The organism is Corallococcus exercitus, assembly GCF_042231735.1.
Lineage (GTDB): Bacteria > Myxococcota > Myxococcia > Myxococcales > Myxococcaceae > Corallococcus > Corallococcus exercitus_B.
Map to the genome: position 1 here is coordinate 5665829 of NZ_CP102577.1, position 57671 is coordinate 5723499.

General features: G+C 71.2%; 47 protein-coding genes (1 of these 47 cut by a window edge). 21 read left to right on the forward strand and 26 right to left on the reverse strand.

Annotation, left to right across the window (positions count from 1 at the left end):
* Positions 1-192, forward strand: the end of a protein-coding gene (locus NR792_RS22175; RefSeq protein ID WP_375754673.1) for a DUF4438 domain-containing protein. It extends 789 nt beyond the left edge of the window; the window shows 192 of its 981 coding nt (coding positions 790-981); the start codon falls outside the window, past its left edge; the stop codon is at positions 190-192.
* Here NR792_RS22175 and NR792_RS22180 read toward each other — a convergent pair.
* From NR792_RS22180 to NR792_RS22230, 11 genes are all read right to left on the reverse strand, one after another.
* Positions 175-504: a response regulator transcription factor gene (locus NR792_RS22180; protein WP_375754674.1), complete on the reverse strand. Its 330-nt coding sequence runs from the start codon at positions 502-504 to the stop codon at positions 175-177. The genes NR792_RS22175 and NR792_RS22180 overlap by 18 nt on opposite strands.
* A gap of 47 nt (positions 505-551) precedes the next feature.
* The gene (locus tag NR792_RS22185) at positions 552-1583 is read right to left on the reverse strand and encodes a hypothetical protein (RefSeq protein WP_375754675.1); all 1032 of its coding nucleotides are present in this window, start codon (positions 1581-1583) and stop codon (positions 552-554) included.
* Between the two features lie 1195 nt (positions 1584-2778).
* A complete protein-coding gene (locus NR792_RS22190) occupies positions 2779-4461 on the reverse strand; it encodes a hypothetical protein (protein ID WP_375754676.1) in 1683 nt (560 codons plus the stop codon).
* A 420-nt stretch (positions 4462-4881) separates the two neighbouring features.
* On the reverse strand, positions 4882-7623 hold the full coding sequence (locus NR792_RS22195; RefSeq protein ID WP_375754677.1) for a VWA domain-containing protein: 2742 nt from the start codon (positions 7621-7623) through the stop codon (positions 4882-4884).
* Positions 7620-9353, reverse strand: coding sequence for a BatA and WFA domain-containing protein (locus NR792_RS22200; RefSeq protein WP_375754678.1), 1734 nt, complete (start codon positions 9351-9353; stop codon positions 7620-7622). The genes NR792_RS22195 and NR792_RS22200 overlap by 4 nt, the downstream gene beginning before the upstream one ends.
* Positions 9350-10210, reverse strand: coding sequence for a DUF58 domain-containing protein (locus tag NR792_RS22205; protein ID WP_375754679.1), 861 nt, complete (start codon positions 10208-10210; stop codon positions 9350-9352). Before NR792_RS22205 ends, NR792_RS22200 begins: the two co-directional genes overlap by 4 nt.
* The gene (locus tag NR792_RS22210; protein WP_375754680.1) at positions 10207-11730 is read right to left on the reverse strand and encodes an ABC transporter permease; all 1524 of its coding nucleotides are present in this window, start codon (positions 11728-11730) and stop codon (positions 10207-10209) included. The genes NR792_RS22205 and NR792_RS22210 overlap by 4 nt, the downstream gene beginning before the upstream one ends.
* Positions 11727-12713 (reverse strand): ABC transporter ATP-binding protein, encoded by a 987-nt coding sequence (locus NR792_RS22215; RefSeq protein ID WP_375754681.1) that lies wholly within the window; start codon positions 12711-12713, stop codon positions 11727-11729. The genes NR792_RS22210 and NR792_RS22215 overlap by 4 nt, the downstream gene beginning before the upstream one ends.
* Positions 12710-14521 carry a hypothetical protein gene (locus NR792_RS22220; RefSeq protein ID WP_375754682.1) on the reverse strand — a complete coding sequence of 604 codons (1812 nt, stop codon included), beginning with the start codon at positions 14519-14521 and terminating at the stop codon, positions 12710-12712. Before NR792_RS22220 ends, NR792_RS22215 begins: the two co-directional genes overlap by 4 nt.
* A complete protein-coding gene (locus tag NR792_RS22225; RefSeq protein ID WP_375754683.1) occupies positions 14514-15512 on the reverse strand; it encodes an AAA family ATPase in 999 nt (332 codons plus the stop codon). The genes NR792_RS22220 and NR792_RS22225 overlap by 8 nt, the downstream gene beginning before the upstream one ends.
* A gap of 18 nt (positions 15513-15530) precedes the next feature.
* Entirely contained in the window at positions 15531-17114 is a 1584-nt protein-coding gene (locus NR792_RS22230; RefSeq protein ID WP_375754684.1) for a hypothetical protein, read from the reverse strand.
* 175 nt (positions 17115-17289) lie between these two features.
* Here NR792_RS22230 and NR792_RS22235 point away from each other — a divergent pair, with 175 nt between their 5' ends.
* From NR792_RS22235 to NR792_RS22260, 6 genes are all read left to right on the forward strand, one after another.
* Positions 17290-18390, forward strand: coding sequence for an ATP/GTP-binding protein (locus NR792_RS22235; protein WP_375754685.1), 1101 nt, complete (start codon positions 17290-17292; stop codon positions 18388-18390).
* Positions 18387-19034, forward strand: coding sequence for a DUF3226 domain-containing protein (locus tag NR792_RS22240; protein ID WP_375754686.1), 648 nt, complete (start codon positions 18387-18389; stop codon positions 19032-19034). Before NR792_RS22235 ends, NR792_RS22240 begins: the two co-directional genes overlap by 4 nt.
* A gap of 43 nt (positions 19035-19077) precedes the next feature.
* The gene (locus NR792_RS22245) at positions 19078-20073 is read left to right on the forward strand and encodes an aldo/keto reductase family protein (RefSeq protein WP_375754687.1); all 996 of its coding nucleotides are present in this window, start codon (positions 19078-19080) and stop codon (positions 20071-20073) included.
* 216 nt (positions 20074-20289) lie between these two features.
* Positions 20290-20982 (forward strand): MotA/TolQ/ExbB proton channel family protein, encoded by a 693-nt coding sequence (locus NR792_RS22250; RefSeq protein WP_375754688.1) that lies wholly within the window; start codon positions 20290-20292, stop codon positions 20980-20982.
* 3 nt (positions 20983-20985) lie between these two features.
* A complete protein-coding gene (locus NR792_RS22255) occupies positions 20986-21423 on the forward strand; it encodes a biopolymer transporter ExbD (RefSeq protein ID WP_120589507.1) in 438 nt (145 codons plus the stop codon).
* Positions 21424-21440: 17 nt separating this feature from the next.
* Entirely contained in the window at positions 21441-22229 is a 789-nt protein-coding gene (locus tag NR792_RS22260; RefSeq protein ID WP_375754689.1) for an energy transducer TonB, read from the forward strand.
* 39 nt (positions 22230-22268) lie between these two features.
* Here NR792_RS22260 and NR792_RS22265 read toward each other — a convergent pair whose 3' ends face one another.
* A complete protein-coding gene (locus tag NR792_RS22265) occupies positions 22269-22757 on the reverse strand; it encodes a MarR family winged helix-turn-helix transcriptional regulator (protein WP_375754690.1) in 489 nt (162 codons plus the stop codon).
* A gap of 202 nt (positions 22758-22959) precedes the next feature.
* On the opposite strand from NR792_RS22265, the gene NR792_RS22270 reads away from it, so the two are divergent.
* Both NR792_RS22270 and NR792_RS22275 read left to right on the forward strand, forming a co-directional pair.
* On the forward strand, positions 22960-24363 hold the full coding sequence (locus tag NR792_RS22270) for a TolC family protein (protein ID WP_375754691.1): 1404 nt from the start codon (positions 22960-22962) through the stop codon (positions 24361-24363).
* A 142-nt stretch (positions 24364-24505) separates the two neighbouring features.
* Complete coding sequence (locus NR792_RS22275) at positions 24506-24715, forward strand: hypothetical protein (protein WP_375754692.1); 210 nt, start codon at positions 24506-24508, stop codon at positions 24713-24715.
* A gap of 40 nt (positions 24716-24755) precedes the next feature.
* Here NR792_RS22275 and NR792_RS22280 read toward each other — a convergent pair whose 3' ends face one another.
* The gene (locus NR792_RS22280; protein ID WP_375754693.1) at positions 24756-25808 is read right to left on the reverse strand and encodes a Rieske 2Fe-2S domain-containing protein; all 1053 of its coding nucleotides are present in this window, start codon (positions 25806-25808) and stop codon (positions 24756-24758) included.
* Positions 25809-25911: 103 nt separating this feature from the next.
* Here NR792_RS22280 and NR792_RS22285 point away from each other — a divergent pair, with 103 nt between their 5' ends.
* On the forward strand, positions 25912-26808 hold the full coding sequence (locus tag NR792_RS22285) for a DUF547 domain-containing protein (protein WP_375754694.1): 897 nt from the start codon (positions 25912-25914) through the stop codon (positions 26806-26808).
* 58 nt (positions 26809-26866) lie between these two features.
* Complete coding sequence (locus NR792_RS22290; RefSeq protein WP_375754695.1) at positions 26867-27922, forward strand: WD40/YVTN/BNR-like repeat-containing protein; 1056 nt, start codon at positions 26867-26869, stop codon at positions 27920-27922.
* 49 nt (positions 27923-27971) lie between these two features.
* Here NR792_RS22290 and NR792_RS22295 read toward each other — a convergent pair whose 3' ends face one another.
* The 5 genes from NR792_RS22295 to NR792_RS22315 form a co-directional block, all read right to left on the reverse strand.
* Positions 27972-28904, reverse strand: a complete 933-nt coding sequence (locus NR792_RS22295) for an ROK family protein (protein ID WP_375754696.1) — start codon at positions 28902-28904, stop codon at positions 27972-27974.
* Positions 28905-28952: 48 nt separating this feature from the next.
* Positions 28953-30323 carry a phosphomannomutase/phosphoglucomutase gene (locus NR792_RS22300; protein WP_375754697.1) on the reverse strand — a complete coding sequence of 457 codons (1371 nt, stop codon included), beginning with the start codon at positions 30321-30323 and terminating at the stop codon, positions 28953-28955.
* Positions 30324-30493: 170 nt separating this feature from the next.
* On the reverse strand, positions 30494-32959 hold the full coding sequence (locus tag NR792_RS22305; RefSeq protein ID WP_375754698.1) for a protein kinase: 2466 nt from the start codon (positions 32957-32959) through the stop codon (positions 30494-30496).
* Between the two features lie 214 nt (positions 32960-33173).
* Entirely contained in the window at positions 33174-34235 is a 1062-nt protein-coding gene (locus tag NR792_RS22310) for a mannose-1-phosphate guanylyltransferase (protein ID WP_375754699.1), read from the reverse strand.
* 102 nt (positions 34236-34337) lie between these two features.
* Positions 34338-34772, reverse strand: a complete 435-nt coding sequence (locus NR792_RS22315) for a RidA family protein (RefSeq protein ID WP_375754700.1) — start codon at positions 34770-34772, stop codon at positions 34338-34340.
* Between the two features lie 51 nt (positions 34773-34823).
* Between NR792_RS22315 and NR792_RS22320 the strand changes: the two genes are divergently transcribed.
* From NR792_RS22320 to NR792_RS22330, 3 genes are all read left to right on the forward strand, one after another.
* Positions 34824-37688 carry a GDSL-type esterase/lipase family protein gene (locus tag NR792_RS22320; RefSeq protein ID WP_375754701.1) on the forward strand — a complete coding sequence of 955 codons (2865 nt, stop codon included), beginning with the start codon at positions 34824-34826 and terminating at the stop codon, positions 37686-37688.
* A 3-nt stretch (positions 37689-37691) separates the two neighbouring features.
* Entirely contained in the window at positions 37692-39164 is a 1473-nt protein-coding gene (locus NR792_RS22325) for an MBOAT family O-acyltransferase (RefSeq protein WP_375754702.1), read from the forward strand.
* Positions 39165-40009: 845 nt separating this feature from the next.
* The gene (locus NR792_RS22330) at positions 40010-40465 is read left to right on the forward strand and encodes a hypothetical protein (protein WP_375754703.1); all 456 of its coding nucleotides are present in this window, start codon (positions 40010-40012) and stop codon (positions 40463-40465) included.
* 181 nt (positions 40466-40646) lie between these two features.
* Here NR792_RS22330 and NR792_RS22335 read toward each other — a convergent pair whose 3' ends face one another.
* On the reverse strand, positions 40647-42068 hold the full coding sequence (locus NR792_RS22335; RefSeq protein WP_375754704.1) for a serine hydrolase domain-containing protein: 1422 nt from the start codon (positions 42066-42068) through the stop codon (positions 40647-40649).
* A gap of 117 nt (positions 42069-42185) precedes the next feature.
* Between NR792_RS22335 and NR792_RS22340 the strand changes: the two genes are divergently transcribed.
* From NR792_RS22340 to NR792_RS22360, 5 genes are all read left to right on the forward strand, one after another.
* Complete coding sequence (locus NR792_RS22340) at positions 42186-43418, forward strand: ATP-binding protein (protein WP_375754705.1); 1233 nt, start codon at positions 42186-42188, stop codon at positions 43416-43418.
* Positions 43415-44770: a sigma-54-dependent transcriptional regulator gene (locus NR792_RS22345; RefSeq protein ID WP_375754706.1), complete on the forward strand. Its 1356-nt coding sequence runs from the start codon at positions 43415-43417 to the stop codon at positions 44768-44770. The genes NR792_RS22340 and NR792_RS22345 overlap by 4 nt, the downstream gene beginning before the upstream one ends.
* A gap of 149 nt (positions 44771-44919) precedes the next feature.
* Positions 44920-47289 carry a hypothetical protein gene (locus tag NR792_RS22350; protein ID WP_375754707.1) on the forward strand — a complete coding sequence of 790 codons (2370 nt, stop codon included), beginning with the start codon at positions 44920-44922 and terminating at the stop codon, positions 47287-47289.
* A 3-nt stretch (positions 47290-47292) separates the two neighbouring features.
* Positions 47293-47886: a hypothetical protein gene (locus tag NR792_RS22355; protein WP_375754708.1), complete on the forward strand. Its 594-nt coding sequence runs from the start codon at positions 47293-47295 to the stop codon at positions 47884-47886.
* 92 nt (positions 47887-47978) lie between these two features.
* The gene (locus NR792_RS22360) at positions 47979-49154 is read left to right on the forward strand and encodes a YhcG family protein (protein ID WP_375754709.1); all 1176 of its coding nucleotides are present in this window, start codon (positions 47979-47981) and stop codon (positions 49152-49154) included.
* 24 nt (positions 49155-49178) lie between these two features.
* Here the strand turns inward: NR792_RS22360 and NR792_RS22365 are convergent, their stop codons facing one another.
* The 3 genes from NR792_RS22365 to NR792_RS22375 all read right to left on the reverse strand — a co-directional run bounded on the left by NR792_RS22365 (position 49179) and on the right by NR792_RS22375 (position 51760).
* On the reverse strand, positions 49179-50102 hold the full coding sequence (locus NR792_RS22365) for a methyltransferase (RefSeq protein ID WP_375754710.1): 924 nt from the start codon (positions 50100-50102) through the stop codon (positions 49179-49181).
* Positions 50103-50228: 126 nt separating this feature from the next.
* The gene (locus tag NR792_RS22370) at positions 50229-50852 is read right to left on the reverse strand and encodes an NUDIX hydrolase (protein WP_375754711.1); all 624 of its coding nucleotides are present in this window, start codon (positions 50850-50852) and stop codon (positions 50229-50231) included.
* Positions 50853-50866: 14 nt separating this feature from the next.
* Positions 50867-51760 (reverse strand): undecaprenyl-diphosphate phosphatase, encoded by an 894-nt coding sequence (locus NR792_RS22375; RefSeq protein ID WP_375754712.1) that lies wholly within the window; start codon positions 51758-51760, stop codon positions 50867-50869.
* A gap of 139 nt (positions 51761-51899) precedes the next feature.
* Here NR792_RS22375 and NR792_RS22380 point away from each other — a divergent pair, with 139 nt between their 5' ends.
* On the forward strand, positions 51900-52373 hold the full coding sequence (locus NR792_RS22380) for a YchJ family protein (RefSeq protein ID WP_375754713.1): 474 nt from the start codon (positions 51900-51902) through the stop codon (positions 52371-52373).
* A 196-nt stretch (positions 52374-52569) separates the two neighbouring features.
* Here NR792_RS22380 and NR792_RS22385 read toward each other — a convergent pair whose 3' ends face one another.
* From NR792_RS22385 to metK, 4 genes are all read right to left on the reverse strand, one after another.
* Positions 52570-52977 carry a type II secretion system protein GspG gene (locus NR792_RS22385; RefSeq protein WP_375754714.1) on the reverse strand — a complete coding sequence of 136 codons (408 nt, stop codon included), beginning with the start codon at positions 52975-52977 and terminating at the stop codon, positions 52570-52572.
* Positions 52978-53207: 230 nt separating this feature from the next.
* The gene (locus NR792_RS22390; RefSeq protein ID WP_375754715.1) at positions 53208-54458 is read right to left on the reverse strand and encodes a glycosyltransferase; all 1251 of its coding nucleotides are present in this window, start codon (positions 54456-54458) and stop codon (positions 53208-53210) included.
* Between the two features lie 79 nt (positions 54459-54537).
* A complete protein-coding gene (locus NR792_RS22395; protein ID WP_375754716.1) occupies positions 54538-55455 on the reverse strand; it encodes a methionyl-tRNA formyltransferase in 918 nt (305 codons plus the stop codon).
* A gap of 108 nt (positions 55456-55563) precedes the next feature.
* Positions 55564-56757 (reverse strand): methionine adenosyltransferase, encoded by a 1194-nt coding sequence (gene metK / locus NR792_RS22400; protein WP_375754717.1) that lies wholly within the window; start codon positions 56755-56757, stop codon positions 55564-55566.
* A 239-nt stretch (positions 56758-56996) separates the two neighbouring features.
* Here metK and NR792_RS22405 point away from each other — a divergent pair, with 239 nt between their 5' ends.
* A complete protein-coding gene (locus NR792_RS22405) occupies positions 56997-57587 on the forward strand; it encodes an ABC transporter substrate-binding protein (protein ID WP_375761668.1) in 591 nt (196 codons plus the stop codon).
* The last annotated feature ends 84 nt before the right edge of the window (positions 57588-57671 follow it).

Here is a 57671-nt window from a genome sequence, read left to right on the forward strand (position 1 = left end):
ATCACGGTGGGGGTGGTGGTGCACTCGGACAGCAAGGTGGCGGGGCATGGGCCCGGGATGACGCCGCTGCTCATCGCGCCGGGGGAGTGCGTCCGGCTGGTGCGGCGGCCCCAGGCCAACGTGGCGCTCGTGCTGGGCCTGCGCCAGAGCGTGGCGCCGCCGGCGCGCGGGCCCTCAGGGGGGCGGTGGTAGGGCCACGGCCTCCAGGCAGCGCGACACCATGGCCGCGCGGGTGTCCACGCCCAGCTTGACGAAGATGCGCCGCAGGTGGGCCGCCACGGTCCACGTGCTGATGTGGAGCTTCGTGGCGATCTGCTTGTTGCTCCAGCCCGCGCGGACGCAGGAGACGACCTGCAGCTCGCGTGACGTGAGCAGCCGCACGTCGGACGCGGGCTCCGCCATGGCGTTCGCGGAGGGCTCCGCGGGCACCAGGTGGTAGCGCTGCCCGTTGATGATGAGCTCTCCGGCCAGGACGTGGTTCCGCGCGCCGGGGTCGGGAACCACGAGCAGGACATGGCTCCCGGGTGGAAGAGGCGTCCGCATGGCGTGCGCTAGGCGGGGTCCGCGAGCTCGGGAGAGGTGAGGACGCGCCAGAGCTCGGAGGCCTCGCGCGAGCGTCCGGTGGAGCGCAGGTCCTCCGCGAGGCGTTCGCCCGCGTGCTCCCCTGCGACGGCTGACTCCGGCCGGTCGCGCGCGAGCGTCACGAGCCGCGTGACGCCCCGATGGCCGAGGCGCAGCTCCGCGAGGAAGAGCAGCGCCAGCGCGCGAGCCGAGGAGAAGGCGCTGTCCGCGGGCGCGTCCTGGACGCAGGAGGCCAGCACGGGGCGGAGCACGTGCGTGACGAGGGTCTCCAGCTGCGCCAGCTGAGCGCCGCGCTCCCGCCCGGCCTGGGCGAGCGCCGCGAGCAGCCGGGGGTCCTCCGTGAACAGGGACAGGGCGTCCCGTCCTTCGCCGCGGGCCGCGTTCCTGGAGCCCAGGAAGCGCAGCGACGCGGGTTCGGGCGGCTGCGCCGGGGTGGCCTCCAGGCCCAGCCGTCCCAGCCGCGCTTCGAACGCTTCGGGCTCCTGCTGCTTCCAGTGCGCGAGCGCGGTGATGAGCGTGGGCCCCGACAGGGGCCAGGCGCCCCAGTGGGGTTCGCCGCCGGACTGGGGCTCGGTGGTGACGGAGTCGAACGGGCTTCCGAACCAGGTGAGGACGAACTCCAACGCGCGGGCCTGGGCCTCCGTCAGGCCGAGCTTCACGAGGTCCTCACGCGAAGGCGAGCACGGGCCGCGCACCGCGACGGTGCCGCGATGGATGGGCCTGCCGCCCTCGTTGCCGAGGACGATCCTCGCGCCATCCGGGAAGATGACCACGGGCCCCTGGAGGAGGATTTCCTCCCGGGCCGCGCGGAACGGTGAGGCCTGGGCTTCCGTGTCGCGAGGCTGTGGTTCGGTGAAGAAGTCGGCTCCGGCGCGGAGGTCGAAGCCCTCCTCACGGGACGGGTGAGCGGATGCAAGCCCTGGCTCGCGGAACGGATCCGCGCCGGAGCGTGAATGGTTCGGCCCACGGGCCGACTGCTCTGGCTCCTTGAATGGGTCCACGCCAGAGCGCGAGGGGCGGCCTTCTTCACGGGACGCACGAACGGATGCAGCTTCGGGCTTCCTGAACGGGCCCGCGCCCGAGCGCGAGGGGCGACCTTCTCTACGGGACGCGCGAACGGATGCGGCCTCGGGCTCCATGAACGGATCCAAGCCGGAGCGCGAGGGGCGGCCTTCTCTACTGGACGCGCGATCGGATGCAGCCTCGGACTCCCTGAACGGATCCGTGCCCGAGCGCGAGGGGCGACCTTCTCTACGGGACGCGCGAACGGATGCGGCCTCGGGCTCCATGAATGGGTCCGCGCCAGAGCGCGAGGGACGGCCTTCTCGGCGGGACGCGCCAACCGATGCAGCCTCGGGCTCCATGAATGGGTCCGCGCCAGAGCGCGAGGGGCGGCCTTCTCTACGGGATGCACGAACAGACCCCGCCCTGGGCTCCCGGAACGGATCCGCTCCGGAGCGCGAGGGGCGGCCTTCTCGGCGGGACATGCGAACAGACGCCGCCCTGGGTTCCCGGAACGGATCCGCACCGGTACGGGAAGGACGGTTCGTCTCATGGGTTGCGCGTTCGGCTGCGCCGGGGAGGTGGAGCGCTTCTTCGCCGAATGGATCCGCCCCGAGGTCGTGCGCCGCGCGCGGCTTCGGCTCAGCATCGGGCCTCACGCCTGGACGCGGAGGTCGCCCCTCCTCCCTGGCCGCGCGCGCAGGGATGGAACGGTCGTGTCGCGGCGTCCGTTCACGGGAGTCCGGTCCGGCGAAAGGGTCGGAGCCCGGACGACGCAGACGCATCTGCTCCCGAACCGGGCGAGCGTCAGGCCCAGCCTCCATGAGCGGCGCCTCTCCGTCGCGCGGAGCGGCACCCGGCTTGCGCGGACGTGACTCTGGCGCATCCGCCCTCGAGAAGGGCGCATCCCGTTCGAGGTCGGAAACCCAGCGGTCCAGGAGCGACATCACCCCCTGCGAGGGAATGGGCGCACGGTTCCGCTTCCGCCCCGATTCATCACCAGCCACGGCAACCTCCCCTGCGATCCATCCTGCCCAGGCACAGTAGGAATCGCCCTTGCACAGGGAAGTTCGACCCGGAGCCGGGCTCCACGGTTGAGTTCAGGATGGAGGGGCCACGGCGGACCTCCAGGACGACAGTGCGGTCATCCCGGAAGGAGGGCCCCACGCTGGCTCGCCTGCTCCCGGCGTGTGCTCAGAACAGGCGCGAGTACGTGGCCGGCGCCCCCGGACGCGGCGTCCATCGCTTCGCGTCGCGGGGCAGCCACAGGAGCTGGAAGGACTCCGCGCGCCCTTCGTAGCGGACGCGGTGCTCGCCCCGGGACAGGGCGAACTCGGGCGTCGTGATGCGCTGGCCATCGATGAACAGCGCGCCGGCCTCAAGCGTGCTCGCGGGCTGGACGAAGTACCGGTCGGCGCGCACCGCGAGGAAGCGATCCTCCAGGACACCGGAGTCCATGGGCACGCGGTAGCGCTGGCCCCACAGGTACAGGTCGCCGTCATGCGGCTGGTAGTGCGCGTCGAGGAAGCGGCGCAGCGCGAGCGGCAGGCCGGAGGTGCGCAGGTCGTCCACGCGCAGCACGCAGCCCTGCTCCACGAGCGCGCGGGGCATCTCCGTGGACAGCAGGCCCGCGAGCGAGCCGCGCAGATACGCGTCCGTGTAGAAGTAGAAGTGGGCATGCGGCCGGCTCACGTAGCCCCCCGAGTTGTCGTAGACGACATCCTCCGGTCCCGTGAGCGTCGCGATGCGCGCAAGCACCTCGAGCTGCCGCGCATTGCCGCCATCGTCCAGCGAGGCCTCCACCCGCGCGGCCTGAACGGCGAACAGCCCGCCAAGCCCGGCAAGCCCCACGGTGCGCCAGACCGGAGTGCGCAGCACGGAGAGCACGGCCAGGACGCCGCGCGCGGCGAAGGGCGCGAGCACGCCCAGGAAGGGCAGCAGGCTGTACGGGAACGGAGCGCGCTGGAGCGCGAACGCGCCGAACGTCGCGGGCACGGCCACGAACAGGAGCAGGTCGGGGGTGCGCGGGTGCTTCAGCAAGCGCGCGAACGTGGAGACGAACCCGACGGAGGCGAGGACGAAGAACGCGGGTTGTTCGCCCAGGGCTGGCACTCCGTACTCGCGCCACGAGAAGCCCGGGTAGTGGCGCTGATGCTCGGAAGCCCAGACGAAGCACCACTGCCACCATGCGCCCCAGGAACCCGTCACCGTGAGGTACGCGGCCACCGCTGCCGTCGCGGTCGCGATGCCCCCGAAGAAGGCGCGAGGCGCGGCGAGGAGCGTGGGAGGAGTGCCCCTGCGCATCAGGAGGTCCGCCAGGAGCACCGCGATGACGAGCCCGCCGAAGAAGAGCGCTTTCTGGGAACCCCATGCGGAGGCGACGAGCAGCGCGCCCGCCAGGAACGACGAACGGACGGAGCCGGGTTGCACGGCCAACGCCGCGAGGGCACCCAGGAAGAGCGCGGCGGTGAGCGCATCCGGGCGCACCTCGGTGGCGAAGTGCAGGAAGCCGGGCGTGCAGAGCAGCAGCACCGGGGCCAGCAGCGCGGCGATGCGCCCTTCCCTCCGGTTGAGGAGGAACACGGAGACACACGCCCCCGCGAGCGGCACGAGCATCGCCGCGCGAAGGGCGAGCACGTTGCGCGGATCATCCCCGAACAGCCGGAACAGCGGCGCCAGCACCTGGTACACGAGCGGGAAGTGCACCTCGAAGAAGTCGCGATACGGCACCTGTCCGTGGGCCATGAGCCACGCGGCGTGGGCGTACTGGAACTCGTCGATGCTGAATGCCTTGTGCAGTGCGAGGCGTGAGGCCTGGAGCGCGAGCACGCCCAGGACGACACCCAGCCCCCACCGCAAGGCCCGGGGCTCCGTCATCGGCGCCGTCATACCGCGAAAGCCCGGGTGGCTTCAGGGCGCACCGGGAACAGCGACCGATGGCAGCAGCAAGTACCATGCCTCCGTTCAAGACGCCTCGTCTGGCCACGACTCGCAAGAGGATGAGCATCAACTGATACCTCCTCGGAGCGGCCCAGGCCCGTCCTCGGCGCACCGCAAGAACCTGTCCGACTGTCCGACAGGTTCAAAGACCGCAGCGGGGCGGGCACATGCGCTAGCCGGTTCTTGGAAACCTGTCCGACTGTCGGACAGGTTTGGACGACCCAGCTCAAGGGAGCGTCCGCTGCAGCCGAACCGTGGAAACCTGTCCGACTGTCGGACAGGTTTGGACGCCCCTGGGCGGAAGTATCCGCCTGGACTCCTGGCCCAGGTGACGCGGCATCCTTTGAGCTCAGCGTTTCAGCGCCCCGTGCGCCGCCGGGCGCGGGCGCGGGCGGCCTCCAGCGCGGAGTCCACTCCGGCGGGCGGCTTCGGCGGTTCGGGCTTCTGCTCGGCTGGATCCTCCGGCGCAGGCCGGGGCGGTGTCGCGGTGGGCCTCACGTCCGTAACGGGTGCGGCCGTGGGCCCTCGCGCGATGGCTTCCTTCACGGGCCGTTCCCGAGCCGCTTTCACGCGGGGCGCGGAGAGGAACCGGCGCACGGCCACTTCCGCCAGCATCGCCGCCAGCGCGAACGCCACCAGCCACGGTGCCAGCGGCACGCGGCCCTCGGACTCCGGCGCCTCCGTGAACAGGCCCGTCATCGACAGACGCTCCTGGCCTCCACCCACCGCCGCCAGCGCTCGCAGGAGCTTGAGCCCCTCCTTCGCGCTGCCCGGCTCGAACTCCGGCGCGTAGGGCAGCGCCACCGGTGGCGCCCGCAGCACGCGCCCGCCCCACTTCACCACCGGGTGCCAGGTGCCGCTGCCGCTCAAGGGGTACTCGACCACCAGCCGGTCCTCGTCCTCCCAGTGCAGCGGCTTCTCCGCGCCGGAGCGGCCGTCGCTCGACAGCAACACCGCCGTGGGCAGCGCGCCCGGCATCGGCTCCCCCGGCGGCAAGTCCAACGTCACGCGCAGCAGGTTGCCCTGGCGCTCGGAGCGCACCACTGCCTCCTCCTTCGGCGTGGCCCGTCCCATCGACCAGCGCACCACCGCCTCCAGCGTCGCCCGCAGCGCGCTCCACTCGCGCAGCTCGCCCGTGTACCTGCCGTCCACCTCCGCCGTGAGCGCCACCGTGCGCCCCGCGCCATGCGGCCACAGCGCAATCACCGGCGCGGCGTTGGTGTCCAGCGTGCGCAGCGCCACGTTCGCCCGGGGTTTCAGGTAGGTGAGGTTGTAGCCGCCTACCTGCGGCAGGCCCGTCGTCGGCAGCGGCCCCAGCAGTGTCAGGTCCGGCGCGGCCTCCATCGACGCGGGCTCGTCCACGAACGTGGCCCTCGCCACCGCCAGCGTCTCCTGGCTGAAGATGCGCGGCAGGCTCATGGCGTCCTCCGCGAAGTAGATGCGCCCCTCACCGCGCCGGGCCACCTCGCGCAGCAGGTCCGCGTCCGGATCCGTGGGCTTGCCCAGGCCGATGACGGACACCGTCACGTTGGCCTCACGCAGCGCGGCCAGCGTCTCCTGGTAGTCGCCCGGCTCCTCGGAGTCCGCCGCGTCGGAGAACAGCACCACGTGCCGCGTGGGCTTGTCGCTGCGGAGGATCTCCTTGCGGCCCGCGCGCAGGGCCGTGCCCACGTAGATGCCGCCACCGCCGCTGAAGCCCCGCGCCACCTGGCCCAGCGGCAGGCCGTCACTCACCGGGCTCAGCGGGAAGACCTCATGCGGCTCCGTGTCCACCATGTGCACGGAGGCTTCGTCGTTCGCGTTAAGCAGCGTGAGCGCCGCCGTGACGCCCTCCGCGGCCAGCTCCATCTTCGTGCGGCCGTCCGGCACCTGCATGCCCATGGAGCAGCTGGAGTCCATGAGCACGCTCATCGCCACCGACGCGCGCCGCTGCTCCTCGCGCATCTCCAGCGACACGGGCAGCAGCGGCTCCAGCGGCGAGCGCCGGTAGCCACCCTCGCCGAAGCTCGAACGCCCGCCCGTCATCACCAGCCCGCCACCCGCCTGGTCCACGTAGTCCGCCAGCGCGTTCAAGCCCGTCTCGCCCAGCGCGTTGGCGTCCACGTTCTCCAGCACCACCACGCCCACCCCGTCGAGCGCCGCCAGCGACAGGTGGAACGGCGCCTTCACGTCCAGCTCCATGCCCGTCGCCGACAGCGCCTTCGCCAGCGTGCCCGCGGGCTGCGAGGTGAGCAGCAGCACGCGCGGCGGGCCCTCCACGCGCAGCACGCCCACGCCCACGTCGTTCTCCGGGACGCCGTCGCCGGACACCTCCACCGTGAGCCGGTAGTGCACGAGCCCCGGCTCCTCCAGGAGGTCCCGCAGGGGCAGCAGGTTGGGGCCGGGCTTGAAGTCGAACGGCCCCTTCACCAGCACCTTCCCATCGCGCTCCAGGCGCACGGTGCCGGTGACGGCGGAGGTGGCCTGCACCACGGCGGAGAACTGGAAGGGCTCGCGCACGGAGACGGTGGCGGGCACGTCCAGGGACACGACGGCCACGTCCAGCGCGGGCTCCGGCCGGGACACCTGCCGGTAGTCCACCGCGATGCCTCGCGCCGCCAGCCGCCGCGTCGCGCCCCGCGCATCCGCGCCCGTGGTCCGGCCGTCGGAAACCACGAGCACCCGGCCCGTGCGTTCCGGAGGAATGAGCGCGCCCGCCGCATCCAGCGCGGCGGACAGGTCCGACGCCTCCGCGTCCACCGGCCGAGTGAAGCCGCCGAACCGGCCCGACTCCGACAGCGGGGACTCCACCCGGGCCTCGCGGCCGAAGGTGATGACGCCCACGCGGTCGCCCGGCCGGCGCTGGGACTCCACCAGCGCAATCAGCTCCTGCGCCACGCGGTCCACGTCCAGCGGCATGGAGCGCGAGCGGTCCACCACCACGGCCACGTCGCTGCCCGCGTTGGCCAGCCGCAGCTCCGGCCCGGACAGCGCGCCCACGCCGAGCACCAGCAGCGCCCACCGCAGCACCATGGGCGGGCCGGGCCTCCGGCCGTAGCGCCACAGGAAGAGGCCCAGCGGCAGCAGCAGCAGCCACGCCTGGGGAAGGGTGAAGGTCATACCTTCCTCGTGACGTAGAAGTCCGCCAGCAGCGCGGCCAGCAGCACCACCAGGGGCCAGCGGGCGCGCTCATGGCCGCCGCTCCCTTCCGAGTCCTCGCCCGCCTCCTTCGCGGCCACGTCGGTGCGGCCCCGGCCGCGCAGGTCCGACTCCCGCGCGTCCAGCGCCAGCACCTCCAGCGAGTCCACTTCACGGCCCTCGCGCTCCAGCACGTAGCGGCCGGGGCTCGTGGGCGCGGGCAGGCTCAGCGCGCCCGCGCCGAACACGGGCTTGCGGCCCGAGGGCCCCGTCAGCGCGTAGCGAGCCCCCGCCTCTGTCACCACGGAGAGCGCTTCGCCCAGGTTGAGCTGATGCCGGGGGAAGCCCTCCCGCAGCCGCCGCGCTTCGCGCACCACGTTGCCCAGGAGCACGGGCCAGGCCGTGGTGCGCTGGAGGTTGGAGCGCGCCAGGTCCACGTTGAGGTGCAGCCGCCCGCCCTCCTCTTCCGACACGAGCACGGCCTCGCCCGCGGTCATCAGCGGACGGCCCGGAGGGTTCGCGCCCGCCGTCCACCGCACGCCCGCGAGCTGCACGTCGTCCATCAGCGTGCTGCCCTTCTCCGTGAAGAACGGGCCCACGAAGGTGCGCAGCGGCCCTTCCGCGCCCAGCGTCACGCGGGCCTCCGCGCGCGCGGGGCCCACGGACAGCACCGGCGCACCGGGGACGGGGGTGCCATGCGCCACGTCGGGAGACACCGCCAGGAAGCGCTCCAGCGCCTGCTTCGACACGGGCGACAGGCCCTCCGTCAGCCCCACCGCCACCGGCATCACGGGGGACGGAGGCAGGCGCACATGTCCGTCCTCGGGCAGCGCGTCGTCCGGCAGGGACACCTCCACGTCGCCGGCCTCGCGGAACGTGAGGCGCACCGTCGCGGCGCCCTCCTCCGGCAGCACGATGCGCTCCATGCGTTCAGTGCCTTCCCTCGCGCCCGGTCCAGGTGCCGCGCGCACGCGAGCCACGACCTCCGAAGGGCCCTCGCCGAAGCGCGCGACCCGCAGCGTCACCGTGGCCCGGCCCCCTTCGTCGCGCCGCTGCGCGGAGACCAGCGCCACGTTGCCCTGGGCGCGGCCCAGCGCCGTCCAGCGCACGGAGGGCGGCACGGCCACGTCCGTGGAGGGCGGCGCGTCGGTGAAGAAGTGCACGCGCTTGCCCGGTCCGGCCAGCTCCTGCGCCCACAGGAGCGAGGCCGTGACGTCGTGGTCCGGTCCGCGCGCTTCGAAGGACTCCAGTGCGCCCAGGGCGCGTGAGGCCTCCGCTTCCGGTCCAGCGATGACCTGGGGCGACACACCGCTCGCGAGCACCGTGACGTGCGTCGCGCGTTCGGCCTCCACACGCTTCGCGGCCTCAGTGCGCACGTGCTCCAGCACCGTCCTGCCCTCCGGAGTCCGCGCGGACATGGACAGGCTGCCGTCCACGACGAGCACGAGGTGACGGCGGCGAGCACTCTCCCCCAGCCGCACGTCCGCCAGGTACAGCGCGGCGGCGAGCACGGCGAGCGCCTCCAGCAGCAGCGACGCCTCGCGAGTGAAGCGCTCCCACCGGGGTCCACCCTCCGCGCGAGGACGCGGCGTGCGCCAAAGGAACAGCGCGCTCACCACGACCGGCTTCTGCCGGCGGCGCAGGAAGTACGCCGCGACCAACGGCACCAGCGCGCCCAGCGCCAGCAGCCCCCAGGGAAGCCCGAAGCTCACGCCCCGCCTCCCGCGACGAACAACGCGCGCAGCGGTCCCGCCACCTGCGCTCGCAAGCCTTCCGCCGCGTTCACGGTGAGCAGCGTTCCCCGCGCCCGCACCGCCGCGCTCCGCAGCGCGCGCTGGTGCTCCGCGAAGCGGCGGGCGTAGGCGGCCAGCACCCCGTCCGTCAGCAACTCCTCCAGCGCCACGCCGCTCTCCGCGTCCACCAGCCGCGCGCCCTCACCGCCCGTGGGCTCCAGGTCCTCCGCGTCCAGCACCTGCACCAGGAACAGCGCGGACGCTCCTCGCGACAACCGCGCGCACAGCGCCTCCAGGTCCGTCTCGAAGAGGAAGTCGCTCACCACCACCCGCACGCCACACGGCCGCAACGGCGGCAGCCGCCCCAGCGCCGACGCCAGGTCATCCCGCGCCTCGAACTCCGTGCCCCGCAGCGCCGCGCGGCATGCCGGCCCCTGCACCCGCTCCGACCGCGCCCCGCCCCACAGCAGCGTCGGCGTCAGCCCCTGCCGCCCGCCCACCTCCACCGTCAGCAGCGCGACCTCCCGCGCGCCCGCCGCCTTGCGCGGCGACAGCCCCATGCTGCGTGACCCGTCCAGCAGCACCTCCACGCGCGGCGACACCTCGTCCTGGCGCACGCGCAGCACCAGCTCCCCCGTGCGCGCCACCGCGTTCCAGTCCAGCTGCCGCAGGTCGTCCCCCGGCTGGTACGCGCGGAAGTCGTGCAGCTCCATCGCGCTGCCCGCGGACGTGGCGCGCACCTCGCCCACCCGTCCCCGCTGCGGCAGGCGCGGCAAGGCCAGGGTCAGCCCCGGCGCCAGCCGCGCCACCTCCGCCTCATCCAGCCTCGCGCTCACTGCTGATGGGCCCGCCGCTCGCGGTCCGCGAGCACGCGGTCCGCCGCGAACGCCGCCAGGAAGGCCACCAGCGCCACGCACAGCAGCAGCTCCGGCGGCATCTTGAGACCGCTCGGGTCGCTGTAGTCGTACTCGGCGAAGTTCAGCGTCCCCAGCACCGGGTTGAGCAGGTTGAGCAGCGCATCGTCACCCTTCAGGTCCAGGAACACCGCCAGCAGCGGCGGCACCCCGGCCCCCAGCACTCCCACGAGGATGTAGAGCAACCGCACCGACACCGGCGACGCGAACCGCCCCGAGCGCGGCATCCGTCCCAGCAGCAGCGCCACCGACAGGTACAGCACCCCGTAGAGCGCCAGCGCCACCACCGACATCGCCGTCCGCAGGCTCCCCGCGGCGCCGTCCGCCCACAACATCGGCACCGCGCACACGGCCGCCCAGCCCAGCAGCAGCAGCACCGACAGCCGGAAGCCTCGCAGCGCGCCGGGCTTGAACAGCGACCAGACCCGCGTGCCCGCGCGCAGGGGCCGCGACAGCCCGTCCACGTCCGTCGCCATGAAGAGGCTGGCGAAGATGAGGTGCAGGCCTCCCAGGATGCCCATTGCCCCGAGGATGTTGTTGTCCCAGTCCTGCAACCGCCACACCGCCGTCATCCCCACGAACGTCAGGAGCACCTGCACCACCAGCGCCCGCCGGGGATGGCGCGTGTAGTCCTCCGTCACCAGCGACAGCCGCGCCACCGCCGTCTCGAACACCAGCCACCCGTTCGACACGAGCATCCAGAGCGCCGCGCCCAGCCCCAGGAAGAAGTCCCGGTCGAAGGAGAACCCGCTGCCGCGCTCGTTCGTCACCACGAAGGCGAACGTCAGCGTCTGGAAGAACGTCACCACCAGCACGCCCACCAGCCCCAGCCGCACGGCGGCCCGCCCCATCCGGCTGTCCGCCAGCGTCGCCGCGCACACCGACACGAGCGTGAGGAACACCAGCCACACTCCGCCCATCAGCAGCACCATCAGGATGGTGGGCAGGTCGATGCCGTTGAGGAAGTAGCTGAACAGCAGGAACGGCCCCACCGCCGACGCGTACAGCGCCGCCTGCACCAGGAAGGACGCCACCTTGCCGGCCAGGATGCGCCGGGGCCCCAGCCCCGTGAGCAGGAGCAGCGACCACGTCTCGTCCTCGCGCTCGCGCGCCAGGGAGCGATACGCGTTGAAGGGGATGACGCCGAAGTGCACCAGCGCCAGGCACACGAAGAAGGAGAAGAAGTACGTGCGCCCTTCACGCGTGTACGTGCTGGCGTGCGTGTTGCCGAACGCGATGAGCGACAGCACCAGGCACGCCGCGAGCAGCAGCCCGAAGCACACCCAGAACACGCGCGTGCGCAGCCCCTGCCGCACCTCCTTCACCACCAGCGGGTTGAGCCGGTCCCCCCACTTCTCCCAGCGGTCGGACGTCACGGCGGGGACCCCGGGCGAGGGGGCGGACTCGGCCGCGCCCGACGCGGGACTTGCTTGCGTGCTCACGCCACCCTCCCCTTCGTCACCGTCATGAACGCGTCCTCCAGGTTGCGCTCGCGCGGGCTGAACGCGCACACCGGCAGCCCCTGCGCCACCAGCGCCGCCAGCAGCACCGCCGCGGCCGTTTCCGCCTGCGCCGGCCCCGCGTCCGCCTCCAGCTCCAGCCGCACGCGCAGCGCGCCGCCCTCGCGCGCCACGTCCTTCACACGCGGCTGCTCCAGCAGCGTGCGCTCCGTGCGCGCCCACAGCGCTTCACCCTCGTCGCCCGCCGCCGCCAGCCGCACCGTCAGCTCCGTCACGCGGGACGGACCCGCGCTCTGGCGCAGCAGGTCCTCCACCTTGCCCTGGGCCAGCAGGCGCCCCTGCTCGATGATGACGCAGCTGTCGCAGATCTCCGCCAGCTCCGTGAGGATGTGGCTGGAGATGATGACCGCCTTGCCCTGATCCGCCAGCGCGCGCAGCAACTCCCGCAGCTCGATGCGCGCGCGCGGATCCAACCCGTCCGCCGGTTCGTCCAGCAGCAAGAGCCGCGGGTCATGCAACAGCGTGCGCCCCAGGGCCACGCGCTGGCGCATGCCCTTGGACAGCTCCGTGGTGAGCTTCCCGGCCAGCGGCCCCAGCCCCGTGAACTCCATCACCGAGTCCACGCGCTGCCTGCGCTGCGCGCCCTTCAGCCCGTACGCGCGCGCGAAGAAGTCCAGGAACTCCCTCACGGTGACGTCGTCGTAGGTGCCGTAGCGGTCCGGCATGTAGCCCAAGAGCGGCCGGGCCCGGTCCGGCGCGTCCACCAGCGACGTGCCGTCCAGCAGCACCGTGCCCGCGGTGGGCACGTCCAGCGTGGCCAGGATGCGCAGCGTGGTGCTCTTGCCCGCGCCGTTGGGCCCGATGAAGCCCAGGATGCCGCCGGCCTCCAGGGTGAACGACACGTCGTCCACCGCGCGCAGCGCCCCGTAGTCGCGCCGCAGCCCCTTCACCTCCAGCAGGCTCATCGTCGTGCCTCCTCGACCTGACCGCGCACCAGGTGCCGCGCGGCCTCCAGCTCCACGTCCATCACCGCCGTGGGCGTGAAGCCGCGCCCGCCCAGCCGCGCCACGAACGTCCCTTCCTCCAGGTCCTGTTCCAGGACCGGCACCGCCCCCGAGAAGCGCATGCGCGGCTCTGGGTCGAGCCCCAGGAGATCGTCGCCCACCCCGTCCTTCGCGACGGCCTGCCCCTCCGCGCCGTCCTCCAGCTCCGGCAGGGTCCAGAGCTGGCCGTCCAGCTTCAACGTGCCGCCCTGGAGCGGAGCGCCCAGCGCGTTCTGCACCTGCACGCCGCCGTCCGTCTTGCGCGCCGTCAGCCGCGCGCGCGTGGGAATCACGGCGACCTCGCCCCACTCGCGGTAGCTGCGCGAGGGCAGGAAGCTGTTCTTCACCACCAGCCCGTTCGTCCAGTCCAGCAAGCGCGGCGGATCCTCGGGAGCCGTCGGGGCCAGCAGCACGCTGGAGGCGGGCATGCGCACGCCCTCCTCCGCGAGGTTGGCGTACCAGGCGTTGAGCCCCACTGTCACCGCGCGAGACCGCTCGCGGTCCAGCAGCGTGAGGCTGTAGCGCGCGGCGTGCACGCTGAAGCCGTCCACCAGCACCGACCACGCCACCAACCCCAGACACGTGAGGGCCGCCAGCGTGGGCACGGCGATGAGCACCGCGAGCGGCCCCTTGCGCCGGGCGAGCATCCATCCGCCGGGCCCCACCGCGAGCGAGAAGAGGAAGATGAGCAGCAGGAAGCGGCCCACGGGCGCGCGGGCGCTTCCGAGCAGCGGCAGCCGCCCGTCGCTCAACAGGTCGTTGCGCTCCCACCGGGGCGGCGGGCCCGCGGGCACCACGACGGCTGGTGACCGCTCCGAGTCCACCCACAGGTCGAAGCCGCACCCGGGCGCCCGCGTCCGGCACTCGCGGAACTGGCGCACGGTTCCGAACCCGTAGACCGACAGCTCCGCCTTCTCGTCCTGGAGCAGCGGGAAGCGCAGGCGTGGACTCGCGGGGGGCTGGTCGAGCACCAGCTTGCCGCCGCTCACGGCGAACGTCTCCAGCACCGCCCAGACGTCGTCGGGCACCTGGTCCGCCGGCACCGCCACCAGCACCGCGTCGTAGCCCGCGTAGGCCGCCAGCTCCCGAGGCGCGATGCGCGGCTCCACGAAGCGCGTGGCGACGAGCGGCTCCGTGTTCTCCTCCGCGCGGGTCAGGCCCGTCGCCTTCTCGAAGGCCTTCACGTCGCCCAGCACCATCACGCGCGAGCCCCGGTAGCCGTCCAGGTAGAAGCCCTGGGACGCGGTGTCCATGCCGGGTGAATCCATCTGGAGCGTCCCCGACTGCAGGTCCGCCGGCAGCAGCAGCCAGGTGACGGTGCGCTCACGAGGCGCCAGCTGCAGCGAGCGCTCCACGACGCGCCCCTGCGAGTGGATGGACAGGCGCACCGGACGCGGCTGGGCGCCGGTGTTGTGCACCGTCACCTGGAGCGGCGTGTAGCCCCGGTTGGGCACGAGCGTGACGGAGCGCAGGGTGGCCTTGAGTTCGCCCTTGTCGGGGAAGCTCTCCGCCGATTCCACCACCTCGCGGTAGCCGCTGCCTTCGGGCTCCTTCTCCCGCGCTTCCTCCACCGCCACCGGCGTCGTCGCCGCCGGCGCAGCCACCGCCTCCACCTCCACCATCCCCGGGCTGGTCGCGAACGCCACCGTCCCGCCGGGAACGCCCGGCTGGCCCGTCCAGAGCAGGGCCCCCAGGAGCACGGCGCCAGCCAGGGACACGCGGCTAGCCACGGGGCACCTCGGAGATGGCCTTGAGCAGCTCGCGCACCACGTCCGGCGCGGACACCTTCTCCAGCGACGCCTCGTAGGCCAGCACCAGGCGGTGGTTGAGGGCGGCGGGCGCGGCGGCCACCACGTCGTCGAAGCCCACGTTGGGCCGGCCATCGAGCAGCGCGCGTGCCCGGCCCGCGGAGGCCAGGGCCAGCGCGGCGCGGGGGCTCGCGCCGAAGCGCACGAAGCGGCGCACGGGTTCAGGGGCGGAGGGCTGACGCGGGTCGGACGCCTCCACCAGCCGGCCGATGAAGTCCGCCACCGGGCCGGGCAGGTGCACGCGGTCCACGGCGGCGAACAGGCGCGACAGCCCTTCGGCGTCCAGCACCGGCTCCAGCGAGGGAGGAGCGCCGCGCACGCGCGTGGTCAGCAGGGTGCGCAGCGTCTTCGCCCCCACGGGCGGCACGAGGATGCGGAAGAGGAAGCGGTCCAGCTGCGCCTCGGGCAGCGGATACGTGCCTTCGAGCTCGATGGGGTTCTGCGTGGCGAGCACGAAGAACGGGTCGGGCAGGGGCCGCGTCTGGCCCAGCACCGTCACCGAGCGCTCCTGCATCGCCTCCAGCAGCGCGGACTGCGTCTTCGGGCTGGAGCGGTTGATCTCATCCGCGAGGACGAGGCTCGCGAAGAGGGGGCCCTCGCGGAAGACGAAGTCGCGGCGCGATTCGCCCTCCAGCACGTAGGTGCCGGTGATGTCGCCGGGCAGGAGGTCGGGGGTGAACTGGATGCGGCGGAAGGGCAGCGACAGCAGCCGCGCCAGGGCCTTGCACAGCTCCGTCTTGCCCAGGCCGGGCAGGCCCTCCAGGAGCACGTGGCCCCGGGCGAGCACCGCCGTCACGACCTGCTCGACGACCGCCTCCTGGTCGAGCATCACCTGGTTGAGCCCGGCCTTGAGCCGGGAGGCCACGTCCGCCGCGCCCTGTGCCTCGGCGGGACTCAAAAGCTCCGCTGCCACGTCGTTCCCCCTTCTTACCTACGGACCACCGAAGTACCGCTTCACCAGGTCGCGGTTGCGAGGCAGCAGCGGACCGGAGGTCGGCCCCGCCGTCGCATCGCCCTTCGCGCCCGTGCCCTTCGCGCCCACCGCCCCCGCCTGCCCCGTCCGGGCCTGCGGATCCGCGGCGCGAAGGCCCCACAGCTCCTCCGCCTCGCCGCCATGTCCCTCCGGCAGCGGCTGGAACGCGAGCCGCTCCGGATCCATCTCCGCCTCGCCGCCGAAGACGAGCGGCTGGCTCTCCCCGCCCCGGCCCACGCCCGCGCCATCGCCCTGCCGCGTGTTCCGGCTCGCGTGCTGACTACTGCCCTGCTGTCCCTCGCCGTCGCCCTCCTCGCCCTCGCCCTGCCCGTCCTGGCCCTGGCCTTGTCCCTTCTGGCCTTTCTGTCCCTGCCCCTGTCCGGACGACTGCTGACGCCGGGTGGGACGCCGGGCCTGGGCGCCCCGGTTCCCGCGTGAGGCGTTCTCCTCGCCGAAGCGCTGGGCCAGCGATTGCTGCCGCCGCTCCAGCGTGCGGCGCAGGTCGGCGATCTGATCCGGCGAGCCGGAGGCCTGGGCACGGGCGGAAGCGCGGGCCTGGGCCTCACGACCCGCGCCCTGCTGCTGCGAGCCCTGCGGGTCGCCACCCTGTTCGCCCGCGCGCTGCCCCTGCGAGCCCTGCTTGTCGCCGCCCTGCTCACCGGCGCCCTGCCCCTGCGAGCTGCGCTCGGACGCGGGGCCTTCCTGCTCCCCGGCGGCGGAGTCCTCCTCGCTCCCGCTGGCGCGAGCATCGAGCGCCATCAGGGCCTGCTCCAGCGACTCGCGCTCACGGGTGGCGGACTCGGCACTCCCGGCGGCGGCGAGCGCATCCTCCAGCTCCGCGGCGGCCTCGGAAGCGCGGTTGAGCTCGGCGGCGGCCTCGGAGGCGCGTTCGGCGAGCCGCTGCTCCAGGGCATCGGCGGCCTCCCAGTCCGCGGAGTCGAAGCGGCCCTGGGCGACTTCTTCCGACAGCCGGCGCAGCTCCTCCTCGACGTCGGGGCCCAGGGGCTCCTCGCGAGCCAGGGCCTCGGCCTGCGCCTGCACGGCGGCAACCTGGGTCGCGGCGGCGGCGTTGATGTTCGACGCGCGCAGCGCCGGAAGCGGAACGAGGAACCCCACGGCAAGGAACACCAGCGCCCCCAGGAGCGCGCCCACGGGCCGGCGCCAGGGAACGTCCGGAGGCTTCACCTGCCGGGCGAACTGGTTGAGGCTCAGCTCCCATTCGCCAACCGGGCGCTCCAGCCGCGTGAGCAGCAGGCCACCGGCGTTGGCGGAGCGGTCCGCGAGCACCGCCGCGTACTCCAGCGACACGCCGCGAGAACGGGCGCGAACGAACCACCAGACAAGGCCCGCGATGACAAGCGGAGGCACGGCCCAGACAGCCAGGTCGCGCAGCAGCAGCCGGAACAGCACGCAAGCGGTGGCGGTGGCCCAGACGGGAGCGATGCCCGCGCCAGTCCAGGCGACCGCGTTGAGCCGCCGCTGCACGCGCCGGATGGGCGCGAGCACGAGGGACTGGAAGCGGCGTTCGTCACTGGCGGCCATGCGTGGAAGCCAGTGTCGGACACCCGGCCCACCGTTCACAAGCGACGCCCGGGAACGGTCGAATCCCGCCGCGGACGGTCGGGAGGACGGAGCGACCAGCCTCTTGCGTCATGAGAATCCGTGGCCGGTTCCCCTGTGCTAGAGGAACGGAGCCTGCCGCTGCCGGAGCCCTCCCATGCTGACGTCCCTGCGGATCCAGAACTTCCGCTCCCTTCGGAACCTCTCAGTCGAGGGACTGACCCGCGTCAGCCTGCTGGTGGGCGCCAACAACACGGGCAAGACGTCCGTATTGGAGGCTGCGGAATTGGTGCTCGCCGGGGGTGGCCCCTCGGTTCTTGCTCGAAGTCCTCTTCGGCGTGAGGAAACCGAAGTCCGTGACGAGGCAATCGACCTGAACGATCGCGTCATCGTCTCTCACTTTTTCTTCGGGCACGCGCTCGCTCACGACGCGCACTTCCAAATCAACGCAGCAGGTCCCGAAGCACGATACTTCCGCGGAAGGATCGAAACGCTCGTCACGAACGACCCATCAATAGCGGCAGCAGATGTCATCGACCTCCAGCGCCCCCCTTCTCCCGAAGGTCCCTTAAGCCTTGTCCTCGAAAGTGATCAATTCGAGCCAACGGCTTTCAGATTGATGGAGCAAGGGGTCAAATGGGGAGGCTTGGCGGGTCGCGCTGTTCGAGGCAAGAAGGACCGCCCAGAGACCAGGCCTGTTAGCTTCATCGAGACGACGGCTCCGGGAATCCCTCACCTTAGCAATCTATGGGACGGCGTCGTTCTGACACCGGAAGAAGACCGAGTCGTTGATGTCCTGCGAATCATCGAGCCAGGACTCGATCGAATCGCAGCGCTTGCGGGAAGGAACACTTCCCCGTCCGCGAGCATCTTCGTCAAGCTGAAGGGTTCAGATCAGCGCATTCCGCTTGGGAGCATGGGCGAGGGCATCAAACGCCTCATGTCCCTGAGCTTGAGTCTAGTGAAGGCAGCGGGCGGCTATCTCCTCGTCGACGAAATCGACACGGGTCTCCATCACTCCGTGATGGTGAAGATGTGGCGGCTCGTAACTGAAGCGGCGAAGCGGCTGAATGTCCAGGTTCTCGCGACGACGCACAGCCTGGATTGCGTCCGGGCCCTGGCATCGCTCTACGAGGAACAGCGGGACCTCCGGGAGATCATCTCCGTCCACCGTATTGAGCGGAACGCGGAGCACAACGTCCCCTACTCAGCGGACGAACTGCTTGCCGCTGCTCAGCATGAGATGGAGATTCGGTGAGCCCACCGTCCATCAAGAGCCCCTATCGCTTGATGGTCGAGGGGCCGGACGACAAGCACACCCTCGTTCACCTCTTGAGGCGTCACGGCTACGACTGGGACGACGTGAAGCTCACGCGTCCATACGTCGAGGACGTAGGTGGCGTGGAGAAGCTACTCGACCGGACGCTCCTATCGACCGCGCTCAAGACCTATGACCGTCTTGCGCTGGTCTTCGACGCGGACCTGCCTCCATACAATCGCTGGCACCAGCTCAAGACCTGCCTCGAACAACTCAACATCGCGGTTCCAGATGCACCCGAGCCCGGCGGCACGCTCCTGTCGGGATTGCGCCCCAACTCTCGCCTGGGCATCTGGGTCATGCCAGACAACTCCCAGCCCGGCCGTATTGAAGAGTTCATCGAGAAGCTCGTTCCTGCCGGTGACGCACTCTGGCCCCACGCACGAACAACCACCACGGATGCGCTGAATCAAGGCGCCCCACTACGTCCCCAGGACCACGTGAAGGGCGCCCTCCACGCATGGCTGGCGTGGCAGCTGGACCCAGGCCTCCCCTTCGGCGTCGCCCTCGCCAGCAAGGTCCTGAGCCACGACTCGCCCGAAGCTCAACGTTTCGTGGCGTGGTTCCACCGCTGCTTCTCCTGAACCCGTGCGACCCCAGGAGGCGGCGATTACGCTGCCGCCCCCTATGAACTTCCGATTCCTTGGCCGCAGCGGTCTGAAGGTCAGCGAGATTTCTTTCGGCAACTGGCTCACACATGGCTCCCAGGTGGAGGAGGACGCCGCCATCGCGTGCGTGAGGGCGGCGCTCGACACGGGCATCACCACCTTCGACACCGCCGACGTGTACGCCGGCACCAAGGCCGAGGCCGTCCTCGGCCGCGCCCTCAAGGGCCAGCGCCGCGAAGGCTACGAGCTGTTCACCAAGGTCTACTGGCCCACCGGCCCCGGCCAGAACGACCGCGGCCTGTCGCGCAAGCACATCATTGAATCCATCCACGGCTCCCTGCGCCGCCTCCAGACGGACTACGTGGACCTCTACCAGGCCCACCGCTTCGACGCGGAGACGCCCCTGGAGGAGACCATGCTCGCGTTCGCGGACATCGTCCGCCAGGGCAAGGCCCTCTACATCGGCGTCTCGGAATGGACCGCCGAGCAGATCTCCGCCGGCGCCAGGCTCGCCCGCGAGCTGCGCGTGCCCTTCATCTCCAACCAGCCCCAGTACTCCATGCTCTGGCGGGTCATCGAGTCCAAGGTCATCCCCACCTCCGACGCCGAAGGCCTGGGCCAGATTGTCTGGTCCCCGCTCGCCAAGGGCGTGCTCACCGGCAAGTACCTCCCCGGCAAGCCCCCGCCCGCGGACACCCGCGCCGCCAACCAGCAGGGCGCGCAGTTCATGACCAGCTTCATGACCGACGACGTGCTCACCCGCGTCCAGCAGCTCAAGCCGCTGGCCCAGGAGGCCGGCCTGTCGCTCGCGCAGCTGTCCGTCGCGTGGGTGCTCCAGAACAAGAGCGTCGCCTCCGCCATCATTGGCGCCTCCAAGCCGGAGCAGGTGCTCGACAACGTGAAGGCCACCGGCGTGAAGCTGGACGCGGAGCTGCTGCGCCGCATCGACGCCATCCTCGGCCCCGTCGTGGAGCGCGACCCCGCGCAGACCACCAGCCCGGCTCGCAGGCCCTGAGAATCCGGGACGCGGGGCAGGCGCTCCAACGCCTGCCCTGCCGGCGCACGTGGTGCTGGCCATCCGACATCCACGCCCTCCCGCCGCCACGCCCGTCCACCAGCGCGCGACACCCGGGTGAACTGAAGACCGTTCCATTTGACTTTTGAGTTGGGGGGAACAAGAGACTGCGCCGCGCGTTGACGCGGTCCCACTCTTGAACCGGGCATTTCCCACATGACGTCCTTCTTCCTCCTGGCCCAGGCGGCCCACCCCGAACTCGGCTGGTTGAGCGGCAAGCTGCTCGGGGTGACGCTGGGCAGCGCCGAGTGGGTGCTCTGGCTGCTCGTCATCCTCTCCATCGTCTCCATCGCGGTGATGCTGGAGCGCACGGTCTACTTCTCGCGTCACCGGCTGCCCAACTCGGAGGCGCTGGCGGTGCGGCTGGCGCGCGGCGAGTTCGACGCCGTGGCCGGTGAGGTGAAGAACCAGAAGGGCATGGAGGCCGCCGTCATCCGCGAGGCCCTGGCCTCCGCGCAGCAGGGCCCCGACACCGTGGAGCAGGTCATCGCGTCCACCGTCGCCCGCGAGCGCCCCCAGTACGAGCGCGGCCTGTCCATCCTGGGCACCCTGGGCAACAACGCCCCGTTCATCGGCCTGTTCGGCACGGTGCTCGGCATCATCAAGGCCTTCAACGACCTGGGCGCCATGAACGCCAAGGGCGGCGCCATGCAGCAGACGGTGATGGCCGGCATCTCCGAAGCGCTCGTCGCCACGGCCGTGGGCCTCGCCGTCGCCATCCCCGCCGTCGTCGCCTTCAACGTCTTCAACCGCCAGCTGAAGACGCTCACCAGCCGCACCACCGCCCTGGGCCACGCGCTCGTGGGTGCCATGAAGGCGCGCAAGCCGGGCGCCGCGGGAGGCAACTAGCCCATGGCCGGCGGCGCGAACGACAGCGACGAGGAAATCTCCGGCATCAACGTCACCCCGCTGGTGGACGTGGTGCTGGTGCTGCTCATCATCTTCATGGTCACCGCGAACTTCATCGTCCGCGAGACGGTGGAGGTGGACCTGCCCCGCGCCGCCAACGGCGGTGAGACGGTGCAGGGCCTGGTGAACGTCGTCCTCGACAAGGAGGGCAAGCTCTACTTCGACGGCGCGGAGGTGACGGAGGCGGACCTGTCCCGCCGCGTGACGGAGGCCGTGGCCAAGGACAAGGACACGCGCGCCATCATCAGCGCGGACCAGACGCTCGCCTACGGCCGCGTGATGCGCCTCATCGACGTGGTGAAGGGCCAGGGCATCGCGAAGTTCGCCCTCAACATCGAGAAGGACGCCGCCCCCGCCCGGGCCGCGCCCGCCACGCCCTGACACGAGGCTGAGCGAAGATGAGCCAGGCGGTCCTCGACCCCATCCCTCAACGCGACCGCTCCACGCGGTTCGTGCTCGTGTTCCTCCTCGTGTCGCTCGCGCTGCACGGGGTGGGCTTCGGGCTGCTCTCCACCCTGGAGGGCCGCAAGCTCGCGCCCCTCCAGAAGCCCGTGGAGATGGTCATGGTGGAGGTGCAGAAGCCGCCGCCCCCGCCGCCTCCGGAGGAGAAGAAGGAGGAGCCCAAGCCTCCGCCGCCCCCGAAGGTGAAGCCGGTGAAGCCGCCGCCCATCAAGGTCGCGGAGGCGCCCAAGCCCCCGCCCCCGACGGAGGCCCCGCCGCCCCCCAACGACACGCCGCCGCCGCCCTCCGCCAGGCCGCCGCCGTTGGTGGTGGGCATGACCATGTCGTCCACCACCAGCGCGGGCTCCTTCGCCGCGCCCGTGGGCAACACCGCCTATGGCAAGGCCAACGGCCCCGCGAAGGCGCCCCAGGACGTGAAGGGCTACTCCGCGCCGAAGTACGTGCCCGTGTACCAGGTGGACTCGGAGCCCTCGGTCGCGTCCGAGGTGAAGATTCCCTACCCGGACGAGGCGCGCCGCGCGGGCATCGAGGGCACCGTCACGCTGTCCATCACCATCGACGCGGACGGCAAGGTGACCCAGGTGAAGGTCATCTCCGGGCCCGGCTACGGCCTCAACGAGGCCGCGCGCGACGCCATCCGGCGCTTCCGCTTCAAGCCCGCCATCAAGGGCGGCGAGGCGGTGGCCACGGAGATGAAGTACTCGTACACCTTCCTGCTGGACTGAGAAGTCCGGGCGCGCCAAGGACTGGGGCGCCCGCACGCGCTACTGCGTCTTGAGCGCGCGACGCATGATGTCGCGCAGCGCCGCCAGGTCTTCGTCCGGCATCGCGGCGATGAGGGGCGGCGGCGCGCTCAGCCGCGCCATCAGCCGGCCGCGCAGCTCCGCGCCGGCCTCCGTCAGCACCAGCATCTTCACCCGGCGGTCCTGCTCGCTGCTCTTGCGCTCCACCAGCCCGCGCGCCTCCAGCCGGTCCACCAGCCCCGTCACGTTGGACGCGTCGCACGACAGGTAGTTGGCGAGCGTGCTCATCGCGAGCGCTCCTTCGCCCAGCTGCCGCAGCACGTGCGCCTGCACCGGGGACAGGTCGAACTCCGCCGCCAGGGCGGGGAAGTTGCGCATGTGCGTGTGCAGCAGCTCGAAGAGGAGCGTCCACGCCTGCTCGGGGAGCCCACTCTCGCTCTCGGCCGGGCCACCGGGGGACGCCGGCCGACGCATCACCTGCTCGCTGGGACCGTCGTTGAAACCGTTCATAGTGAATTTACGTTAATTCATCGGGCGCACATAAACAATTGACATCATCAACCATTGACCGGTACTACATTCCGCATATTCCAACATCCGACAGTGCGGATTACTTCAACGCCGCCCCCAGGTCGGGTAGAGGACGCAACACAGTCGTCCATTGGACGGATCCGCCTCGCGCTCCCGCGGGTCGGTGAGGAGGTCGAGCGGTATGAGTACCTTTCTGGCGCTGTCCCTGTCGGCCACCCTGGCCGCGGCGCCCGTACTGACGCTGGATGAGGCGCTGGAGTCGGCGCGCCAGCAGAACCTCGATTTGAAGATCGCCCAGGAGCGCTTCGAGCAGGCGTCGCTCGCGACGCGCCGGGCGTGGGCGGGCTACCTGCCTACCATCAGCGTGGGTGCGTCCATCACGCGCAACAACGTGGCGGCCGTCATCCCGGGAGGCGTCCTCGGTCCGGACCCCATCACCATCCAGCCGCTCATCCAGCAGGGTGCGCAGGCGGAGGTGCGGCAGGCCCTCATCGCGCCGCAGCTGTGGGCGGGCATCGCGGCCTCCTACAAGGCCGTGCGGCTGGCGGAGCTCAACACGCAGACGGCGCGCCGGCAGGTGCTCTTCGGCGTGGCGCAGGCGTACTACGGCGCCGCGGCGCAGCAGGAAGCCCTGCGCGCGCAGGAGCGGCTGCTGGAGCTGAACCAGGCGCGGGAGAAGGACACCCAGGCCCGGTTCGACGCGGGCACGGTGACGCGCGTGGCGCTGCTTCGCGCCCAGCTGGACCGCTCGCGCGCGGAGCAGGACCTGGTGCGCGCGAAGAACGCGCTCGCGGGCCTGAAGCTGGCGCTGGGCACGCTCATCCAGCGGGAGCCGGACTTCGACCTGGCCCCGCCGCCGGAGCCGACGGTGCCCGCGCAGGCGTCGCCGGACGACCTGGTCGACCAGGCCATCCAGGAGCGCTCGGACGTGCAGGCCGCCGAAGTGGGCCTGAAGCTCACCCGCATCAACAAGACGGGCGTGCTCCTGAGCTACCTGCCCACGCTGGGCGTCACGGGCGCGTACCGCATCGCGAACGCGGCGGGCTTCGCCGGCTCCAACAGGACGTGGGCCATCACCTTCGGCGCCAGCTGGACGCTGTTCGACGGCGGCCTGCGTGAGGCGAACCTCTCCGAGGCCTCGTCCCGCGTGCGCGAGGCCACCGTCACCCAGACGCTGGCGCAGGCCCGCGTGAAGGAAGAGGTGCGCCGCTCCAAGCTGGACCTGGAGAACGCGCTGGCCAACCGCGCCAAGGCCGAGGAGGCCCTGGAGCTGGCGCGCGAGTCCAACCGCCTGACGGACGTGAGCTTCAAGGCGGGCGTCGCCACCTACCTGGAGGTCGCGGACGCCAACACCGCGCTCACCAACGCGGAAGTGGGCTTCGTGTCCGAGCGCCTCCAGGCGTCGCTCGCCGCGCTGCGCCTGCTCAACTCGCTGGGCTCCTTCGAGTCCGGTTCGGTGAAGAAGGACGCGGCCTCCCTGGGTGCGCAGCCCGGCGCGGGCGTGCAGCAGCAGGCGGCCCCGCCGGCGCAGCAGCCCGCCCAGGAGCAGCCGGCGCCGCAGCAGCAGCCCGTGCCCCAGCAGTAGGCGCGGGTGGAGTGGAATTCCCGGCGCCTCCCCCAGGGCGCCGGGTCCCCTGCCCTCCCGGGCGGGAAGCAGGTGCTGCGTTGTGGGGGTCCGTCACCGGCCCCACCCTCCTCTTACGGACCCGTTCCACGAGGAGGGAACCATGGCGGACGCATCCTGGGGCAACTGCAAGAACTGTCGCTTCTTCGCGGGCAACAGCGACGAGCCGAGCGACAACGAGACGCAGAGCTGCAACCAGCCGGAGCTCAAGCAGTTCGCGCTCGTGGTCTCCGGTGACAGCGGCTGCAACGCCTACGAGGCGCGCACCGGGGAGACGGTGCCCTCCTACGAGGAACCCGCGCCGATGCACTGACGGCCCAGCGGTCCTCGCGATGCGACGGCGCGCCTGACGCTCAGGTGCCCGTGGCGTCGCGGACCCGGGGCAGCGCCGGCCCCGCGGGCGCGTGCGCGTCGTGCGCGTAGTAGATGCGCTCCATGAGCTTGCGCTGGTGCACGAGCGGCTTGTCGTACTTGTCCAGCCGCATGCCCTTGTGGCTGTAGGGCGTGTCCGCCACGGTGGGGATGAAGCGCGCGTCGTCGCGCACCTCCCACCAGGTGAGGCCCAGCGCGGCCTTCGCCGCCACCGGCAGCAGGGGCCTCAGCGCGGACACCGTGGTGCGCAGGAAGGAGAAGACGTGCAGGCGCGTGGTGCGCGCCGTCTCCGGCACGAAGAAGATGTGCGCCTGCGTGGTGAAGGGGCGCGGCGTCCCGTCGGGCCGTCTCCAGCTCACGGTGTAGACGCTGCGCACCGGGTCGAAGCGCGTCACCCAGTCGTTGTGGAAGACGTCCCCCTTGCCCACCATGAGCAGCCGCATGATGGGCGCGGGCCGCTGCGGGGCGCGGTAGTGCACCTCCGTGTGGTCCTCGTGGTTGTGCGCCTCGAACTCCACCGCGCCCGCCTGCGCGCCGCTCCACCCCAGCCGGGTGTGGACGAAGGGCGTGTGCTCGTCCTCGCTGAAGTTGTCGAGCGCCACGTGCAGCGGCGCCTGGAACAGCGTGGAGAACGTCCCGCCGAAGACGTAGTCCCCGCCGGAGAGCTCCGGCATCGCGGACACGGGCGTGCTCGCGTGCCCGAGCCAGAGGTAGCCGTGGCGCTCCACCACCTGGAAGCTCTTCGCCTCGCAGTGGCGCAGCTCCGGCTGGCTGGGGTTGAAGCCCTGTCCTCGCGCGTCGAAGCGCCAGCCGTGGTACGGGCATTGGAGCTGGCCCTCCTTCGTCACGGTGCCCTTCGACAGCGGCGCGAAGCGGTGGGGACACGCATCCGACAGCGCCGCGGGCTGGCCGGAGGCGTCCCGGAAGAGCGCGTACGCATGGCCCGCCAGCTCCACGCGGACGGGCTGGCGGCGCAGCTGACGGGAGGGGAGCACCGGATGGAAGTGCCTGACGACGTCGGGGGTAGGCTCCATGGCGCCGGCAGTATAGCGGCCTGTCGCGTCGGACCCCGGGTGGGTCCTCTCAGGGCCTGAACGGTGGGAGCCGGGCCGCGCGGGTGGCATAGACTGCCGGGCCGTGAATGCCCCCGTCCCTTCCCGCCACCGCGCGCGCTGGTTCCCCGTGGCGGCCCTCCTGGCCGTGCTGGTGGCGCTCGCCGTGGGAGCAGGGCTGTACGTGGGCGGCGCGCTGCCGGCGCCGGTGCCCCAGGTGGCCGGGCCCTTCGGCTACGCGGACTACGCGCAGGCGCTGAGCCACGTGCGCCCCAGCGGGGACCTGGACTTCGAGGGCCTGTCGCGCGACCGCCCGGCCCTGGAGCGCTTCGTCGCGTCGCTCGCGGCGGTGTCACCGCACCGCCAGCCGGAGCTGTTCCCGTCGCCCGAGGACCGGCTGGCGTATTGGATCAACGCGTACAACGCGCTGGTGCTGATGCAGCTGGTGGAGCGCTACCCGGACGGCGTGGGGGCGTCCTGGTTCGGCGGCTTCTATTGGAGCCACGCGTGGCCGGTGGGCGGTGAGCGGCTGACGTTGTGGGCCATGGAGCAGCGCATCCTCTTCGGCGAGTACGCGGACCCTCGCGTGCACTTCGCCCTCTTCCGGGGGACGCGGGGCGGGCCCCGGCTGGACGGCGCGCCCTACCAGCCGGAGTTCCTGGACGCCCAGCTCAACGACGCCAGCCGCCGCTACATGGGGGATGCGCGCCACGTGAAGCTGGAGGACAAGACCGTGCACCTGGCGCGCCTGCTCCAGGACCGCAAGCAGGACTTCCTCGCCGCGCTGCCGGAGGGCCGGGACGGCAACGTGCTCCAGTTCGTCTGGGCCTTCCTGCCGGACACCTGCGAGGAGCGCCCGGGCTGCGACACGCGCGGCGACCTGGACCGAGCCTGCGGCCCCCTGCTGGACAAGTGCCGCATCGAGTCCCTGCCCGAGGATGCGTCGCTCCCCGACGCCGCGAGCACCGCCGCGCGGCGCTGACCGGCCGCCTTCGGCTAGCGTCGTCACTCGTGGACGAACACGCGGGAGGCACCGGGACATGACGATGGGAGCGGTGTGGCTGGCGACATGGCTGGCCCTGGGGAGCGCGGACATGAAGTGGGAGCCGCAGGCGAGCGGGACGACGGTGCGCCTGCGCGGGGTGAGCGCGGTGGACGGCCGCGTCGCGTGGGCCAGCGGGGACAAGGGCACCGTCGTGCGCACCACGGACGGCGGGAAGACGTGGAAGCAGGCGCCGGTGCCGGGCGCGGAGGGGTTGGACTTCCGCGACGTGGATGCCTTCAGCGACCGCACCGCGTACGTGCTGTCCATTGGCGCGGGTGACAAGTCGCGCATCTACAAGACCACGGACGGGGGTGCGCACTGGACGCTCCAGTTCACCAACGCCGTGCCCGGGGCCTTCTTCAACGGCATGGCCTTCTGGGACGAGAAGCACGGCATCGCGTTCAGCGACCCGGTGGACGGCCACTTCGTCGTCATCACCACGGAGGACGGCGGCGCGACGTGGAAGCCCGTGCCGGAAGGCGCGCTCCCGGCCGCGCTCGCGGGTGAGGCGGGCTTCGCCGCCAGCGGCACGAGCATCGCGGTATACGGCAAGTCCGAGGTCTGGTTCGGACTGGGGGGCTCCATCGCGCGCGTGCTCCACTCCGCGGACCGGGGCAAGACGTGGGGCATCGCGCCCACGCCGCTGGCCACCGGTGAGGGGGCGGGCGTGTTCTCGCTCTACTTCTGGAGCCCGATGGCGGGCATTGCCGTAGGCGGCAACTACAAGCAGCCGGAGGTGGCCACGGGCAACGCGGCGCTCACGCTGGACGCGGGCAAGCGCCAGTGGACCGTGCCCGGCAAGCCGCCCGGGGGCTACCGCTCCTGCGTGGCCCCGCTCACGCGCGAGCGCAAGATGTGGCTCGTCGCCGTAGGGCCCACGGGTTCGGACGTGTCGAAGGACGCCGGCAGGACGTGGGAGCCGCTGGACCCCACCGGCTTCCACGCCGTGTCCACGCCGCCTCGCACGCGCGACACCGCCTGGGCCGTGGGTGAGGAGGGGCGCATCGCGCGGCTGGGCTTCACCGCGCCTCAAGCTCCCGGGAAGCCGTAGGCCGTCCCGAAGACAGGCGCGGGGGAGCGCACTCCCCGCGCCGGGTGCTTCACTTCACCAGCAGCGCCGCGCCGATGATGCCGCTGTCGTCGCCCAGCTCCGCGTCGGCGATGAGCAGGCCCTCGCGCGACACGCGGGACGACCACTGCTGCACGCCGTCCAGCACCTTCCGCTTGAGCCCCGGGCAGTGCATCAGCACGCCGCCCCCCACCACCAGTCGTGAAGGGTTGAGCACCGTCACGTAATTGGCCACCGCGAGCGCCAGGAATTGCCCCGCGCGGTCGTGGATCTCCTTGGCCTTCGCGTCGCCCGCGTCCGCCGCCGTCTCCAGCGTCACCGGCGTGATGGTGTCCGGGTCGTCCTGGGTCAGCTGCTCCAGCACGCGCGAGCTGCCCGACGCCAGCAGCTCCTTCGTCTGCGCGATGAGGTTGTGGCCGCCCGCGTACGCCTCCAGGCAGCCGTGCTCACCGCAGCCGCACAGCCGGCCGCCAGGCACCACCTTGATGTGGCCCAGCTCCGCCGCCACGCCACCGCCGCCGTTCACCAGCCGCCCGTCCGCGATGATGGCGCTGCCCACCCCGGAGCCCACGAACACCACCAGGATGTCCTGCGCTCCACGGCCCGCGCCCGCGTGCAGCTCGCCCCACGCCGCCGCGGACAGGTCGTTCACCACCTTCACCGCGAAGCCCAGCCGCTTCGTCAGCATCTGGCCAAACGGTACGTCGCGCCAGCCCAGGTTGGGCGCCACGGAGATGACGCCCGAGTCCTTGTGGATCTGCCCGGCCGCGCCCACGCCGCAGCCCTCCACCTTCACCCCGGCCGTCTTCACCGCCTCTTCCGCCGCCTGGGCGATGGTCTCCACCACGCCTGGCGGCTTGCGGTCCTGCAACGCCACCTTGGCGCTCGCGAGGATCGCGCCCTTCCCATCCACCACCGCGGCCCGGGCGAACGTTCCGCCCAGGTCGATTCCCAGCGTCGGCATGGCCAGTTCCTTCCCTTACGTGCGTGCTTCGCGTGGAGCGCCGAAGGCTTAAGCGCCGACTTCCTTCTGCGCCTGGGCGACCGTCTTCTCGATGAGCGCCTGGATCTCCTTCACGCGCGCCTCCGTGCTGGCCTCGTAGCGCAGCACCAGGATGGGCTGCGTGTTCGACGCGCGGATGAGCCCCCAGCCGTCCGGGAACGTCACGCGCACGCCGTCCACGTCCACCACCTTGTGGCCCGCGTCGCGCAGGATCTCCGTGGCGCGCTTCACCATGGCGAACTTCTTCTCCTCCGTGGTGTCGAAGCGCAGCTCCGGGCTGGCGAAGGTCTTCGGCACGTCGGAGAGCAGCTGCGACATGGACTGCTTCTCGTGCGTCAGAATCTCCAGCAGGCGCGCGGACGCGTACACCGCGTCGTCGAAGCCGAAGTAGCGGTGCTTGAAGAAGATGTGGCCGCTCATCTCGCCGGCCAGCTCCGCGTGCTCCTCCTTCATCTTCGACTTGATGAGGGAGTGGCCCGCCTTCCACATGATGGGACGGCCGCCGTGCTTCGCGATGTCGTCGTACATCGTGTAGCTGCACTTCACCTCGCCGATGATGGCCGCGCCCGGGGACTCCTTCAGCACGTAGCGGCTGAAGAGCACCATCAGCTGATCCCCCCAGAGCACGTTGCCCTGGTCGTCGATGACGCCGATGCGGTCGCTGTCGCCGTCGTAGGCGATGCCCACCTCCGCCTTGACCTCCTTCACCTTCTTGATGAGGTCCTGGAGGTTCTCCACCACCGTGGGGTCCGGGTGGTGGTTGGGGAAGTCCGCGTCCATCTCGCAGAACAGGGGCACCACGTCGAAGCCCATGCTCTCGAACAGGGGCACCGCGATGGCGCCGCCCGTGCCGTTGCCCGCGTCGATGACGATCTTCATCCCCTTGCGGCCCACCTTCACCGTCTGGCGGATGAAGTGGTTGTAGGGCGTGATGATGTCGTAGGGCGTGACCTTGCCGGGCTTGCTGGAGGTCGCGAAGTCCTTCGCCTCGATGAGGCGGCGCAGCTCCTTGATTTCGGGGCCGTGGAAGGTCGTCTTGCCCGCGCCAATCTTGAAGCCGTTGAACTCCTTCGGGTTGTGGCTGCCGGTGATCATCGCCAGGCCGTCCACGGGCAGCGTGTTCGCCGCGAAGTAGGTCAGCGGCGTCGGCACCACGCCCACGTCGTAGACGTCCAGGCCGGTGGCGGTGAGGCCCTTGGCGAGCGCGTCGCGGAAGCGCGTGGAGGACTCGCGGCAGTCGCGGCCCACCACGATGGAGGTGCCGCCCTTGCGGCGGATCATGGTGCCCAGGCCCAGGCCCAGGAGCTCCACCACCTCGATGGTGAGGTCCTTGTCCACCAGACCTCGGATGTCGTACTCGCGGAAGATGTGCGCGTTCATGGCAGTGTCCCCACCCTCGACAGGAACCGGGAGGGCGTAACGGAAGGCGTCGGACACTACACGAGGGGCCCCGGGGGCTGCACACGCCCGAACGCGCCCGGCTGACTGTTGAACGCCCGGGCCGCCCCGGGAGGGCGGAACCTACCCCGGGGGAGGGGTAATGGCCCCCATCAGGCCATGGCCTCCGGCATCCGGGCCCCGGCCCCGGAGCCTGCCGGCACCTGCCGCAGCAGGGACTGGTAGTGCTTCAGCCAGGACGTGTTCAGCGGGTCCAGCTTGAGGGCCTCCGCGTAGCGCTCCAGCGCGGCCGGGACGGCCCGTTGGACCTCCAACGCGTGCCCCTGGGTGAACAGGGCGCGGGCCTTGCGCTCCACCTCCGGCCGGGCGGCCAGGAAGGCGCTGCGCAGGGCCTCCATGGTGGGCTCCGGGACGCCCGCGGCGACGCAGCGGGCGAGGCCCCCCAGGTTGCCCCGGGTGGCGTCGTAGCCCACGCGGGAGAGCGGGTCGCCGAGCATCCGCTGCGCGGCCAGCACGCGCACGCGCAGGGCGTCCAGGGCCTGGCGCTGCGTGGTGGGCAGCGGGCGGTTCTGGAAGGTGACCAGGCGGCGCAGGGCGGCCTGGGCGCGGCGGTGGATGTCTCCGAAGTCGGCGTCGTGCTTCGCGCCCAGCAGGGCGTACGGGTCCCGGGCCACGGCCTCCGCGCGGGACAGCATGCGGGCCAGCTCCGCGTCGGGCGCGGGCTCCGCGTCCTCCATGAGGGCGCGGGAGAGCAGCCGGCCCAGGGCGGGGAACTCGTCGGAGAAGTGGACGAAGACGCCGGCGGGCACGTTCCAGGTGCGCGCCTCGTCGAAGGTGACGTGGCGGACGACGTCGCAGGCGCCCAGGGCCGTCTCGCCCCGGAAGGACACCTCCACCGTCAGCCGCGCGGCGAGCGGGGGCAGGTTGCCCTGGCACTCGGCGAAGAGGCCCTCGGGGGCGACGTCGCTCACGGAGACGGGCTGGAGGACCTCGCCCGGCGTCAGGCCCAGGCGCACGCGCAGGTCCGCGGGCGCGTCCGTGCGCGGCGCGGAGGCCTCCAGCGGAGGCACGGCGGCATTCACCAGCGGGATGGGCGCGGCGTCCTGCACGACGTCCACGAGCGGAATGGGCAGAGGCGACGGAATCACCGTGGGCGCCAGGGTCATGAACGGGATGGCCGCGGCGCCCAGCGTGGACGTGGGGTTCACCGCCGGCTGGGGCGTGACGTCCAGGGGCGAGGCCGGATCCACCAGCAGGATGGGCGCGGCGGACTGGAGCGGGTTCGCCTCGACGACGCCCAGCTTCATGGTCGCGGCCGGAGCGTGGGCCGCCGGCTGCACCAGGAGGACGGGAGCCCCGGAAGCGGCGGAGGCCGGGGAACCGGCCCCGGACGCGCCGGTCAAAGGCACCGTGGCGGAAGGAGGCTCCGGCTCAACCGGGCCCAGCAGCGCCACGGCCGAGGCCCAGAACGCGGCCACGTCCTCGCGCATGGCCACTTCAACGGCGCGGGCGTTGGACGGCGCGCCATCCGCCGCGCGCACCGCCGCATCCTCCATGGACGTGGCGGCCATGCCCCACTCCGGCACGTCCTCCACGATGTCGAAGTCGTCCGCGTCGTGCGCCGCGGAGGCCTCCAGCACGGCGCCCGGCTCGCCCGCGTCCGTCACCTCCACGTCGGACAGGTCCTCGGTCGCATCCGCCGGCGCGCTCCGCACCGGCGCCTTCATGCCCAGCGCCTCCGCGAGCGCGACGCGGAAGGCCCACGCGCTGTCGAACCGGTCCTCCGGCTTCGCGGCCAGCGCGCGCAGCAGCACGGTGGACAGCGCGGGCGGCACGCTCGCGTTGACGGCGTGAGGCGGAAACAGCGTCACGTCCGCGGAGCGCCCCAACCCGAACGGCAGCCGGCCCGTCACCAGCAGGTAGCCCGCCACGCCCATCGCGTGCAGGTCCGCGCGAGGGCTTCCACCCATCCCCGCGCACTGCTCGGGCGCCATGAACGTGGGCGAGCCCACCGTCACGCCCCGCGCGCGCTCCTCCTGTGACAGCGCCGCCTCCCGCACCGCGCCCGCGCCGAAGTCGCGCACCCGCACGCGCCGCTCACCCTTCGCGTCGCGCGTGACGAACATCGAGTCCAGCGTGAGGTCCCCGTGCACCACCCCTCGCGCGTGCGCCGCCTCCAGCCCCGCGAGCGCCTGCTCCAACACCTCGCCCACTTCCGCCGGCGACAGCGGCAGGGGCAGCGCGCTCAGCGACTCGCCCTCCGGCGCCTCCATCAGCACGCAGGGCAGGCCCTGGGGACCGGGGCGCACGTCCAGCACGCGCGCCACGTGGCGGTGCACGACGTTGCGCTGCGCCAGCGCCTCCGCGACGAACCGGGCGCGCACGGCGGGACGGGCCGCCAGGTGCGCGTGCAGCACCTTCACCGCGAAGCGGTGCCCCGTGGGCACGTACTCCGCCAGGTACACCGACGCCACCGCCCCCACTTCCAGCCGGCGCTTCAAGAGCAGCGGCCCGTGCCGCTGGCCTTCCAGCGAATCCCCCGGCACCCCAGGCCGTGCGCCGGGGCACGCCTCGTCGTTCCGGTGGTCGCCTACGCAGCGCTTGCAGCCCATCGCCATCCCCGCCTGTCGCCCCGGAAGTGGGGCGGACCCGGGGTGGGCTTGCAACCTCCGCGCCTCATGCCCGGGGGCCGCTTCCGTGCCCTCAACGACACTCCAACCGCCCGCAGGTGCCAGCGCCCCCCGCGAAACGCACGGGGCCCCCTGTAGAAACGACAGGGAGCCCCGGGAAGAAATGTGTGAGGGGAAACAGGAGGCGAAGTCGCCTCCGGGCCTACAGCAGCCGGGTGCGCTTCTTGGCCTTGAGCGCCTCGACGACCTTGCGGACGTCCTGGCTGCGGTCCTTGGGGACGACGAGCACGGCGTCACCGGAGTCCACCACCACCACGTCGTGCAGGCCCACGACGGACAGCGTGCGCTTGTCCGCGAGCACCACGCAGCCCGTGCAGTCCACCAGCACCGCGTCGCCGGAGACGACGTTGCCCTGCGCGTCCGCGGGGCGCACCTCCGGGATGGCGGCGAAGGAGCCCACGTCGGACCAGCCGAAGTCGCCGTCCAGCACCGCGATGTTCTCCGCCTTCTCCATCACGCCGTAGTCGATGGAGATGGAGGGCAGCTTGGGGAACACGCGCTTGAGCACGGCCGGGAAGGTGCGCTTGCCCGCGGCCTTCTGGAGCGCGTCCAAGCCCTTCTGCATCTCCGGCATGTGCTTCTGGAAGGCCTCCAGCATCACGTCCGCGCGGAAGACGAAGATGCCGCCGTTCCACAGGTAGTCGCCGCCGGCCACGTACTCCTGCGCCGTCTTGAGGTCGGGCTTCTCCCTGAACGCCTTCACGCGGCGGCCGCCGCCGTCCAGCGCGTCACCGACCTGGATGTAGCCGTAGCCCGTCTCCGGGCGCGCGGGCTTGATGCCCAGCGTGACGATGTGGCCACCCTCCGCGATGCGCGCCGCTTCCGCGAGCGTGCGCTGGAAGCCCTTCACGTCCGCGACGTGATGGTCCGACGGCAGCACCGCGAGCACGCCCTGGGGGTCGCGCGCGGCCACCTGGAGCGCGGCGAGCGCGATGGCGGGCGCGGTGTTGCGCGCCACGGGCTCCACCAGGAGGTTGCCCTTGGGCAGCCCCTTCACCAGCTTCGCGGCCGTCTTCGCGTGCACGGGGCCGCACACGATGAAGGTGTTCTTCACCGGGGCCAGCCCCTTGAGGCGCTGGGCGGTGTCGGTGAGCAGCGGCTGCTTGGAGGCCAGCGGGAGGAACTGCTTCGGACGGGCCTGGCGGGACAGCGGCCAGAAGCGGGTGCCGGAGCCTCCGGCCATGATGACGGGATAGAGGGCCATATGCGGGTGCGAGCTCCTAGGGGCACGCCGGGCCACCGCCTGGCGCGCACGGCGGCGCACCATAGCGCGTCGCGCCAGCGGAGGAAGGGGGCTGCTCGCCGCTCAGGCTGGCAGGACCGCGATGGCCTCCACCTCGAAGAGCATCCCGTCCAGTGCCAGCCGGGGGACGGGAATCAGCGTGCAGGTCGGCTTCATGCCGCCGTTCCAGGCCGCGTCCAGTTCCGGACCGATGATGCGCAGCTTCTCCTCCGTGTGGTCCACCACGAGCATCGTGAGCTTGGCGACGTCACCGACGCCCGCTCCCACGGACTCGAGGGCCGTCCGCACGTTCATGAACGCCTGCCTCACCTGGAGGCGGAAGTCGGGCTCGAGCGCGCCCGTCTCACGCTCTCCCCCCTGCCCCGCCAGGAAGACCAGCCGGGTGCCGGGCGCGACCTGCGCCACGTGGGAGAAGCCATAGGGCGCCGGGTCGAACAACCCCTTCGGATTCGTCAGCACCACGGTCGGCGTCTTCGAGGAGTCTGAGCTCTGTCCCATGATTCACCGTCTCCTGTCCGGCCCGACGAGGTGAAGGGCCGCGCACATCCTATGGAATCTGGACGCGGCCCGGCCGCCTGCCCCCCGAGGGATGGGGCGCGACAATGTGGGCAGAGTTTTGACCCGCCCCCGAAAAGCCAGTCTCATGCCCCGGCGTTGAGCCTCAAGCCCACATCCACCGGATGGACGCTGGCCTTCACCGTGCTCCTGGCGGTGGGAGTGTCCCTGGCGCCATTGCCGGAGAAGTTCCGCCCCCTCCCCAGCCTCCGTCAGGAAGGTTCGCTCGGGCCCAAGCTGGCGGCGCTCGTGCTGCCCGCGTCCCTGCGCGGCGTGAAGGCCCCGCGTCCGCCCGCGGACAGCATGGCGCCGGACGCTCCGCCCTCCGTGCTCGCGGAAGCGGACACCGCCGCCAGCGACACCGATCCGCAGGCGGGCCCACAGGTGGGCGAAGCGCCCGCCGTGCCCGGCATCGGCCTGGAGGAGCTGAGCGCCCCCACGCTGGCGACCGCCCGGGAGCTGGAGGCGCTGCGCGAGCGCATGGGCGCGAAGCACGTGGACATTGAACTCAACTGCCGTAAGACGCGCGCGGACGGCACGTGTGACGAGGACGGCCTCGCGCCGTTCATGAAGGCGCTGGGAGACTTGCGCTCGGACGCGCGGCGCACGCCGGTGCGGGTGGTGCACCTGGGCGATTCGCTCATCGCGTCCGACTACATCACGGACGTGGTGCGCGACCGGCTCCAGGAGCGCTTCGGTTCGGGCGGCCCCGGCTTCCTCTACATCCACCGGCTGGCGAGCGCCGGCCGCGCCACGCGCGCGGGCACCGCGAGCACCGACGGCTGGAAGATGGAGCGGCTGGTGGACACGCACTGGCCCAGGGACCGCGTGGGCTGGACGGGCGTGGCCTTCTCCACGAGCGGCCCCGCGCAGGGCACGCGCTACTCCGTGGAGGGCGCGCGCGAGGCGGAGCTGTTCTTCCTGGCCCAGCCGGCCAACGGCTCCGTGCAGGTGGCGGTGGACGGCAAGAACACGCAGCGCATCCAGACGCGCGCGTTCGGCCCCAAGGCGGAAGCGGCCTTCGCGCGGCTGAGGATTCCGGAGGGCGCGAAGACGCTGACGCTCACCGCGAGCGGCAAGACGGAGCTGCACGGCGTGTCCGTGGAGTCGGGCACGCCGGGCGTCGTCTACGACACGGTGGGCCTGTTGGGCGGCATGGCGGAGGTGTACCTGCGCGCGCAGCCCCAGGCGTTCCGCTCGCAGCTCAAGCACCGCAAGCCGTCGCTGGTGGTGTTGATGGTGGGCGGCAACGAGGCGTTCTTCCTCTCGCGCGAGCGCACCACGCTGGACGAGGTCCGCTCGCAGATGAAGGAGCTGGTGTCGCGCGTGCGCACGGCGGTGCCGGACGCGGCGTGCCTCGTCATGTCGCCCATCGACGCGGGCGTGCGCACGCTGAGCGGCGAGCTCATCACCCGCCGGCACTCGGCGGAGGTGGCGGAGGTGTTCCGCGAGGAGGCGCGCGCCGGTGGCTGCGCCTTCTACGACACGCTGGCGGCGATGGGCGGCGAGGGCTCCGCGCTCAAGTGGCTGGAGGCCGGCCTGATGCTGGAGGACCTGGTGCACCCGCGCGTGCGCGGCTCCAACCTCCTGGGCCACCTGTTCGACCTGGCGCTGCAGCGGGCCTTCGCGCGCACGCACCCGCCGCGCGTCCCGGGCACGGACACCACCGGCCTTCAGAACGCGACCCCGGCGCTGCGCCGCACGTTCGAATCGCTGGCCCGCCGCGAGTCCGGCGCGAAGCTGCGCGTGGGCATGGCGCAGCTGGGCGCGTCGCACACGGCGGCGCACTACTTCTCCGACAAGGTCCGCGACGCGCTGACGAAGCGCTTCGGCGACGCGGGCCGGGGCTTCATCGCGGCGGGCAAGCCGTCCTCCCGGCTGGAGGCGGCGCACGTGACGCGCACGCTGGACGGCGAGTGGGCGGTGGAGGACGCGAAGAGCGCGCCCGGAGGCAGCCCCGGAAACATCTCCGGAAGCATTTGGGGGCTCACCGGCATCCGCGCGGTGGGAGCGCCCGGCGCGAGCCTGGGCATCTCCTTCTGTGACGGCTGCGCGGAGGACAAGAACCGCCAGGGCCGGCTGGACCTGTACGCGCTGGACGCGCCCGGGGCCGCGGCGCCTGAAATCACGGTGGACGGCGAGGCGATTGCTCCTGAAGCGCCGCCGCCCGAGCCGCTGACGCAGCCCACGGTGCGCATCCGTTCGTTCCCGGTGACGGGCGTGGCGCACTCGGTCCAGGTGAAGGTCCCGGAGGGTGGCGGCAGCGCGACGGTGCTGGGCGCGTCGCTGGAGTACGACACGCCGGGGCTGGTGTACGACGCGCTGGGGTTGCCCGGCGCCACGGCCTTCACGGCGCGGGACATGGATGCGGCGGCGATGGACGCGCAGCTCACCGCGCGCCGGCCGGACCTGCTGGTGTTCTGGTACGGCACCAACGAGGCGGAGCTGCCGGAGCTGGACGCGAACGGGCTGCGCCAGGACTACGCGGCGCTGATTGCGCGCATGCGCAAGGCGACGGGCGCGGAGTGCCTGCTCATCGGCCCCACGGACCGGCTGGCGCAGGACGCGAACGGCCGGTGGGACGAGGCGCCGTCGCTCTCGAAGGTGCTGAACACGCTGCCGCAGGTGGCGAAGGACGCGGGGTGCGCGTACTGGTCCGCGCGCGCGGCGATGGGCGGTGAGCGGTCCATGCAGCGCTGGCAGCGGCGGCCGGTGCCGCTGGGCCACGCGGACGGCGTGCACCTGACGCCGCAGGGTTACGCGGTGCTGGCGAACGCGTTCGTGAAGGACCTGATGGCGGCGTACGAGTCCACGAAGAAGGGCGGCGAGCCGACGGCCTCCGCCGCGGGAGCGCCCTGAGCCGTGCTGTCCCACAGCCTCCAGTACGTCGTCTTCGTCATCCTGGTGTTCGCGCTCTACTGGGCGGTGCACCGGTACTACTGGCCGCGGATGCTGGTGCTGCTCGCGGCCAGCCTGCTGGTCTACGTGTCGTTCCTGCAGGTGTCGCTGACGGCGTTCGTGGGCGGGGTGCCGCCCGGCGAGCTGGTCGTGCGGCTGGTGCCGCTGTTCATCTTCCTGGCCGGCGTGACGGTGGACCACCTGCTGGTGAAGGGGATGGGGCGCACGGAGCGGCCCGGCGTGCGCAAGACGCTGGTGGTGCTGTCCATCGTCTCCAACCTGGGGCTGCTGGCGGGCTTCAAGTACCTGGAGCTGTTGCGCCGGACGGTGGCGTCGCTGTTGGGGCCCTGGGGCGTGGAGGTGCGGCCGGAGCCCTTCCACTTCCTGTTGCCGGTGGGCCTGTCGTTCTTCGTCTTCCAGTCCATCAGCTACACGGTGGACGTGTACCGGGGGAAGGCGAGCTCCGAGCACACGTTCGTGGAGCACCTGCTCTACATGCTGTTCTTCCCGCGCGTGCTGAGCGGCCCCATCGTCCGCGCGTCGGAGCTGATGGCGCACTTCCGGGAGGTGCCCACGCTGTCATCGGATGACGGGAACAAGGCGCTGTTCCGCATCGCGGTGGGGCTGGTGAAGAAGCTGGTCATCGCGGACGTGCTGGGCAGCGGCATCGTGGATCCGGTGTTCGGCAGTCCGCACGCGTACTCGTCCGCGGAGTGCGCGGTGGCGGCGGTCGCGTACACGCTGGAGCTGTACTACGACTTCTCGGGGTACTCGGACATCGCGATTGGGGTGGCGTCGCTGTTCGGGTTCAGGTTCCCGGAGAACTTCGCGCGGCCGTACCTGGCGAAGAACCTGTTCGAGTTCTGGAACCGCTGGCACATGAGCCTGTCGTCGTGGCTGCGGGACTACCTGTACATCCCGCTGGGCGGCAACCGCCGTTCGAAGCCGCGGGTGTGCTTCAACCTGATGATGGTGATGGTGCTGGGAGGCCTGTGGCACGGGGCGGACTGGCGCTTCGCGGTCTGGGGCGCGGTGCACGGCGTGGCGTTGTGCGCGGTGCGGTGCTGGTGGTGGTACCGGGGCAAGCAGCAGGAGCCCGGGCCGGTGCGGGTGGCGTTCGGGATGTTGGCCACGTTCACGCTGGTGGTGTTGACGCGCGTGGTGTTCCGCGCGCCGGACATGACGCACGCGGGTGAGTTCTACGCGCGGATGCTGGCGGGAATCCCGGGCCTGGCGAACGTGGGCCCGCTGGTGTGGAGCATGCTGGCCATCGCGATCATCGCGCACGCGGTGCCGATGAAGCTCTACGACATGACGGCGCTCGCCTTCCTCCGGCTGCCCGCGCCGGCAAGAGCAGTGGTCCTGGTGCTCCTGGGCCTGGGCATCCGCCAGTTGTCCACGCTGGAGACCCGGCCGTACGTGTACCTGCAGTTCTGAGTACGCTGCCGCCGGATGGGGCTCCTCCGGCGACAGCTTCTCTGGCTCGGCATCGCGTGCCTGGGCATCGCGTGCGCGGCGTCAGGAACTCGGCGATTTTATCTGGCGTCGGAGCTTCCGATGCAGGATGGCATTGATGGACTGACCATCGCGCCAGGCCCCTGGCCGGAGGTTCCCGCTGTCCTGACGCGTGCCGCGCTCGTGCCGGATGATCTGGTGATTCCAACGCTCCAGGCCCTGTTGGAGCTACCTGGAGCAGTTGATGCGTGCGACCCGAACACAGGGCGCCCACGTCCGGAGGCGTCGGAGTACTGCGTCGCCATCTATCGGACGCCCTCTGACTGGCGCGTCTCCTGGCCCGTGCGGAACACGGTGAAGTCGAGCGGTTCTTGCATGCCTCCCTTTGGAGGTGTCGACGATGCGGACCTCGGAAGGAACCTTCCGGTCTTTGGCTACGCGCACAACCACCCGTGCGCCTCCGCACTGAGCAATCAGGACCTGCGCACTTGGCCCATGGCGAAGTCGGAAGGCGCATGGGTGATGGTCGCCTATGGCACGACGCCAGATGGACGGCTCGTACGTGACGAGCAGGGACAAGCAATTCCCGCTTGGGGCTGGCTTGCCACGGGCCACCGCGATGAGCCCCGGTTCTACAAGTGGAACCAGGGGGGCGAGGTGTTCCGGTGGGATGTCGATAGGAAGCAGTGGAAGTTCAAGGCACGCTGCGAGCCCAGTCCACCCAGCATGCTCAGGCCTGAAGGCGTTCCCCCCAACTGCTCCGCGGCACTCCACCCCTAGAGGCCCATGGGCTACCCAGGTGCTCCATGTTGAAGGCTTCGCGCTCCATGTTGATTGCATCGCTGCTGGTGGAGACGGGGCTCCTCGGAACGCCTCTGTGCAACAGGCGGCCGGATCCAGGCCCGGTGGAGTCTCAAGCACAGGCGGCACTTCCAGATGCGGGCTCATCCGCGCCCATCCCTGATGCAGCCATTCCCTGGCCCAAACAAGACCTGACACCTCTCGCCACCCTGGAAGGCCCTGCCATCCAGGCCGCGAACGCAGCCCTGGGAGAAGCGCTGAAGCGATTTCCCAAGGAGTCCGCGGACAAGTGCGTCTTTTCCGCTCGGGCACTGGAAGTCGTCGTCGGACAGGAGGCGGGCTGGTACTTCGCCCGCGTCAACCGCCGTGTGGACAGATGCCCTGGCTTCGGCCCGGGTGTCACCGGCCTGGAGACGGACTGGTTCGAGCTGTACGCGATCTCTCCAGATGGAGACATCACGCGATACCCCTATCAGCCATGAGCCACGGGGTAGCTCGGAGATTTCGAGTTCGATCACTTCGATGGCAGGACCAGTCCGCGAACCACCCACCCCTCCGTTCTGAAGAAGCGAGACGAAGAGGAGCATGTGATGCGGCTTCAGTACTGGGACTTCCACCATGCCTCGGCGGGACGCGCTGTCCCGCCGAGTCTACCCGACCGCTTCAGTTCACCTGGAGGGTGAACAGGGTGATCCGGTCGTCCGGGGTCAGGCCCACGCGGTAGCGCCAGGTCGCGGCGCCGAACTGCACCAGGTACGTGTAGATGCGGTCGTCGCCTTTCGTCTCACGCTTCGCCAGCACCAGCGGCCCCGCGGGGCCCAGCCTCTGCAGGATGGACTGGAAGAGCGGGCCGGCCTCCGCCACGTACCAGTCCGGCACGTAGGCGAACATGGACGGCTCCCACGCGCCCTGCCGCGTCTTCTCCAGCAGCGCCGCGAGCTGCGCCGTCACCTCCGGCTCCAGGTCCGGAATGGGCGCCAGCGGCGGCACCGCGAGCGCCGGATTCACGATGGCCGCGATGCCCTCCACGAACAGCGTCGGGTTCGCGCGGTCCAGGTTCGCCAGCACCACGATGGACAGCTCATCCCCCAGGAAGCGCGAATAGGCCGTCCGGAACCCCTGCCACGCCCCCGTGTGCTGGTGCAGCGGCTGGCCGTTGCGCTCCAGCACCTCCCACCCGAAGCCGTACGGATACGTGGCGCCGCTGTTCAACTTCACCGGCGACAACACCTCCCGCCAGCTGCCCCGCGTCAGGATGGCGCGCTTCTCCACCGCCTCCTCCCAGGCCAGCACGTCCTTCAGCGAGAAGTAGAGCGACCCGTCCCCCGTCGTGTTCAACGACTGCGACACCCATCCCTGGTTCTTCACCACGCCACCCACCAATTGGTAGCCCGCCGCGCGGTTCGGGATGACGTCCGCCTCGCTGATGCCGCGCGCCGTCTTCATGCCCGCGGGCTTGAAGACCTGCTGCCCCAGGACCTCCTGATACGTCATGCCCGCGACGCGGTTCACCAGGATGCCCAGCAGCACGTAGCCGGAGTTGCTGTAGCTCCACCGCAGCCCCGCCGGGAACTCCAGCGGCAGCTGATAGATGAACTCCGCGAACTCCTGCTCCGAGTAGTCCTTGCGCTCGTCGAGCAGCCCCTCCAGGTCCCGGATGCCGGACGTGTGCGCCAGCAGGTGGCGCACCGTGATGGGCTTCCACGTCGCGGGCGCATCCGGGAAGTACTTCGTCACGCTGTCGGACAGCGACACGCGCCCTGCCTCCACCTGGAGCATCAGCGCCGTCGCCGTGAACATCTTCCCCAGCGAACCTGACTGGAAGAGCGTGTCCGTCCCCACCGGGACCTGGTGCTCCAGGTTCGCGGAGCCGTACCCCTTCGCCAGCACGACCCGGCCGTGGCTCACCACCCCCACGGCGAGCCCCGGCACTCCCAGCCGCTTCTGCTCCGCGCGCACGAACGCGTCGATGCGCTCGCGGAGCTCATGCTCCCGGCGCGAGTCATGGGCCTGGACGGGACGGGCTACCAACAGGCCCATCAGGAAGACGACAGCCAACGTGAGCGACAGCAGGGATTGGCGCATGGGGAGTTCCAACATCCGGCCCGTCATGGGCCGGACGTGGCATCCCTTCAGGAGTCCCCGTCCGCGTGAACGATGCACGGCCACGCCCCCGGCTCGCCGCGATATGAACAGCGTGTGATGCGCCGCGCACCGCCAGTGGATCCACCTCCGCCTCCGTTCCGCTTCCGCCGGCGACTGCTGGCGGTGATGCTGCTCGCGGGCCTCATCCCGCTGGCGTTGCTGGGGGCACTCGCCCAGGGCGTGCTGGAGCGCGTGCTCTCCATCTCCATCGCTCCCGTGGAGGACGTGCTCGACGGCGTGTCCGACGAACTGACCCGCCGTGGGCTGCCTCCGGATGCGCTCGACGAGGCCCGGCTGAACCTGGCGCAGGCGGAGCTGGCGCGGCGGGCCCTGGTGCGCCGCGTGCCCGTGTTCATCGTGGGCGTGGGCGCCATCGCCGCCGTCGTGCTGGCCGTGTCCGCGGTGCTCCTGGGCCGCGTCCTCACGCGCCCCATGGCCACGCTCCTGGAAGGCATGCGGGCCTACTCGCGCGGAGACCTGTCGGTCCGCCTGCCCGTCCCCGAACCCGCGCGAGACGAGCTCCAGTTCCTCCTGGGCCAGTTCAACCGCATGGGCCAGGAGCTGCTGGGCCAGCGCGAACGCCTCAAGGCCGCCGAGCAGATCGCCGCGTGGCAGGACGTGGCGCGGGCGCTCGCCCACGAGCTGAAGAACCCGCTGACCGCAATGAGGCTCTCGCTCGCGCGTCTGTCCCCGCGGGATGCCGACGCCCCGCCAGACCCGACGCGCCTCGCCGAAGCAGTGGCGCTCCTCCAGGAGGAGGTGGACCTGCTCATGCGCATGACCCAGAGCTTCTCCACCTTCGCGCGCCTGCCGGCCCCGCGCTTCCAGGACGTGGCGCTGCGTCCCCTGCTCGCGGAGGTGTGCGCGCTGTACGCGGGCAGCTCCCCGGTGCCCGTGGTGCTGGACCCCGGCGAGGAGCTGTCACTGCGCGCCGACCCCGACGGCCTGCGCCGCCTCTTCGGCAACCTGGTGAAGAACGCCACCGAGGCCTCCCCACCCGGCGCCTCGCCCGTCCACGTGGCGCTGCGCGAAGCGGAGGACGGCCGGGTGCACGTCACCGTGAGCGACGGCGGCAGCGGCGTCCCGGAAGTGCTGGAAGGCCCCGTCCTCACCCGGGGGCTGTTCAGCACCAAGCCCGGAGGCAGCGGGCTGGGCCTGCCCATCGCGCAGAAGATCGCCCACGAGCACGGCGGCAGCCTGCGACTGGAGCCGGGCCCCCAGGGCGGCACGCGGGCCCAGGTGGTGCTGCCACGAGTCCCCTCCTCCGACGTCTCCCAGGTGGCCGCATGAAGCCCGGAGCCCGCATCCTCATCGTCGACGACGACCCCGGTGTCCTCCGGGCCGTGCGTGGACTGCTGCAAGACGGAGGCTTCTCCCCCGTGGAGGCCCGCTCCACGGCGGAGGCCCAGCGCCTGCTCGAAGCGCCGGAGGCACCGCCCGCGCTGATGCTGCTGGACCTGCGCATGCCGGGCGAGACGGGACTGGAGCTGCTGGCGCGCCTGCCGAAGCCGCTGCCCGTGCCGGTGGTGGTCCTGTCCGGCGAGGCGTCCCCTTCCGAAGCGGTGCAGGCCTTGAAGCTGGGGGCCACGGACTTCGTGGAGAAGCCCCCGTCCGCCGAGCGGCTCCTCACGGCGCTGCACAACGCGCTGGCCCTGGGGGCACTGCGCGAGGAGCGGGAGCGGCTGCTGGACGCGCTGGCCCAGCCGGGACACCTGGTGGGCGAAAGCCCGGCCATGGAGTCCCTGCGCCAGCTCATCGCGCGCGTGGGCCCCAGCGACACGGCGGTGCTCATCACCGGCGAGACAGGCACCGGCAAGGAGCGCGTGGCGCAGGCGCTGCACAAGGCCTCCGGGCGCAAGGGGCGGCTGGTGGCGGTCAACTGCGCGGCCATTCCCTCGACGCTGCTGGAGAGCGAGCTGTTCGGCCACGAGCGAGGCGCCTTCTCCGGCGCGGTCGCGCGGCGAGCGGGCCGCTTCGAGCAGGCACAGGGCGGCACGCTGTTCCTGGACGAGCTGGGGGACATGCCGCTGGAGCTCCAGGCCAAGCTGCTGCGCGTGCTGGAGACGCGTCAGGTGGAGCGGCTGGGCGGCACGCTGCCGGTGTCCGTGGACGTGCGCATCCTGGCGGCCACACACCAGGACCTGGGCCGCGCGGTGAAGGAGGGCCGCTTCCGGCAGGACCTCTTCTTCCGGCTCAACGTGCTGCCGCTGCACCTGCCCCCGCTGCGCGAGCGCCCCGAGGACCTGCTGCCCCTCGCGCGAGTCTTCGCCGCGGAGCTCGCGGGGCCGCGCACGCCGCTCGTGCTCGCGCCGGGAGCAGAGGCCGCGCTCCGCGCCTATCCATGGCCCGGCAACGTGCGCGAGCTGCGCAACGTCATCGAACGGCTGAACCTGCTCCGGGGCGATGGCCCCCTGGAGCTGGGCCCGGACGCGGTGGCGGCACCGACGGGCACCGCGCCCGCACCGCGCCGGGCGTTCGGAGACAAGAGCTACCGAGAGCACGTGGAGGACTTCGAGCGGGACCTCATCCGCGCCGCGCTCCGGGAAGGCGAGAGCATCGCCGGGGCCGCGCGCCTCCTCCAGGTGGACCGGGGCAACCTCTACCGGCGCATCAAGGCCCTGGGCCTTCCCATCGATTCCTGACCGCGAACCGGGGCCGGGTGATGTCACGGCCACAACCGCCCGATACATCCGGATGTGTCCGTGACATCCGCCCGCCTGCTCGCCCCTCGTCGTTCCGGGCACTTGCCGTGAGCCCCCGCCTGGAACGGCCCATGCTCCTGCCGCCTCTCATGAACCGTCTCGCACTGGCGCTCTGCTTCGTCTCGTTCACGGCCCTGGCCCAGCCTCCACAGGATGCCGGCACCTCCGACGCTCCTGCCGTCATCAACTCGCTTCCGCCTCCATCGGATGGGGGCAGCGCTCCCCCTGAAGACACGGCCGCATCGGGCGATCCCGACTACCCGACGTGCCCGGAGGGCTTCAGCGAGGAGGCGGGAGCGCCCGCGGACTCCACGGTCCTCGGGGCCATGCAGGTGGAGGTCGCTGGCCAGGGGCTCACGCCCACGGGCCTGGAGCTTCGCGGACTCCAGCGGCTCACGGATCCGCAGGTCCGCAAGCTCGTGGGCGCACCGCCCTCGGACTCCTCACGCGCCCTGACGGGCAACGAGGTGCAGGCCCTGATGCAGCGCCTGGCACGTACGGGCCTCTTCGCCCGCGTGGAGCCCCGCGTTCGCGTCAGTGAACAGGGACCGGCGGTGCTCGAAGTGACCCTGGAGGAGAACCCCACGCTCACGTCGGTGGAGTTCGTGGGCCTTCAGGACCTGCGTCCCGATGACCTGTGGGATGCGCTGTTCAAGCTGCCCTCCCGCTTCCCCGAGAACAACGACACGCAGGAAGAGGTCGCGACGCTGCGACTGCACAAGCGCCATGGGACGCTGCGGGTCGTCAGCGAGTGCCCCACGCCGCGTCCGCCCCGGCCCTGGCTGGCACGAAGGGAGGACGGGAAGTTCCAGCCCGGCATCATGCTGGGCGGCCTGGACGCCGCGCTCGAGCGCATCCTCCAGACCCTCCGCGAGGACGAGGGCTACCTGCTGGCCACGGTGAGCGCGACGCTGTCCCCCGAAGGACGGCTGGTCGTGACCGTGGACGAAGGCCGGCTGGAGTCCGTGGAGGTGCGGGGCGTGGACGAGGCGATGGCGGCTCGCGTGCGGGAGGCCCTGAACCTGGAGCCCGGCAGCGTCTTCCTCCGCAGTGACGCGCGTCGCGCCATCGAGCGCATGGAGTCGCGACTGCCGTTCCTCCAGGAGGAGGACAGCGAGGCCCCCCGCGAGGAGCGCATGACCGTGCGCATCGTCGAGGAGCGTGAGGCCGACGGCACGCGTCGCTACAGCACCCGCGAGGAAGCGCCTCGCAAGCCGCCGCGCCACGAGCGCGTGGAGTTCGAGGTGGGCTGGGGCCGGCTGTTCAACGACGACGATGATGAGAGCAGGGACGACCTCACGCTGGAGGGCAAGCGGCTCATCGTGCACGTGCGCCCCCGTCCTCCGGACCTGGACGTGGACCTGCTGCCCGTGCACACGCAGGTGACGGGCTTCGCCCCGGGGCTCAAGGCGAACCTGCGCATCTGGGACTCAAAGGACCGGGTGCACACGACGCTGGATGCGGCCTTCTTCATCCCCCTGCGGCTGGGCGGTCAGCGTCTGCCGGATGATCCGGAGGGCACGCGCCAGCAGCGCCGCGTCAACCTGCTGGGTGGCGCCAAGGTGCAGCTGCCGGCGCTGGGACTCGAGGAGCTGGGCGCGCAGGTGCATGACTTCATCGACACGCTGGACCGCTGGCGGCTGGGGGACTTCGACTCGTACTTCTATTCGTTCCTCATCAACCGGCCGGACCGGGACTACTTCCGCCGTGAGGGCTTCACGGCCTTCGCCACCTGGCGCTGGCAGCGGTCGTGGCTCGCGGGCGTGGAGGTGCGCGGTGACACGGTCAGCTCGCTCCAGTCCTTCACCCCGCCGCTCAGCCTCTTCCGCAACGACCACCCGCCCTTCCCGAACGCGCCCGTGAACGAGGGCCGCTTCCGCTCGGCGGTGGTGCGGCTGGAGTACAGCGGCGCGGCGGAGCGCGGCACGCGCGTGGGCTCCCTCTTCCGCACGCCGGAGACGACCCTCTTCGAGCGCCACGAAGGCTGGAAGCGCGAACCCACGCTGCGCGGCTTCGTGACGATGGAGGTGGGCGAGGGGCCGGGAGCGGACGGCGCGGATGCGCGCTTCTGGAAGCTGGTGGGCGACGTCGCCATGGACCTGCCGGTCAACTGGCACACGGGCCTGAGCCTGCGCCTGCGGGCCGCGACGGGCCATGACCTGCCGCTCCAGAAGCAGGAGGCGCTGGGCGGCTGGAGCGCGCTGCGAGGCTTCGGCTTCAAGGAACTCCGGGGCGGCGACAGCTCGGTGCTGGCGAGCGCCGAGTACCGCTGGCACGGCCTGGGCATCTTCGCGGACCTGGGGTCGGTGCACGCGGCGTCGGCGTGGTCGGACGCGAAGCTGGGCCTGGGCGGCAGCTTCCACTTCGGTGACGACGTGCGCTTCGAAGCCGCCTGGCGCATCGACGACAAGGCCCGGCTCACGCCCGAGGCGCGTCTGCTGTTCAACCGGACCTTCTGAGCCATGGGAAGGCACGGAACACAGAGCAGGCGTGGCGCGGCGCTCGTCGTCGCGACGGGCCTGCTCGCCTCCGGGGCGCGGGCGGAAGAGGCGTCCGCCGCCTGCACCGCGACGCTCTCCGGAAGGCGCGTGACGGTCCGGCCGGAGGCACGCGCCTTCATCTCCCCGGAGCTGGACCGGCTGGTACGGCTGGGCCTCGCGGGGAAGCTGGAGGTGGAGCTGACGCTCTGGCGCCGCCGAGACTTCTGGTTCGACGCGCACGTGGACAGCGCGCGGCTGACCCAGGTGCTCGCGTTCACCCGCGCGGGCTACCTGCTGGACGGAAGGGAGCTGCCAGGAGGCGTGGGCACGCTGGAGCTGGAGCGCGTGGCCTGGACGCTGGAGGCGCGGCCCGGCACGGATGAACACTTCGTCGTCCAGGTGGAGGTGCGGCTGCAGGTCGTGACCGCCGCGAGCCTGGGCCGCATGGCGCGCTGGCTCACCCAGACAGAGTCCTCGTCCTCCGGCACGCCTGTCCTGGGAAGCCTCCTGCGCTCCGTGGCGGAGGACCTGGCACGAAAGGCCTCCGCCCGCTGCGACGTGAGCCGCCAGCCCTGAGCGGGATGCACCTGTCCCCGCCGACTTGCTTTGCTGTACCGTCGCACGCGTAGACATGCGCCCATCAAGCAAGCGGAGCTGAGGAGGAAGCCATGGCCTCGCGAACCAAGACTGGGCGCCCCTCGCGCACGAACACGAAGCCCACGAAGAAGGCTCAAGCGAACGTGCCTGCCTCACTCACCCGCGCACCGTCGGGCTACGCCGCATGGCTCTCCGAGGTGAAGGCGCGCATCCACGCCGCGCAACAGCGCGCGATCCTGGCGGTGAACCGCGAGCTCCTCGCGCTCTACTGGCGGATCGGCCGTGACATCCTCGTGCGGCAGCGGCGGGCCGGCTGGGGCGCGGGCATCGTAGAGCGCGTCTCCGTGGACTTGCGCGCTGCCTTCCCCCAGATGCAGGGCTTCTCCCGTGCGAACCTGATGTACATGCGAGCCTTCGCGGAGGCCTGGCCGGACGAGGCCACAATTGTCCAACAGCCTGTTGGACAATTGCCCTGGGGCCACAACCTCGTACTGCTCACCCGGCTCAAGACGGCGCAGGCACGCCTCGACTACGCGGCGCGCGCCGCCGAGCATGGCTGGTCGCGTGCCGTCCTCTCACTGCACATCGAGCAGCGCACCCTCGAGCGCGAGGGCAAGGCCGTCACCAACTTCGCGGAACGGCTGCCCGAGCCAAGGTCGGACCTGGCACGAGAGAGCCTGAAAGACCCGTACCGCTTCGACTTCCTCACGCTCGGAGCCGAGGCAGGTGAGCGGGAGCTGGAGGACGCCCTCGTCACGCACATCTCGCGTTTCCTGATCGAGCTTGGCGCCGGCTTCGCGTACGTCGGCCGACAGGTCCATCTCGAGGTCGATGGCCGGGACTTCTATCTCGACCTGCTCTTCTACCACCTGAAACTCCGCTGCTACGTCGTCGTCGAGCTCAAGGCGGGCGAGTTCGAACCCGAGCACGCGGGCAAGCTCAACTTCTATCTGAGCGCGGTCGACGCGAGGATGCGCGGCGAGCACGACGGACCGACCATCGGCCTTCTCCTCTGCAAGACCAAGAGCCGCGTCATCGCCGAGTACGCGCTGCGTGACACGAACAAGCCGATGGGCGTCGCCGAGTACCAGCTCGTGCAAGCGCTGCCGGTGCGGCTCGAGACCAGCCTCCCCAGCATCAAGCAGCTCGAGTCCGAGCTTGGGGAGTCACCGGCTCCCGGGACTCGCCACAGGGTGCGAGGAAGGCCATCACCTGCATCTGCATCAAAGAAGGCGTCGCGCGAGTGACAGGTGCCCGCGCTCAAACGCGGGCTACTTGCGCCGGGCGGTCAGCGCCACCAGCGCGATACGCTCCACGCCCGCGTACGGCTCCTTCTCCAGCTCCTCGCCGAACACGTCCGGATCCAGCTCCTCGTAGACCACGTCCTTGAGGGGCGCGCTCCGGCACACCGGCTCCAGGGCGCTGCGCAGCAGGTCCTCGCCTTCCACCACCGGCGCGCCCGTGTAGAGGACCAGCGTGCCTCCCGGCTCCAGGCGCTCCACGCTCTCCCGCACGATGCGCACCGACAGCTCCGTGCCGTGCGTGCCGCCGCCATCCCGGTACGTGCGCCCGTCCGTGTCCGCCAGGTACGGCGGGTTCGCCATGATGAGGTCGAACCGGCCGGACACGTCCCGCAGCAGGTCCGAGTGCACCGCCTCCACCGCGTGCGCGCCGTTCAACCTCGCGTTCACCCGGGAGTACTCCAGCGCCAACGGGTTCAAATCCGCGAGCACCACCTCCTTGCTCCGCGCCGCCACCGACAGGCCGCCGGCCCCGGACCCGCAGCCCAGGTCCACCGCGCGCCGGAACGTGCCCGGCACCCGCTGGAGCAGCGCGCAGAACCGGTAGGTGTCCGGCCCGAAGAACACCGCGTCCTTCTCCGACGTGGGCCACGCGGAATGGACATACAGCCCCGTCCCCAGCGTCGAGAACCGCACCCGGCTCCGGTGCGTCCCGTCCCCGCAGTCCGCCAGCGCGCCCGCCTGCTCCAGCAGCGCCAGCATCCGGGGCTCCAGCACGCCCGGCCCGAAGCGGCGGCTCCACCCGAACACGTCCCGGAGCGAGTGGGCCTCCTGCGCCCCCGGCCGCGCGTTCACCCGCCGGTGCGTCTCCGGAGTCACCGTCGTGAAGGCGTAGCCCGTGGCGCGCAGGGCCTCTCCCAACGCGGTCAGCGCGGCTTCCCTCACCTCTGCCACCCCGTGCCCATTGCCACCGTCCACGTCCCGTCCCTTCGAAGGGTGTGTCCCTCAACGTGGGACCTGCCCTCCGGGGCGACAAGGCGTCCTCCCGCCCGAACCGCCCGCCCGCATGGACTCCGGGGCTCAGCGCCCAGCAGGCGGGGGAGCGTCCAGGAGCCCCTGGATGCCCGGCACCTCCGCCACGAACTGCAGGAAGTTGCGCAGGATGCGCCCCGTGGCGCCCCAGATGACGTGCTCGCCGTGCGTGTAGAAGTGCACGTCGTGCTCCATCCCCTCCCACAGGTGCCGCTCCACGCGGACGATGGTGGGGTCCAGCAGGCGCACCAGCGGCACCTCCAGCACCAGGTCCACCTCCACCGGGTTCGGCACGTACTTCCCGTCCCCCGGGACGACGCCCACGTAGGGACGGATGCGGTACGCGGACGTGGTGGGCGTCTCGTCCAGCAGGCCCAGCACCCGCACGCCGCCGCGCGAGATGCCCAGCTCCTCCTCCGTCTCGCGCAGCGCCGTCTCCAGCGGCGTGACGTCCCGCGCCTCCTGGCCGCCGCCGGGGAACGCGTACTGCCCCGCGTGCGTGCGAAGGGTGGCGGGCCGCCGGGTGAAGACCACGTAGGGCACGCCCTCCCGCTCGAACAGGGGCAGGAGCACCGCGGCCTCTCGCAGCGCCCGGCCCTTCCACTCGAAGGTCCGCGCCGGCCTCGCCTTCAGCCGCGTCTCCAGCGCATCGAACAGGGCCTGCACACGCACGACCTCCCCCTTCCTCAGTCCGTGATCTGCTTCTCGACCGGAGGCTTCGCCGGGGCATCCGGCGTCGACAGGTTCTCCACGCCGGACATCGGCTTGAGGATGTTCGCCTGCAACAGCCCCAGCAGCACCAGCCCCAGCGCGATGCGGTACACCACGAACACCAGGGTGGTGCGCCGCTTCAGGAAGCTCAACAGCCACGCGATGGCGGCCATGCCCGACAGGAAGGCCACCAGCGTCCCCACCACCAGTGCCACCGTCGACGGACGCTGCGTGGCCTCCAAGAGGTGCTTCAGCTCGAAGATGCCCGCCAGCGTCGTCGCCGGGATGGACAGCAGGAACGAGTAGCGCGCCGCGTCCTCGCGCTTGAGCCCCAGCGACAGGCCGCCCGTGAGCGTCGTGCCGGAGCGCGACGAGCCCGGCACCAGCGCCAGCGCCTGCCACAGGCCGATGAGGATGCCGTCCTTCCACGTCATGTCCGCCAGGGTGCGCTGGTGCGACGCGCGCTTCTCCACGACGAACAGCACGATGGCCAGCACGATGAGGCTGCCCGCGATGACGTACAGCGAACGGAACTGCGTCTCGATGAGCTTCTTGAACGCCAGCCCGCAGATGCCGATGGGCAGCGTGCCCACGCCCACGAACCACGCGAGCCGCGCCTCCAGCGTGCCGAACGGGTCGCGCTTCACCAGTCCCACGACGAACGCCTTCACCAGCGAGACGATGTCCTTGCGGAAGTAGATGAGCACCGCGGCCACCGTGCCCAGCTGGATGATGGCCGAGTACGCGGCGCCCGGGTCCGGCCAGCCGAACAGCTCCGGCGCGATGCGCAGGTGCGCGGTGGAGCTGATGGGCAGGAACTCCGTGAGACCCTGGACCAGACCCAGGACGATGGCTTCGAGCAGGCTCATAGGGGGCGTGGCCGCCAGGGATATGCCCTGCCCCCCTGCCCCGCAAGCGCGAAGGTTCCCCACCCCGCCGCGCGGGTCCGCCACCCGACCGTCTGGCCCGGGAAGCCGGGAGGGGAACCCGGGTAGGCTGGGCCCCGCCATGCCCCCCGCCCCCCTGTGCCCCTGCTCCTCCGGCCAGCGCTACAAGCAGTGCTGCGCCCCCTTCCACAAAGGCGAGGCGGAAGCCCCCGACGCCGAGCGCCTCATGCGCAGCCGCTACAGCGCCTTCGCCTGGCGCGAGGCCGCCTACCTGTGGAAGACGCTCCACCCCGACCACCCGATGCGGGCCCGTCCGGAAGCGGACGTCGTGCGCGAGCTGCGCGCCTTCGCGCAGGCCCACCAGTACCCGGGGCTGGTGGTGCTGGGCCACCAGCCCCCGGACGCGACGGGGCTCTCCCGCGTCCTCTTCTTCGCCAAGGTGTTCGAGAAGGGAAAGGACCAGTCCTTCGTGGAGCGCTCGGACTTCCGCCACGACGGCACCGGCTGGCGCTACCTGGACGGCGTCCTCAAGCTGCCGCGCGAGCTGAAGGTCCCTCCAGAGACCCTCACTCTGGACACCTTCCCGGCGGACTGAAAAAAGGGCCCGCGAAAATCCCCCGTCAGGATTCTCGCGGCACCTGCGTCCCTGGGAGTGCTGCCCGGCCGGAGAGGCCCTACACGCTCTGGTAAGGCTCCCCTCACGGGGGGCTCACGGTTCGAATCCGTTCTGGCCTATCACGCCACCCAATCGTGGCTTCTCCACTCGGGCAGCACCCTTTCTCCCCCTGTCGTCACTCCCGGGACCGCGCGTCCCGGTCGAGTGACGACAGGTCCCGGGCATCCTCGTCACCTCCCGGAGCGCCATCCGCGCCCAGTGACACGATGACCGGCACGCCCCGCTCCAGCGTGTACACGTAGTCATTGCCCCACGGGTCGCGGGGCAGCTCCGGGAGGATGCGGTCCTCCACCAGCGCGCGCAGCCCCGTGGAGGTGTCCGGCAGCCTGCCCCGCTTCATCGCGTACAGCTGGAGCCCCTGCCCCAGCGAGCCGAAGTCCAGCTTCACCCGTTTCTGCTTCGCATCCCCGAACTGTCCCAGCACCGACACGCCCACGGCGGCGGCGATGAGCCCCAGGATGGTGATGACGACCATGATCTCCAACAGCGTCATGCCCCGCTGACGTCGCTGCGCTCTTGCCATGTCTGTCTTTCCGGCACACCTGCGGCCCAGGCCGTTGTCGGCGTGTCCCTCACGGAAGGCCCCTCTGCCTTCCGGGATGGCTGTGATTGCAAGGGGCGCGCCCACGTCACTGCGCCAGAGACGGAAAGCCACCTCGAAAGGCCCTGGCTGTCTTTCTGGCGCAAGCGTCGCGTACGGCGCGCCACCGTGTCCTGTCACCGCGTTCCCGGGCTCGCGCCGGGCCGCGGGCCTCACGTCGTGACGTGCGGCAATGGGCGCAGGTGGTAGCGGGCCTCGAAGGCGTTGAAGAGGTCCAGGTACTGCTCCAGGTAGCGCGTGAGCAGGAAGTGGCGGCGCACCGTTTCGTGCGCGTGGTGCCCCAGCTGGTGGCGCAGCTTCGGGTTGCGGAGCACCTGCACGATGCGCGCGGCGCACTGGTCCACCGTGTCCACCAGGAAGCCGTTGTGGCCGTCTTCAATCTGGTGACGGATGCCGCCCACGTTCCCGCCGATGACGGGCGTGCCCTTCCACATCGCCTCCGCCACCGTGAGCCCGAAGCCCTCGCGCAGGGACTTCTGCACCACCACCGCCGCGCGGCGCTGGAGCGCGTTCACCAGCGCCGTGTCCTCGCGGCTGAGGATGATGAGCCGCTCGTCCCGGTGCCGCATCACCTGCTCGTAGACCTGCTGTCCCTCCGGGTCGTCCGTCGCCATGTTGCCCAGCAGCACCAGCGTGCACGGCGTCTCCCTGCGCGCGAGCCGCCACGCGGCCACCACGCCCTCCGGGTCCTTCCAATGGTCGAAGCGTGAGACCTGCACCACCAGCGGCAGGTCCGTGGGGATGCGGTGGTGCTGGAGCCGCTCATCCATCTCCGCGTCGCTCATCTCCCGGTTCTTGATGGAGAACGGATCGATGGCCGGCATGAAGAACACCTGCGGGATGGACAGCTCGCGCGTGTACTCCGGGATGCTCAGCACCGTCGCGTCGTACTGCTCCACGAACGGCTTGAGGTACGCCCACAGGGACGGCTCCGGATTGGACAGGTCCACGTGGCAGCGCCAGATCCACGGGCCGCGCTTGCGGCTGTGCCGCACGATGGGCAACGGCTGCGGGTCGTGGATGACGACGCGGTCGTGGTCCAGCCGGTTGCGGACCGCGTTCTCGTAGACGACCTCCTCGTAGATGGTCGCCTTCATCGGCGTCAGGTGGATGTCCGCGCCCTGCAGCGCGTTGTGCATCTTCTTCGTGATGTTGAAGAAGTCCGGAGGCCCCTGGATGGCCCGCCACTCGGTGGCCAGGCCCAGGCTGTTCATCAGCAGCGTCAGCGGCGACAGGAGCTCCGCCACCCCTCCGCCGTAGTACGTGGAGTTGACGTGCGCGACCCGCAGGTCCTGCAGCGGGCGCGCCTTCTCCAGGATGCGCTCCACCGCCTCCGCGCCCACGTAGCGCTCGTAGTGCTCGACCTGGATGAGGGAGTGCGGGTCTCCGGGGATCATCGCCATACCCTGGGGCCGCATCCGCCCGCCGGCAGGTGCCACCCGCGCGCCCCCATCCCCTCGGCCAGTTGCCTGCCGTGACCGCTCAGGCCTCCTCGGGCCGGTGCGACACGACCCAGAGCGGCGCGTCCCCGCACTGCACCAGCAGCTCGTCCCCCTGCCGGGCCAGGAGCGTTCCCGGCTCCGAGCGAGGGTCCTCGCCCCGCCAGGCCCGCGTGCGCCGCACCCGCACCCAGCGGCCCTGGAGCCGGGCCCTCGCATCGCCGTGGCCGTCGCGCCACGCGGCGAAGCGGCACGCGCGCACCTTCAGGTGCACGGAGCGCGCGCTGTCGCGCCAGTCGATGTCCCGGTACGCCGGCTCGAAGAAGGGCGCGAAGGTGGCGGCGGCCTCCACCTGCCGCTCACCCACGTCCCGCCGCGCCACGCGCTCCACCACGCGGGGCAGGAGCTGGCGCGACGCGAGCAGCAGCTTCTCGAAGACCAGCTCCTCCGTGTCCTCGTCCTGGAGCGGGAACGTCCCCTGCGCGAGCACGGGTCCGGTGTCGAAGCTCGCGTCCATGCGGTGGAAGGTCAGCCCCAGCTCGCGCGCGTCCTCGCGCAGCGCCCACCCCAGCGGGCAGGGCCCCCGGTAGCGCGGCAGCAGCGAGGGGTGCACGTTCACCGCGCCCAGCGGCGCCAGCGCCAGCGCCTCCGGCGGCAGCTTCCAGGGAAAGAAGAAGCACAGCAGCAGGTCCGGCCGCAGGTCCGCCAGCCGGGGCGTCATGTGCGCCCGCTCGCTCACCAGCAGCACGTCCAGCGACGGCGGCGCGGCCTCGAACAGGCGCCCCAGCTCCGCCCACCCCTCCAGGTCCAGCGGGCGCAGGCCCCGGATGCCCGCCGGCACCACCAGCGCCACCACCTCATGCCCCAGGGCCCGCAGCGACAGCGTGAAGTCGTGCGCCACCGCGGGGGCCACGGTGAGCAGCACGATGCGCCAGCCAGACGCGGCACCGGAAGTCGGCATGGCCGTGTCCTAACAATTCACCCACCGTGAATGCCCGGCGAATGAAAACGCGCTCGCCCCGGGAAGGGACGAGCGCGCGGGCTCAACCGAAGCGCTTCCGGTGGTGCGTCAGACCGCCTTCAGGCGCGGCGTGCGCGTCTTGGCGGGGGCGGCGGAGGAGGCCGCCTCGCGGAGCGCGTCCTTCTTGTCCGTGCGCTCCCAGGTGAACTCCTTGTCCGAGCGGCCGAAGTGACCGTACGCGGCGGTCTTCTGGTAGATGGGCCGCAGCAGGTCCAGGTGCTCGGTGATTTCGCGCGGGCGCAGGCCGAAGGTCTGGCGCACGGCGCGGGCAATCTGCTCTTCCGGCACGGTGGACGTGCCGAAGGTCTCCACCATCACGCTGACGGGCTCCGCCACGCCGATGGCGTAGGAGACCTGCACCTCGCAACGGCTGGCCAGGCCCGCCGCCACGACGTTCTTCGCGATGTAGCGGCCCATGTACGCGGCCGAGCGGTCCACCTTGGACGGGTCCTTGCCGCTGAACGCGCCGCCACCGTGACGGCCCATGCCGCCGTAGGTGTCGACGATGATCTTGCGGCCGGTGAGGCCCGAGTCGCCCATGGGGCCGCCGATGACGAAGCGGCCGGTGGGGTTGATGAAGAACTTGGTCTTGTTGTCGATGAGCTTCTTCGGCAGGACCTTCAGGATGACGTCCTCGCGGATGGCCTCCTGGATCTTCTTGTTGGAGACGTCATCCGAGTGCTGCGTGGACAGCACCACCGCGTCGATGCGCAGCGGCTTGCCGTCCTTGTACTCCACCGTGACCTGGCTCTTGCCGTCCGGGCGGATCCACGGGTGGTTCTTGCGGCGCACCTCCGCCAGGCGGCGGGTGAGCTGGTGGGCGTAGTGGATGGGCGCGGGCATCAGCTCCGGCGTCTCGTCGCACGCGAAGCCGAACATCATGCCCTGGTCGCCGGCGCCCTGGTCCTTCTTGTTGTCCACGCCGCGCGCGATGTCCTGGCTCTGGCCCTCGATGGCCACCATGACGCCGCAGGTGTTGCCGTCGTAGCCCATGGCGCTGTCGGTGTAGCCGATGCGCGTGATGGTGGAGCGGACGATCTTCGGGATGTCCACGTAGGTGTTCGTCGTCACCTCACCCGCGACGATGGCGAGGCCCGTCTTGACGAGCGTCTCCACGGCGACGCGCGCCTGCGGATCCTTGGCGATGATGGCATCGAGCACACCGTCGGAGATCTGGTCGGCGATCTTGTCCGGGTGGCCCTCGGTGACGGATTCAGACGTGAACAGGAAGTCGGTAGGCATGTCGTCTCGGGCTTCGCGCTTATTCGGTGACGCTGCGCAGGGGGCGGACACTAAACGTGCGGTCCCAGCAGAGTCAAACCTGCAGGTGCCCGGGTTTATTCGGGGGGAGCGCCTGTTGGCCGGGCGGACCCGACGCGGCGGGTGTGCCTGCCCGCCGGATGAATTTAATGGTCCGCGGGGCGTTCCCCTGGGCTACAGGACCCGCGCCCTTCTTCTGGAGGTCACCGACCCATATGAACCTGAACGCCCGCATCCGCACCCTCCCCTTCCTGGTTGCCCTCACCTTCGCCGTGCCCGCGCTCGCCGCGCCCAAGGCGTCCGAAGCCATCACCAAGCCGGTGAAGACCGTGGTGCAGTCCGTGCGCTACGAGAAGGACCTCAAGGCCCTGGAGAACCTGGGCAGCGACCAGCAGGGCCTCTTCCTCCTGGGCGACGAGTGGACCAAGGCCACGGACGCCCAGCGCAAGGAGTTCACCCAGCTCTTCCAGAGCCTCTTCGCGAAGATTGCCTTCCCCAAGGTCCGCGAGAACTTCAAGAACCTGGACTCCATCACCTACGACGAGCCGCAGGTGACGGGCGACAAGGCGCTCGTGGGCTCCACCATCTTCATCAACCACCCGCTGAAGAAGCAGGAGATGAAGCTGAAGTACGCCGTGGAGAAGGTGGGCAACGGCTGGAAGGTCGTGGACGTGTCCGTGCTGGGTGACTCCATGCTCACCGGCATCCGCGATGACCAGGTCCGCCCCCTCTTCAAGGAAGGCGGCTGGGACGGGCTGCTCGGCGCCATGCGCAAGAAGAACGACGAGCTCGGTGCGGTGAAGCTGAAGTAATCCAGCCATTCCCGGCTCAGCAGCCAGACCACCAGGCCCTCGTCCTCCCCATGGGTTCCGGGGGAGGCGCGGGCCGGTTAGGCT

Bases quoted from the DNA above. Each gene is read 5' to 3' on its own strand.
- NR792_RS22380 (WP_375754713.1), top strand. From the start codon at position 51,900: ATGCCCCCCGCCCCCCTGTGCCCCTGCTCCTCCGGCCAGCGCTACAAG.
- NR792_RS22250 (WP_375754688.1), top strand. From the start codon at position 20,290: ATGACGTCCTTCTTCCTCCTGGCCCAGGCGGCCCACCCCGAACTCGGC.
- NR792_RS22320 (WP_375754701.1), top strand. From the start codon at position 34,824: ATGGAATCTGGACGCGGCCCGGCCGCCTGCCCCCCGAGGGATGGGGCG.
- metK (WP_375754717.1), bottom strand. From the start codon at position 56,757: ATGCCTACCGACTTCCTGTTCACGTCTGAATCCGTCACCGAGGGCCAC.
- NR792_RS22345 (WP_375754706.1), top strand. From the start codon at position 43,415: ATGAAGCCCGGAGCCCGCATCCTCATCGTCGACGACGACCCCGGTGTC.
- NR792_RS22350 (WP_375754707.1), top strand. From the start codon at position 44,920: ATGAACCGTCTCGCACTGGCGCTCTGCTTCGTCTCGTTCACGGCCCTG.
- NR792_RS22270 (WP_375754691.1), top strand. From the start codon at position 22,960: ATGAGTACCTTTCTGGCGCTGTCCCTGTCGGCCACCCTGGCCGCGGCG.
- NR792_RS22255 (WP_120589507.1), top strand. From the start codon at position 20,986: ATGGCCGGCGGCGCGAACGACAGCGACGAGGAAATCTCCGGCATCAAC.
- NR792_RS22305 (WP_375754698.1), bottom strand. From the start codon at position 32,959: ATGGCGATGGGCTGCAAGCGCTGCGTAGGCGACCACCGGAACGACGAG.
- NR792_RS22280 (WP_375754693.1), bottom strand. From the start codon at position 25,808: ATGGAGCCTACCCCCGACGTCGTCAGGCACTTCCATCCGGTGCTCCCC.
- NR792_RS22355 (WP_375754708.1), top strand. From the start codon at position 47,293: ATGGGAAGGCACGGAACACAGAGCAGGCGTGGCGCGGCGCTCGTCGTC.
- NR792_RS22315 (WP_375754700.1), bottom strand. From the start codon at position 34,772: ATGGGACAGAGCTCAGACTCCTCGAAGACGCCGACCGTGGTGCTGACG.
- NR792_RS22260 (WP_375754689.1), top strand. From the start codon at position 21,441: ATGAGCCAGGCGGTCCTCGACCCCATCCCTCAACGCGACCGCTCCACG.
- NR792_RS22330 (WP_375754703.1), top strand. From the start codon at position 40,010: ATGTTGATTGCATCGCTGCTGGTGGAGACGGGGCTCCTCGGAACGCCT.
- NR792_RS22340 (WP_375754705.1), top strand. From the start codon at position 42,186: ATGCGCCGCGCACCGCCAGTGGATCCACCTCCGCCTCCGTTCCGCTTC.
- NR792_RS22215 (WP_375754681.1), bottom strand. From the start codon at position 12,713: ATGAGCCTGCTGGAGGTGAAGGGGCTGCGGCGCGACTACGGGGCGCTG.
- NR792_RS22335 (WP_375754704.1), bottom strand. From the start codon at position 42,068: ATGCGCCAATCCCTGCTGTCGCTCACGTTGGCTGTCGTCTTCCTGATG.
- NR792_RS22230 (WP_375754684.1), bottom strand. From the start codon at position 17,114: ATGGCCGCCAGTGACGAACGCCGCTTCCAGTCCCTCGTGCTCGCGCCC.
- NR792_RS22190 (WP_375754676.1), bottom strand. From the start codon at position 4,461: ATGACGGAGCCCCGGGCCTTGCGGTGGGGGCTGGGTGTCGTCCTGGGC.
- NR792_RS22385 (WP_375754714.1), bottom strand. From the start codon at position 52,977: ATGGCAAGAGCGCAGCGACGTCAGCGGGGCATGACGCTGTTGGAGATC.
- NR792_RS22375 (WP_375754712.1), bottom strand. From the start codon at position 51,760: ATGAGCCTGCTCGAAGCCATCGTCCTGGGTCTGGTCCAGGGTCTCACG.
- NR792_RS22310 (WP_375754699.1), bottom strand. From the start codon at position 34,235: ATGGCCCTCTATCCCGTCATCATGGCCGGAGGCTCCGGCACCCGCTTC.
- NR792_RS22235 (WP_375754685.1), top strand. From the start codon at position 17,290: ATGCTGACGTCCCTGCGGATCCAGAACTTCCGCTCCCTTCGGAACCTC.
- NR792_RS22360 (WP_375754709.1), top strand. From the start codon at position 47,979: ATGGCCTCGCGAACCAAGACTGGGCGCCCCTCGCGCACGAACACGAAG.
- NR792_RS22290 (WP_375754695.1), top strand. From the start codon at position 26,867: ATGACGATGGGAGCGGTGTGGCTGGCGACATGGCTGGCCCTGGGGAGC.
- NR792_RS22300 (WP_375754697.1), bottom strand. From the start codon at position 30,323: ATGAACGCGCACATCTTCCGCGAGTACGACATCCGAGGTCTGGTGGAC.
- NR792_RS22195 (WP_375754677.1), bottom strand. From the start codon at position 7,623: ATGACCTTCACCCTTCCCCAGGCGTGGCTGCTGCTGCTGCCGCTGGGC.
- NR792_RS22275 (WP_375754692.1), top strand. From the start codon at position 24,506: ATGGCGGACGCATCCTGGGGCAACTGCAAGAACTGTCGCTTCTTCGCG.
- NR792_RS22295 (WP_375754696.1), bottom strand. From the start codon at position 28,904: ATGCCGACGCTGGGAATCGACCTGGGCGGAACGTTCGCCCGGGCCGCG.
- NR792_RS22245 (WP_375754687.1), top strand. From the start codon at position 19,078: ATGAACTTCCGATTCCTTGGCCGCAGCGGTCTGAAGGTCAGCGAGATT.
- NR792_RS22265 (WP_375754690.1), bottom strand. From the start codon at position 22,757: ATGAACGGTTTCAACGACGGTCCCAGCGAGCAGGTGATGCGTCGGCCG.
- NR792_RS22395 (WP_375754716.1), bottom strand. From the start codon at position 55,455: ATGCCGACTTCCGGTGCCGCGTCTGGCTGGCGCATCGTGCTGCTCACC.
- NR792_RS22390 (WP_375754715.1), bottom strand. From the start codon at position 54,458: ATGGCGATGATCCCCGGAGACCCGCACTCCCTCATCCAGGTCGAGCAC.